Source organism: Chryseobacterium sp. Leaf201, from assembly GCF_001421435.1.
Taxonomy (GTDB): Bacteria; Bacteroidota; Bacteroidia; order Flavobacteriales; family Weeksellaceae; genus Chryseobacterium.
The window spans coordinates 1-56,980 of the sequence record NZ_LMKA01000053.1 but is presented as its reverse complement, the minus strand read 5'-3'; the positions used below and the strand labels follow the sequence as shown (position 1 = coordinate 56,980).

57 protein-coding genes, 1 tRNA gene and 1 pseudogene (1 of these 59 cut by a window edge) are annotated in these 56,980 nt (G+C 39.7%); 23 read left to right on the top strand and 36 right to left on the bottom strand.

Annotation, left to right across the window (positions count from 1 at the left end):
- Positions 1–464: the 5' portion of a guanylate kinase gene (gene gmk, locus ASE55_RS04890; protein ID WP_056216206.1), read on the bottom strand. It extends 100 nt beyond the left edge of the window; 464 of the gene's 564 nt are visible here — the first part of the coding sequence; the start codon lies at positions 462–464; the stop codon falls past the left edge of the window.
- 107 nt (positions 465–571) lie between these two features.
- Entirely contained in the window at positions 572–1,429 is an 858-nt protein-coding gene (locus tag ASE55_RS04885; RefSeq protein WP_056216205.1) for a YicC family protein, read from the bottom strand.
- A gap of 269 nt (positions 1,430–1,698) precedes the next feature.
- Here ASE55_RS04885 and miaA point away from each other — a divergent pair, with 269 nt between their 5' ends.
- Complete coding sequence (gene miaA, locus ASE55_RS04880) at positions 1,699–2,613, top strand: tRNA (adenosine(37)-N6)-dimethylallyltransferase MiaA (RefSeq protein ID WP_056216203.1); 915 nt, start codon at positions 1,699–1,701, stop codon at positions 2,611–2,613.
- Positions 2,614–3,262: 649 nt separating this feature from the next.
- On the opposite strand, the gene ASE55_RS04875 is transcribed toward miaA, so the two are convergent.
- From ASE55_RS04875 to ASE55_RS04860, 4 genes are all read right to left on the bottom strand, one after another.
- Positions 3,263–4,675: an efflux transporter outer membrane subunit gene (locus ASE55_RS04875; protein ID WP_056216201.1), complete on the bottom strand. Its 1,413-nt coding sequence runs from the start codon at positions 4,673–4,675 to the stop codon at positions 3,263–3,265.
- Positions 4,676–4,979: 304 nt separating this feature from the next.
- Positions 4,980–8,153 (bottom strand): efflux RND transporter permease subunit, encoded by a 3,174-nt coding sequence (locus tag ASE55_RS04870; RefSeq protein ID WP_056216199.1) that lies wholly within the window; start codon positions 8,151–8,153, stop codon positions 4,980–4,982.
- Positions 8,154–8,295: 142 nt separating this feature from the next.
- Complete coding sequence (locus ASE55_RS04865) at positions 8,296–9,456, bottom strand: efflux RND transporter periplasmic adaptor subunit (RefSeq protein WP_056216197.1); 1,161 nt, start codon at positions 9,454–9,456, stop codon at positions 8,296–8,298.
- Positions 9,457–9,761: 305 nt separating this feature from the next.
- Positions 9,762–10,358, bottom strand: a complete 597-nt coding sequence (locus ASE55_RS04860; protein WP_056216195.1) for a TetR/AcrR family transcriptional regulator — start codon at positions 10,356–10,358, stop codon at positions 9,762–9,764.
- A gap of 154 nt (positions 10,359–10,512) precedes the next feature.
- Between ASE55_RS04860 and ASE55_RS04855 the strand changes: the two genes are divergently transcribed.
- Positions 10,513–11,067, top strand: a complete 555-nt coding sequence (locus ASE55_RS04855; RefSeq protein ID WP_056216193.1) for a thioredoxin family protein — start codon at positions 10,513–10,515, stop codon at positions 11,065–11,067.
- Positions 11,068–11,147: 80 nt separating this feature from the next.
- Here the strand turns inward: ASE55_RS04855 and ASE55_RS20900 are convergent, their stop codons facing one another.
- The gene (locus ASE55_RS20900) at positions 11,148–11,306 is read right to left on the bottom strand and encodes a DUF3892 domain-containing protein (protein WP_157844631.1); all 159 of its coding nucleotides are present in this window, start codon (positions 11,304–11,306) and stop codon (positions 11,148–11,150) included.
- Positions 11,307–11,594: 288 nt separating this feature from the next.
- Positions 11,595–12,233, bottom strand: a complete 639-nt coding sequence (locus tag ASE55_RS04850) for an MBL fold metallo-hydrolase (RefSeq protein ID WP_056216191.1) — start codon at positions 12,231–12,233, stop codon at positions 11,595–11,597.
- Between the two features lie 172 nt (positions 12,234–12,405).
- Here ASE55_RS04850 and ASE55_RS04845 point away from each other — a divergent pair, with 172 nt between their 5' ends.
- Positions 12,406–13,617 (top strand): type IX secretion system plug protein domain-containing protein, encoded by a 1,212-nt coding sequence (locus tag ASE55_RS04845; protein WP_056216189.1) that lies wholly within the window; start codon positions 12,406–12,408, stop codon positions 13,615–13,617.
- 96 nt (positions 13,618–13,713) lie between these two features.
- Here ASE55_RS04845 and ASE55_RS04840 read toward each other — a convergent pair whose 3' ends face one another.
- The 4 genes from ASE55_RS04840 to ASE55_RS04825 all read right to left on the bottom strand — a co-directional run bounded on the left by ASE55_RS04840 (position 13,714) and on the right by ASE55_RS04825 (position 16,428).
- A complete protein-coding gene (locus ASE55_RS04840) occupies positions 13,714–13,974 on the bottom strand; it encodes a hypothetical protein (RefSeq protein WP_185116276.1) in 261 nt (86 codons plus the stop codon).
- Positions 13,974–14,204, bottom strand: coding sequence for a hypothetical protein (locus ASE55_RS04835; protein WP_128414499.1), 231 nt, complete (start codon positions 14,202–14,204; stop codon positions 13,974–13,976). Before ASE55_RS04835 ends, ASE55_RS04840 begins: the two co-directional genes overlap by 1 nt.
- A 242-nt stretch (positions 14,205–14,446) precedes the next feature.
- Entirely contained in the window at positions 14,447–15,469 is a 1,023-nt protein-coding gene (hemH, locus tag ASE55_RS04830) for a ferrochelatase (RefSeq protein WP_056216183.1), read from the bottom strand.
- An 80-nt stretch (positions 15,470–15,549) separates the two neighbouring features.
- Entirely contained in the window at positions 15,550–16,428 is an 879-nt protein-coding gene (locus ASE55_RS04825) for a NifU family protein (RefSeq protein ID WP_056216180.1), read from the bottom strand.
- 150 nt (positions 16,429–16,578) lie between these two features.
- Here ASE55_RS04825 and ASE55_RS04820 point away from each other — a divergent pair, with 150 nt between their 5' ends.
- Positions 16,579–17,091 carry a gamma carbonic anhydrase family protein gene (locus ASE55_RS04820; protein ID WP_056216178.1) on the top strand — a complete coding sequence of 171 codons (513 nt, stop codon included), beginning with the start codon at positions 16,579–16,581 and terminating at the stop codon, positions 17,089–17,091.
- Between the two features lie 129 nt (positions 17,092–17,220).
- Here ASE55_RS04820 and ASE55_RS04815 read toward each other — a convergent pair whose 3' ends face one another.
- Positions 17,221–17,649: a hypothetical protein gene (locus tag ASE55_RS04815; protein ID WP_056216176.1), complete on the bottom strand. Its 429-nt coding sequence runs from the start codon at positions 17,647–17,649 to the stop codon at positions 17,221–17,223.
- A gap of 89 nt (positions 17,650–17,738) precedes the next feature.
- On the opposite strand from ASE55_RS04815, the gene ASE55_RS04810 reads away from it, so the two are divergent.
- A complete protein-coding gene (locus ASE55_RS04810) occupies positions 17,739–19,865 on the top strand; it encodes a helix-turn-helix domain-containing protein (protein ID WP_056216175.1) in 2,127 nt (708 codons plus the stop codon).
- Between the two features lie 151 nt (positions 19,866–20,016).
- Here ASE55_RS04810 and ASE55_RS04805 read toward each other — a convergent pair whose 3' ends face one another.
- Positions 20,017–20,484: a hypothetical protein gene (locus tag ASE55_RS04805; protein WP_185116275.1), complete on the bottom strand. Its 468-nt coding sequence runs from the start codon at positions 20,482–20,484 to the stop codon at positions 20,017–20,019.
- A gap of 268 nt (positions 20,485–20,752) precedes the next feature.
- Here ASE55_RS04805 and ASE55_RS04800 point away from each other — a divergent pair, with 268 nt between their 5' ends.
- Positions 20,753–21,757, top strand: coding sequence for an LLM class flavin-dependent oxidoreductase (locus ASE55_RS04800; RefSeq protein ID WP_082474348.1), 1,005 nt, complete (start codon positions 20,753–20,755; stop codon positions 21,755–21,757).
- Positions 21,758–21,823: 66 nt separating this feature from the next.
- A complete protein-coding gene (gene ribB / locus ASE55_RS04795) occupies positions 21,824–22,945 on the top strand; it encodes a 3,4-dihydroxy-2-butanone-4-phosphate synthase (protein ID WP_056216171.1) in 1,122 nt (373 codons plus the stop codon).
- 91 nt (positions 22,946–23,036) lie between these two features.
- On the opposite strand, the gene fmt is transcribed toward ribB, so the two are convergent.
- The 5 genes and pseudogenes from fmt to folK all read right to left on the bottom strand — a co-directional run bounded on the left by fmt (position 23,037) and on the right by folK (position 29,099).
- Entirely contained in the window at positions 23,037–23,984 is a 948-nt protein-coding gene (gene fmt / locus ASE55_RS04790) for a methionyl-tRNA formyltransferase (RefSeq protein WP_056216169.1), read from the bottom strand.
- A gap of 78 nt (positions 23,985–24,062) precedes the next feature.
- Positions 24,063–25,964, bottom strand: a complete 1,902-nt coding sequence (locus ASE55_RS04785) for an ATP-dependent DNA helicase RecQ (RefSeq protein ID WP_056216167.1) — start codon at positions 25,962–25,964, stop codon at positions 24,063–24,065.
- 83 nt (positions 25,965–26,047) lie between these two features.
- The gene (locus tag ASE55_RS04780; protein ID WP_056216165.1) at positions 26,048–27,508 is read right to left on the bottom strand and encodes an OmpA family protein; all 1,461 of its coding nucleotides are present in this window, start codon (positions 27,506–27,508) and stop codon (positions 26,048–26,050) included.
- A gap of 48 nt (positions 27,509–27,556) precedes the next feature.
- Positions 27,557–28,660: pseudogene (locus ASE55_RS04775) on the bottom strand (OmpA family protein); the annotation flags it as partial.
- A 22-nt stretch (positions 28,661–28,682) separates the two neighbouring features.
- Positions 28,683–29,099: a 2-amino-4-hydroxy-6-hydroxymethyldihydropteridine diphosphokinase gene (gene folK, locus ASE55_RS04770; protein WP_056216162.1), complete on the bottom strand. Its 417-nt coding sequence runs from the start codon at positions 29,097–29,099 to the stop codon at positions 28,683–28,685.
- Positions 29,100–29,118: 19 nt separating this feature from the next.
- On the opposite strand from folK, the gene sppA reads away from it, so the two are divergent.
- Positions 29,119–30,876 carry a signal peptide peptidase SppA gene (gene sppA / locus ASE55_RS04765; RefSeq protein ID WP_056216160.1) on the top strand — a complete coding sequence of 586 codons (1,758 nt, stop codon included), beginning with the start codon at positions 29,119–29,121 and terminating at the stop codon, positions 30,874–30,876.
- Between the two features lie 83 nt (positions 30,877–30,959).
- Here sppA and ASE55_RS04760 read toward each other — a convergent pair whose 3' ends face one another.
- From ASE55_RS04760 to lnt, 6 genes are all read right to left on the bottom strand, one after another.
- On the bottom strand, positions 30,960–31,223 hold the full coding sequence (locus tag ASE55_RS04760; RefSeq protein ID WP_056216158.1) for a GlsB/YeaQ/YmgE family stress response membrane protein: 264 nt from the start codon (positions 31,221–31,223) through the stop codon (positions 30,960–30,962).
- Between the two features lie 65 nt (positions 31,224–31,288).
- Entirely contained in the window at positions 31,289–32,242 is a 954-nt protein-coding gene (ftsY, locus tag ASE55_RS04755; protein ID WP_056216156.1) for a signal recognition particle-docking protein FtsY, read from the bottom strand.
- A gap of 157 nt (positions 32,243–32,399) precedes the next feature.
- Positions 32,400–32,552 carry a DUF4295 domain-containing protein gene (locus ASE55_RS19825; protein WP_082140648.1) on the bottom strand — a complete coding sequence of 51 codons (153 nt, stop codon included), beginning with the start codon at positions 32,550–32,552 and terminating at the stop codon, positions 32,400–32,402.
- 20 nt (positions 32,553–32,572) lie between these two features.
- Entirely contained in the window at positions 32,573–32,755 is a 183-nt protein-coding gene (gene rpmG / locus ASE55_RS04750) for a 50S ribosomal protein L33 (protein WP_056216154.1), read from the bottom strand.
- A 3-nt stretch (positions 32,756–32,758) separates the two neighbouring features.
- Complete coding sequence (rpmB, locus tag ASE55_RS04745) at positions 32,759–33,001, bottom strand: 50S ribosomal protein L28 (protein ID WP_002976757.1); 243 nt, start codon at positions 32,999–33,001, stop codon at positions 32,759–32,761.
- Positions 33,002–33,343: 342 nt separating this feature from the next.
- Entirely contained in the window at positions 33,344–34,978 is a 1,635-nt protein-coding gene (gene lnt / locus ASE55_RS04740) for an apolipoprotein N-acyltransferase (RefSeq protein ID WP_056216152.1), read from the bottom strand.
- Positions 34,979–35,033: 55 nt separating this feature from the next.
- On the opposite strand from lnt, the gene ASE55_RS04735 reads away from it, so the two are divergent.
- Entirely contained in the window at positions 35,034–35,456 is a 423-nt protein-coding gene (locus tag ASE55_RS04735; protein WP_056216150.1) for a VanZ family protein, read from the top strand.
- Here the strand turns inward: ASE55_RS04735 and proC are convergent.
- The 4 genes from proC to ASE55_RS04715 all read right to left on the bottom strand — a co-directional run bounded on the left by proC (position 35,445) and on the right by ASE55_RS04715 (position 39,135).
- Positions 35,445–36,248 carry a pyrroline-5-carboxylate reductase gene (gene proC, locus ASE55_RS04730; protein ID WP_056216148.1) on the bottom strand — a complete coding sequence of 268 codons (804 nt, stop codon included), beginning with the start codon at positions 36,246–36,248 and terminating at the stop codon, positions 35,445–35,447. The two genes, ASE55_RS04735 and proC, sit on opposite strands and share 12 nt — an antisense overlap.
- A 162-nt stretch (positions 36,249–36,410) precedes the next feature.
- On the bottom strand, positions 36,411–37,424 hold the full coding sequence (gene murB, locus ASE55_RS04725) for a UDP-N-acetylmuramate dehydrogenase (RefSeq protein ID WP_056216146.1): 1,014 nt from the start codon (positions 37,422–37,424) through the stop codon (positions 36,411–36,413).
- 3 nt (positions 37,425–37,427) lie between these two features.
- On the bottom strand, positions 37,428–37,910 hold the full coding sequence (locus tag ASE55_RS04720; protein ID WP_056216144.1) for a hypothetical protein: 483 nt from the start codon (positions 37,908–37,910) through the stop codon (positions 37,428–37,430).
- 19 nt (positions 37,911–37,929) lie between these two features.
- On the bottom strand, positions 37,930–39,135 hold the full coding sequence (locus tag ASE55_RS04715) for a pyridoxal phosphate-dependent aminotransferase (protein WP_056216143.1): 1,206 nt from the start codon (positions 39,133–39,135) through the stop codon (positions 37,930–37,932).
- Positions 39,136–39,309: 174 nt separating this feature from the next.
- Here ASE55_RS04715 and ASE55_RS04710 point away from each other — a divergent pair, with 174 nt between their 5' ends.
- The 5 genes from ASE55_RS04710 to ASE55_RS04690 all read left to right on the top strand — a co-directional run bounded on the left by ASE55_RS04710 (position 39,310) and on the right by ASE55_RS04690 (position 43,677).
- Positions 39,310–40,494, top strand: coding sequence for a hypothetical protein (locus tag ASE55_RS04710; protein WP_056216141.1), 1,185 nt, complete (start codon positions 39,310–39,312; stop codon positions 40,492–40,494).
- Between the two features lie 10 nt (positions 40,495–40,504).
- Positions 40,505–41,929, top strand: a complete 1,425-nt coding sequence (locus tag ASE55_RS04705; protein WP_056216139.1) for a hypothetical protein — start codon at positions 40,505–40,507, stop codon at positions 41,927–41,929.
- A 114-nt stretch (positions 41,930–42,043) separates the two neighbouring features.
- On the top strand, positions 42,044–42,499 hold the full coding sequence (locus ASE55_RS04700; RefSeq protein ID WP_056216137.1) for a DUF1801 domain-containing protein: 456 nt from the start codon (positions 42,044–42,046) through the stop codon (positions 42,497–42,499).
- Positions 42,477–43,133 carry a YiiX/YebB-like N1pC/P60 family cysteine hydrolase gene (locus ASE55_RS04695; RefSeq protein ID WP_202967102.1) on the top strand — a complete coding sequence of 219 codons (657 nt, stop codon included), beginning with the start codon at positions 42,477–42,479 and terminating at the stop codon, positions 43,131–43,133. The genes ASE55_RS04700 and ASE55_RS04695 overlap by 23 nt, the downstream gene beginning before the upstream one ends.
- 226 nt (positions 43,134–43,359) lie before the next feature.
- Positions 43,360–43,677 carry a hypothetical protein gene (locus ASE55_RS04690; RefSeq protein ID WP_056216135.1) on the top strand — a complete coding sequence of 106 codons (318 nt, stop codon included), beginning with the start codon at positions 43,360–43,362 and terminating at the stop codon, positions 43,675–43,677.
- Between the two features lie 119 nt (positions 43,678–43,796).
- On the opposite strand, the gene murA is transcribed toward ASE55_RS04690, so the two are convergent.
- Complete coding sequence (murA, locus tag ASE55_RS04685; RefSeq protein ID WP_056216133.1) at positions 43,797–45,104, bottom strand: UDP-N-acetylglucosamine 1-carboxyvinyltransferase; 1,308 nt, start codon at positions 45,102–45,104, stop codon at positions 43,797–43,799.
- 2 nt (positions 45,105–45,106) lie between these two features.
- On the bottom strand, positions 45,107–45,793 hold the full coding sequence (locus tag ASE55_RS04680; protein WP_056216131.1) for a DUF4290 domain-containing protein: 687 nt from the start codon (positions 45,791–45,793) through the stop codon (positions 45,107–45,109).
- Positions 45,794–45,983: 190 nt separating this feature from the next.
- Between ASE55_RS04680 and ASE55_RS04675 the strand changes: the two genes are divergently transcribed.
- On the top strand, positions 45,984–47,414 hold the full coding sequence (locus tag ASE55_RS04675; RefSeq protein ID WP_056216129.1) for an alpha-amylase: 1,431 nt from the start codon (positions 45,984–45,986) through the stop codon (positions 47,412–47,414).
- Positions 47,415–47,553: 139 nt separating this feature from the next.
- Here ASE55_RS04675 and ASE55_RS04670 read toward each other — a convergent pair whose 3' ends face one another.
- The 3 genes from ASE55_RS04670 to ASE55_RS04660 form a co-directional block, all read right to left on the bottom strand.
- Positions 47,554–47,967: a thiol-disulfide oxidoreductase DCC family protein gene (locus tag ASE55_RS04670; RefSeq protein ID WP_056216127.1), complete on the bottom strand. Its 414-nt coding sequence runs from the start codon at positions 47,965–47,967 to the stop codon at positions 47,554–47,556.
- Positions 47,968–47,979: 12 nt separating this feature from the next.
- A complete protein-coding gene (locus ASE55_RS04665) occupies positions 47,980–48,441 on the bottom strand; it encodes a heme-binding domain-containing protein (RefSeq protein ID WP_056216125.1) in 462 nt (153 codons plus the stop codon).
- A gap of 737 nt (positions 48,442–49,178) precedes the next feature.
- Positions 49,179–49,249 (bottom strand) — tRNA-Gln (locus ASE55_RS04660).
- Positions 49,250–49,311: 62 nt separating this feature from the next.
- Here ASE55_RS04660 and ASE55_RS20615 point away from each other — a divergent pair.
- The 3 genes from ASE55_RS20615 to upp all read left to right on the top strand — a co-directional run bounded on the left by ASE55_RS20615 (position 49,312) and on the right by upp (position 51,643).
- Positions 49,312–49,503 carry a hypothetical protein gene (locus ASE55_RS20615; RefSeq protein ID WP_056216123.1) on the top strand — a complete coding sequence of 64 codons (192 nt, stop codon included), beginning with the start codon at positions 49,312–49,314 and terminating at the stop codon, positions 49,501–49,503.
- A 94-nt stretch (positions 49,504–49,597) separates the two neighbouring features.
- Positions 49,598–50,908 (top strand): ribosome biogenesis GTPase Der, encoded by a 1,311-nt coding sequence (gene der / locus ASE55_RS04650; protein WP_056216121.1) that lies wholly within the window; start codon positions 49,598–49,600, stop codon positions 50,906–50,908.
- Positions 50,909–50,989: 81 nt separating this feature from the next.
- The gene (upp, locus tag ASE55_RS04645; protein WP_056216118.1) at positions 50,990–51,643 is read left to right on the top strand and encodes a uracil phosphoribosyltransferase; all 654 of its coding nucleotides are present in this window, start codon (positions 50,990–50,992) and stop codon (positions 51,641–51,643) included.
- Positions 51,644–51,723: 80 nt separating this feature from the next.
- Here the strand turns inward: upp and ASE55_RS04640 are convergent, their stop codons facing one another.
- Complete coding sequence (locus ASE55_RS04640) at positions 51,724–52,377, bottom strand: ComF family protein (RefSeq protein ID WP_056216223.1); 654 nt, start codon at positions 52,375–52,377, stop codon at positions 51,724–51,726.
- 138 nt (positions 52,378–52,515) lie between these two features.
- Here ASE55_RS04640 and ASE55_RS04635 point away from each other — a divergent pair, with 138 nt between their 5' ends.
- The 5 genes from ASE55_RS04635 to ASE55_RS04615 all read left to right on the top strand — a co-directional run bounded on the left by ASE55_RS04635 (position 52,516) and on the right by ASE55_RS04615 (position 56,011).
- The gene (locus tag ASE55_RS04635) at positions 52,516–52,899 is read left to right on the top strand and encodes an acyl-CoA thioesterase (RefSeq protein ID WP_056216116.1); all 384 of its coding nucleotides are present in this window, start codon (positions 52,516–52,518) and stop codon (positions 52,897–52,899) included.
- 109 nt (positions 52,900–53,008) lie between these two features.
- On the top strand, positions 53,009–53,455 hold the full coding sequence (queD, locus tag ASE55_RS04630) for a 6-carboxytetrahydropterin synthase QueD (RefSeq protein ID WP_056216115.1): 447 nt from the start codon (positions 53,009–53,011) through the stop codon (positions 53,453–53,455).
- A 24-nt stretch (positions 53,456–53,479) separates the two neighbouring features.
- Positions 53,480–54,280, top strand: a complete 801-nt coding sequence (locus ASE55_RS04625; protein ID WP_056216113.1) for a UDP-2,3-diacylglucosamine diphosphatase — start codon at positions 53,480–53,482, stop codon at positions 54,278–54,280.
- A 162-nt stretch (positions 54,281–54,442) separates the two neighbouring features.
- On the top strand, positions 54,443–55,429 hold the full coding sequence (locus tag ASE55_RS04620) for an acyltransferase (protein WP_056216110.1): 987 nt from the start codon (positions 54,443–54,445) through the stop codon (positions 55,427–55,429).
- Positions 55,430–55,462: 33 nt separating this feature from the next.
- Positions 55,463–56,011, top strand: coding sequence for a hypothetical protein (locus tag ASE55_RS04615; RefSeq protein WP_056216108.1), 549 nt, complete (start codon positions 55,463–55,465; stop codon positions 56,009–56,011).
- Between the two features lie 47 nt (positions 56,012–56,058).
- Here the strand turns inward: ASE55_RS04615 and aqpZ are convergent, their stop codons facing one another.
- Positions 56,059–56,778 carry an aquaporin Z gene (gene aqpZ, locus ASE55_RS04610; protein WP_056216107.1) on the bottom strand — a complete coding sequence of 240 codons (720 nt, stop codon included), beginning with the start codon at positions 56,776–56,778 and terminating at the stop codon, positions 56,059–56,061.
- Positions 56,779–56,980: the final 202 nt, after the last annotated feature.

Below are 56,980 nucleotides of genomic sequence, written 5' to 3'. Positions count from 1 at the left end.
ATTTCTTCTTCCGCTTTTTCCACACGGGTCCTGATGGTTTCGGCATCATCGGTATTCCTTAAGATCAATCTCCGTTCCAGTTCTTCAACAGAAGGCGGTTCAATGAAAACTGACATGGCGTTATCCCCGAAATACTTTTTTAAAGAGATTCCGCCTTTGACATCCACGTCAAAAATCACCACTTTTCCCTGTTCCCAGATTTTTTCGACTTCAGATTTTAATGTTCCGTAGTATTTGTCGGTATACACCTCTTCAAATTCCACAAAAGCATCCTCTGCGATTTTCTGCCTGAATTCTTCGGGGGTTAAAAAATGATAATCCACTGCATGCTGTTCGCTGCCTCTCGGCGGTCTCGTTGTACATGAAATGGAAAACTGAAGTTCACTGAATGCTTCCAGGGCATGTTTTACCAGTGTTGTTTTCCCGCTTCCGGACGGTGCCGAAAATATGATAACCTTATTCATTTTAGTGAGTTATGAATCATAAGTTATTAATGATGAGTTTTCTGGAACCTGTAACAAATAATCAGCAGCAGGCAACTGATAACTCATCATTAATAACGTATAACTTTTTACAAAACGTTTAATGTTTGCTCTTTAATTTTTTCCAAATCATCCTTCATCATCACTACCAGTTTCTGGATTTCGGCATGATTGGCTTTTGATCCCAATGTATTGATTTCCCTCCCGATTTCCTGAGAGATAAAGCCAAGCTTTTTCCCGTTGAAATCTTCATTGTCCATAACTTCCTTGTAGTATTTCAGGTGTTGTGCAAGCCTTACTTTTTCCTCGGAAATATCCAGTTTTTCTGTAAAATAAGCCATTTCCTGATAAAAACGTGTCTCGTCCACATTCTCAAATTCTTTTAAAGATTTTTGATAACGCTCTTTTACGCTCTGGATTCTTACTTCTTCAAAAGGAATAACCGCACCAAGATATTTATCAATATTCTGAAGGTTCCTTTCCAGTTCCTCATGCAGGATTTTTCCTTCCGTTTTTCTGAATTCCTCAAAACGGTCTACCGCAGCATGAACAATTTTTGCCAGGGATTCCCATTCACCTTCAGATAACTCATCCGGTCTTGATGTGATGGCATCCGGAAGACGTACAGCCATTTTAAGATACTCGAAATCAGGGGCGTCCGATGCAATGCTTCTGAGTTCATTGATGTACGAATCAATTAAACTTTTATTGATTTTCACATCGTTGGTTTCCTCCAGATTTTCTATGTTGACATAGCAGTCCACTTTTCCGCGGATGATCCTGTCGTTAAGAATTTTTCTGATCTCGAATTCTTTTTCTTTATAGCGTAAAGGTATTTTAATATTTAAATCAAAGCTCTTAGAGTTCAGTGACTTGATATCGAGGGTAATCTTTTTGCCTTCAAAAACATCTTCGGCCCTGCCGAATCCGGTCATTGATAAAATCATAGTTTTTTATTGTCCTACAAAGATAAACATTTAAGTCTATAGTTTAACTAAAGTGGAATGGCTGAAAGCTCGAAAATAGGGAGCAGGAAGCGGGAAGATGATAATGGATATAAAAGAATATAAGATCTCCATCTCATTCTGTGATGACTGCAGGCAATATTCTGACGAATCTTACTTCCATCTATAACGTCCCTCCTGTAGCAGATTAACATTTTCTTTTGTGATTCAGAAATAAAATTCAAATTAGTTCAATTTCGTAAATTAGCGCAGTGAAAAAGAAAAATTTAATTTCTGTGGCTGGGCCCACCGGGATAGGAAAAACACGGTTAGCTATCGATCTGGCCAAACATTTCGGTACGGAGATTATTTCCTGCGACTCCCGACAGTTTTTTAAAGGGATGGAAATAGGTACTGCGGCACCTTCCACAGAAGAACTGGCAGAAGCGCCGCATCATTTCATCGGCCATCTTTCCGTTCAGGAATATTATTCGATCGGGCAATATGAGGAAGACGCTTTACAAAAACTCAATGAACTTTTTGAACAATATGATACCGTTATTCTGGTCGGCGGAAGCATGATGTATGAAAAAGCGGTTATTGAAGGCCTGAATGATCTGCCGGAAGCAGATGAAGAAAACCAGAAAAAACTGCAGGATCTACTCGAAATTAAAGGCATAGAAAAACTTCAGGAATTATTGAAACAACTGGATCCTGAATATTTTGAAGTCGTGGATATCCACAATCACCGAAGGCTTTTGCGGGCAATTGACGTGATCTGGCAGACGGATAAAAAATACTCTGAACAGATTGCTGTTTCGCAGGACACGCGGGATTTTAATGTCATCCGCATCGGGATTGAAGCTCCGAGAGAGGAATTATACGATCGGATCAACAGACGGGTTGATCTTATGATGGAAAAAGGACTGTTGGAAGAAGCAAAAAGCCTTGAACCGTTTAAAGACCTGACGGCTCTGAAAACAGTAGGGTATGCCGAACTGTTCCGGTATTTTGACGGAGAATGGGATCTGGATTTTGCCGTTTCTGAAATCAAGAAAAATAGCCGGAGATATGCAAAACGCCAGTTGACCTGGTACCGTAAGGCGGATGATATTTATTATTTGCAGTTGGGATATTCTGAAAAGGATTTTGATGGATTGATTGGATATATTAATGAGCAATTTTAAAACAAACTCAATTCTGAACCATTAAGATTTTGATTGAGAAGTTTAGAATATTAAGATGGGCTTTACTTAAGTATTAAAAATCTAATTGGTTTTTTCTTAATTAGACTTAACAACTTAAATGTTCTTAATGGTTAAATAAATTTGCAGATTGTTATCTCAATACGATTTAATGGATTGATTGAATATATTAATGAGCAGACTTTGAATTTTTAATGCAAAGATTTATTTGTAGTTCCGGATGTCTTTAGGAAGCAAAGTATTGAATCAATATCAGTGATTCTTATGAAGCTATCTTCATCAGCGACTTTGTCGCTTTTCTTTGCTCACTAAAATATTTATTCTTTATATAAAGCTTTGCGTTTAAAAACAAACTCAATTCTTAACCATTAAGATTTTGATTGAAGTTTAAAATATTAAGATGGCTTTACTTAAGTATTAAAAATCTAATTGATTTTTTCTTAATTAGACTTAATATTCTTAATGGTTAAATGATTTACTGATTGACATTCTGATGAATGAAGACTTTTAAACTAAGTTTTACAGGTTATTCGTTTATTTTATTACACTCAAAATGACAGGTCAATGAAATATCAGTAACAAAGAAATGCGATCCCGAAAGACCGCACTTCAAACAATATAATTAAATTTACTACTTCCAGCCGCCGCCTAAAGCCCGGTACAGATCTACAATACTGCTTAATCTCTGTCTTTTTACGGATGCAAGATTCAGTTCAGCCTGCAGAGAATTTCCCTGAGCTGTAATCACTTCTAAATAGTTTGCCATTCCGCCTTTGTAAAGCATTTCGGCGCTTTTAATTCCGTTTTTTAAGGTAGTTACCTGTTCTGTGGCCTTCTGTTCCTGAACTTTTAGGCTTTCATTGGAAACCAATGCATCAGAAACTTCGCCTACCGCATTTAAAACCGACTGACGGAACGCCAATACATTTTTCTCTCTCTGGATTTTAGCCACATTTAAATCCGTTTTCAACTGTCTTTTCTGGAAAACAGGCTGGGTCAGGCCTCCTAAAACAGATCCGAATAAGGATGCCGGAATCTGGAACCAGTTATCAATTTTAAATGAATTGACCCCGCCGTTGGCTGTAATTCTCAACGCCGGATACATGCTGGCCTGGGCAATCCCGACTGCTGCATTGGATTCCAATAGCACCAGTTCCTGCTGACGGACATCGGGACGGCGGCTCACCATCGCTGCCGGAAGCCCTGCAGAAATATCCTGTGGTAAAGAGGTGTCAGACATTTCAATTGTTCTGTCCACCTTATCCGGATTTTCGCCGGTCAGAATGCTCAATGCATTTTCCTGAATGGCAATATTCTGTTCCAGCTGGGTAATCAGAAGTTCTGTCGACTGCTTTTGTGCCGTGGCCTGTTGCACTCCCAAAGAAGTGGTGTCGCCGCTCTGCCACAATTTTTCGGTAAGAGAAAGGGTGTTGGTGCTTAGTTCCAGATTGGATTTTGCAATCTGTAGCTGTTTGTCCAGCATCAGCAGATTATAATATCCCTGCGCAATCGCCGCAACAACCTGTGTCTGGATGGCTTTTGTTGCTTCATACGTCTGCAGGTACTGCATCCTGGAAACTTCCTGCTGGTTTTTAATTTTACCCCAGATGTCCGCTTCCCATGAAAGGTTGAATGCCGCATTATAATCTTCCACATGGCTCTGTCCTAAAAATAAATTTAAGCTCTGCCCGTTCATGCTGTTTTTTGAAGGCCTTGAAATCTGTGCGGAAACCCCGAAACCGACATCCGGATACTGAAGGTATTTTGCCTGTTTCAGCCTTTCCTGTGAAGAAGCTACCTGTTTCAGGGCAATCTGTAGATCGTAGTTGTTTTTAATCCCTTTTTCAATTAAATTCTGCAGCATCGGATCATTGAAAAACTGTCTCCATTCCAGGTTGGCAACACTCGCAGTATCGGCAGTGGCGGTATATTTAAACGTTTCCGGAAGCTCAGGTTCAGGTTCTTTGAATGCCAGTTTAGACACACAGGAAACCGAGCCTAAAGCCAGCGAAAATGCGATGATGATATTTTTTATTCTTTTCATAGGTTGATATTTATTGTTTTTTAAAGGTCATATACAATCGAGATATCTTCATTGGGATTCTATTTTGATTTTTAGATATGACTTTTAACTGAGTACAGAACTTTGAGAAAATTGTTAGCAAACAGATCTTTAACAAAAGAAATTGTTTCGATTATCAAACCGTTAAAAACATTTAATAGTTAAACGGGTTAGGGGAAATCAAATAGATTTTAAGAATTGTTTCAAGTGAAATTCATCTTAATATTCTAATCTCTTGGTAAAATCTTAATGGTTTAAAATTCTCAAAGTTCTGTACAGCATTTTATTAATGAGCAGCTGGCAGAAGTTCGGCTTCCAGTTTTTGTTTCTGAAGTCTTTTTTTCTTTCTGCTCGGCATTTTTTCATGTAAATACTGGAAGATCACAAACATTACCGGAATGATAAAGATTCCGAAGACAACACCGGTGAACATTCCTCCGACCGTACTGATCCCGATAGAGTGGTTACCTTTTGCCGCTGCGCCCTGAGACCACACTAGCGGAAGCATCCCAACGATGAACGCAAATGAAGTCATTAAGATCGGTCTTAAACGCAATCTTGAAGCCTGAAGCGCAGATTCGAGTAATGTTCTTCCTGCTTTCCTTCTCTGGACGGCAAATTCCACAATCAGGATGGCATTTTTCGCCAACAACCCGACGAGCATAATTAAACCTACCTGAACGTAAATATTATTGTCAATTCCAGCCAATCCCGTAAAGGCAAATACCCCGAAAATCCCTGTCGGTATCGTTAAAATAACCGCAAACGGAAGGATATAACTTTCGTATTGTGCTGCCAGCAGGAAATACACAAATAATATACTTAATGCGAAGATGAAAGTGGTTTGTCCGCCTGTTTTGATTTCCTCACGGGTAATTCCCGTCCACTCATATCCGAAACCTCTTGGTAATGATTTCTGGGCAGTTTCTTCTACCGCTTTAATCGCATCACCGGTACTGTAACCCGGTTTTGGCGTTCCGTTGATGGTAACGGCATTAAATAAGTTGTTTCTGGTCACGGTTTCAGGTCCGAAGGTTCTTTTTAAAGTCACCAGTGTTTTTACAGGAACCATTTCGCCTGTTTTATTTTTAACATAAATTCCTTCCAGAGAATTGGCATCGGTACGGTAAGGAATGTCCGCCTGAGCCATCACCCGGTAATATTTCCCGAATCTGTTGAAATCGGAGACAAAACTACTTCCATAATAGATCTGCATCGTCTGCATCAATTCTGTAATCGAAACTCCCAACTGATTGGCTTTATCAGAATCAACATCAATCGTATATTGCGGATTTCCTGCTGCATACGTGGTAAAGGCAAAGGCAATTTCCGGGCGTTTCATCAGTTCTCCGATAAATGCCTGGGTGGTGGTTCCCAATTGCTCGAAAGAACCGTTGGTTTTATCCTGAAGCATAAACTCAAAACCGGAAACGTTACCGAATCCCTGAACAGTAGGGAAGTTGAAGAAGAAGGCACTGGCATCTTTTACCTGCGCTACTTTCCCGGTTAAGCCTGCTGCAATCTGATCAGGATCTTTTATATCACCCCGGTCTTCGTAATCTTTCAGTTTAATAAAACCTGCAGCATAAGGAGAAGCGTTGGCATTGCTGATAAAATTTAAACCATCTGATACCCAGAGGTGATTGGTCGCTTGTTCACCTTTTATTACTTTATCAATCTGTTCTGTTGCTTTATGCGTTCTTTCCAGCGAGCTTCCCGGAGGTGTATTCACGGCATACAAAACGAACCCCTGGTCTTCTGTCGGGATAAATCCTGACGGCGCTTTGTTGATTAAGAAAACACTTGCTGCAATCAGAACAACCAAACCGCTGATGGCCACCCATTTATTTTTGATTAAAAATTTAAGGCTGTAGATGTATTTTCTGGTCATGTTATCGAAGCTCGCATTGAATGCGTTGAAAAATCTTGCTCCGAAACCTGTTTTCTTTCCATGTGCTCCCTGAGGGTCATTTAAGAACATCGCACACAAAGCCGGGCTTAATGTCAATGCATTAACGGCAGAAATCAGAATTGCAATGGCCAGGGTAAAGGCAAACTGCCTGTAGAAAACTCCCGCGGGGCCCTGCATGAAACCAACCGGGATAAACACGGCACACATCACCAGGGTAATGGAAATAATAGCCCCGGAAATTTCACTCATTGAGCTTGCCGTGGCCTGTTCTACCGGCATCCCCGTATGCTCCATTTTGGAATGGACCGCTTCCACAACAACAATGGCATCATCCACCACAATACCGATGGCGAGGACTAATGCAAACAAGGTTAACATATTGATACTGAATCCAAACAGCTGAAGGAAAAAGAATGTACCGATAATGGCAACCGGAACGGCAATCGCCGGAATTAAGGTCGACCTGAAATCCTGAAGGAAAATATATACCACCAAAAATACAAGGACAAATGCAATCACCAGTGTTTCAACTACCTGATGGATTGATGCATCTAAGAAATCTTTGGAATTGTACATGATGATCGGCTCAACGCCTTTCGGAAGGTTCGTCTTAAGCTCTTCAACCTGGCTTTCGATCTCCGTTAAAATTTCATTGGCGTTTGAACCTGCCGTCTGAAGGATGGCAAATCCGGCAACAGGCTTACCGTCCACTCTGTTGGCTGCTGTATAGGTGTAGGAACCGAATTCTACCCGTGCCACGTCTTTCAGCCTCAAGAAAGAACCGTCGCTGTTCGATTTGATGGCAATGTTTTCGTAGTCTTCGTTTTTACTTAATTTACCTTTATACTTTAAAATATATTCATACGTTTCCTTGCTTCCCTGTCCGAGACGTCCCGGAGCGGCTTCAAGGTTGTGGTCTTTCACTGCGTTCAATACTTCCTGCGGAGAAAGGTTATTCGCTGCCAACCGGTCCGGTTTCAGCCAGAGTCTCATGGAGTAATCCCTTGTTCCGAAAACCTGTGCCTGTGCAACCCCCGGAATACGCTGGATTTGCGGAATAACATTGATTTTTAAATAATTCTGTAAGAAAAGTTCATCGTATTGTTTAGGATCGTCACTGGATAATCCCATGAACATAATCATACTGTTCTGAACTTTCTGTGTTGAGATTCCTGCCTGTACCACTTCCTGCGGAAGCTGGCTCATCGCTTTGGATACGCGGTTCTGAACGTTTACCGCTGCGTTATCTGCATCGGATCCCTGTTTGAAAAATACACTCAGGGTCATGGTTCCGTCGTTACTGGAGTTTGAGGTCATGTAGGTCATGTTCTCAACACCGTTTACGGCTTCTTCAATTGGTGTGGCTACAGAACGGGCTACCACTTCTGCATTCGCTCCCGGATAAAATGCGGTCACCTGAACACTCGGCGGTGCAATATCCGGAAAAAGGGCGATGGGTAAATTAAAGAGGGATAGAGCCCCCAATAATAAGAGTATGATGGAGATAACCGTTGAAAGTACCGGTCTTTCTATAAATTGTTTTAACATAAGAAGTTTATTTTTTTAATGTTGCTTAAACTTTCAGCTTAAATTTTAAACACTTGCGTTTACTTCAGTTCTTAATCATTATTATAACCTGATCTGACTAAAGTGTATAAAAGCTATGGTTAATGGATTTAAGTTTAAACAGTTACAGCGGTTTTGCTCTCAGCAGGCTGTCAGAAGAAATAGGTTTTGCTTTGATGGAAGCACCGTCTTTTAAGCTGCCCAATCCTACATATACTATTTTTTCTCCCGGCTTTATACCTTCAGAAATAAAATAATAGTTTTCCGTTTTCCCTGAGATTTTGATAGGCCTGCTGGTTACTTTCTGATCTTTTCCGACCACGTAAACATAAGTCTTGTCCTGAATTTCAAACGTAGATTCCTGTGGAACCACCAATGCACTGGAGAACAACTGAGGCATACGGACACGTCCTGTGTTTCCGGTTCTCAAAGTTCCGTTGGCATTTGGGAAAACCGCACGAACGCTTATGGCACCTGTTGTTTTATCAAACTGTCCGTCAACAATAGTCATTTTACCTTTCTGGGGATAGACGCTGTTGTCTGCGATCACCAGTTCCACCATCGGCATATCTTTCAGTTTTTCTTCTAAAGTTGCACCCTGATATTGCTTTTGAAAAGCAATAAAATCAAGCTCGCTTAAGGAGAAGTAGGCGTAAATCTCGCTGATGTCTGATAATAAAGTCAATGGATTCGGGTCTGTTCTTGAAATCAGACTTCCTTTTTTGTAAGGGATTCTTCCGATGTATCCGCTTACCGGTGCAGTAATGGTCGTAAATCCTACATTGATTCTTGCTCCGCCAACCGAAGCTTTTGCCTGTGAAGCAGCAGCGACTGCAGCGGCGTAATTGGCTTTTGCAGTTCTCAGCTGTACGTCAGAAACCACTTTTGCAGCAACCAGCGGCTGTAGCCTGTCCACCTCAACTTTTGCTTTCTGGATATTGGCATTGGCAATCTGTAAATTCGCCTGTGCCATATTCATCTGCTCGCCGTACGCTCTTGAGTCTATTTTGAATAAAGGCTGGCCGGCTCTTACATAAGCCCCTTCTTCCACGTAGATTCTGTCAAGATAACCGTCTACCTGGGATCTGATTTCTACATTGTTTTTTCCTTCCAGTGCGGTAGGGAATTCCTGATAGGTAGTTGCCGGGGATGTAATTACAGTATAGACAGGAAGTTCAGGAATGGGCGGTGCCATATTTGCGCCTTCAGCGGCTTTGGTACAGTTCTGTAAAAGGATTACGCTGGAGATCAGTGCGATAAGCCTTATTTTTCCGGATATTTTCATTGTGAGTTTAAGTTTTTAATGAAGTGAGTAAGTAATGTGTTAAATTATATAATGATGTTTTTAATTAATATTCCGTTAATTTTGCTAACAGTGTTAATTAAGTAGTAAAAAAAACAGAATGCAAAGCTATCAGATGGTTGTTTCATAATGGTAGAATTTTAATTAGAGTAATAGAAATGATAATAATTATGCGTTAACTTTACTAACGGTGTTAATATCGAATTGTGAAGAGTTTGCTGATATAATTATTTAGTTATTTGAGTGTTATATTTCCTAACGGTGTTAATTTTTGGTTCAAAAAAAATTTACAGAGATTTAATGAACGCAGAAACAGTTTCATCCAGCGTGGTCTTGTTCATGGTTGACGGAATATCGTCATTGCGCATCATCATAATGGATATTAAACCATGCACGGCTGAAAACAGTGCGTGGGAAGAGTGGCAGGCATTATCAGGATTTGAACCTTTCTTTTTGATAATTTCATTGGTACAGTCATACAGCATATCCTGAAAAGACGAGAATTCTGCTTTCATCATTCCTTTTCCGCTGCACTGCATCCCTAAACCGAACATCAGCTGATAGTATTCTTTATTGTTAAAGGCAAATTTCCAGTAAGCATCTACAATAGCCACAAGCTGGTCTTCCGGGCTTTCGTGTTTTTTCTGGGCTTTCAGCAGTTCGATGTGCAGCTGGTGAAAACCGTTCAGTGAAATTTCAAACAGGATGGCTTCCTTGTTTTCAAAATAATCATATACCACGGGAGCACTGTATTCAATAGCATCGGCAATCTTTCTGATTGAAAGTGAAGCCCAGCCTTCCGTTTTAGCCAAAGAAAAGGCCGCGTCCAGAATATTGGCACGGATGGATTCTTTTTCTCGCTGACGGCGTTCGTGTAGGCCCATGATATTTTTTAACTAACAGTGTTAGCAAAAATACAAACTTTTAAATATAACTTCCAAACCAATTTTAATATTTAACATTTAACGGAAGTTTATAAAATCTCACACCGGCTATTAATAAAAGAAATCTCTATCTTTGTGCATAAATAAAAAAGTTATGAATACGCCCTCAAAGATGATCGATTTAGGTACAAAAGCGCCGTTTTTTGAACTTCCTAACCCGTCAAAAAGTAACGAAATCCAGTCATTGGACGACCTGAAAGGAGAGAAAGGAACTTTGGTGATCTTTATGTGCAACCACTGTCCGTTTGTACTGCATGTAATTGATAAGTTGAACGAGCTGTATGAGGATTACAATGAGAGAGGGATTGAATTTATCGCAATCAATGCTAATGACATGGAAAAATATCCTGAAGATGCTCCGGAAAAAATGATCGAGTTCCAGATTGAAAGGAATTTTGATTTTCCGTATCTGTATGACGAAAGCCAGGCTATTGCCAAAGCGTATGATGCTGCCTGTACACCGGATTTCTTTTTCTTTGATGAAAAACTGGATCTGATTTACAGAGGGCAGATGGATGATTCCAGACCGGGAAATCATAAAGACGTAACCGGTGAAGATCTGATCATCGCTTTCGAAAATCTTTTGCTCGGTGAGCCGCAGGAAGAAATCCAGAGACCAAGCATGGGATGCAATATCAAGTGGAAATAAGTTTTAAAATAATAAAAAACAGAAGCCGTCATGAAACTGACGGCTTCTGTTTTTTATTGAAGTAATGCGTGGATAATAATTTATTTACATTCAGGAAGTGACAATAGATTGTTTCTTGTTGAATTGTCTGCCTCAGTCTTTAAGTATTTAGTACCATTATAAGTTTCTGCAATAATAACTTTTGCCTTATTTCCATAAACATCTTTAACGTAGGCTTCACCTTGCTCATTCTTTATCAATTGTATATTTCTAATCGGGTATTTTTTCCTGATTCATTAGTCTGTTCATTTATCCAGCCTAAATGTGTAATTGCTAAGTTTGGATTTTCGTGGTAACCATTGTCTTTGTTAATACATGTAATTTTAATTGCCATAATTTTGTAATTTTAAATTGTTTGTAAAATATTGTTACGAAAATAAAATATACTAACTGACTATCCTTACGGTTTACCACAAATAGATAAATTATTAAATTAGTAAGCAAACTTTAAGAGTTAGGTTTAATCTTGAGAGAGGTTTAAACTCTACCTATTTAAAGAAAGGATTGTGCTGTTTCTCAAACCCGATGCTCGTAGGATGTCCGTGTCCTGAAAATACCCGTGTTTCTTCATCCAGGATAAACAGTTTGGTTTTAATTCCTTCTATAAGCTGTTCATAATTTCCTTTGTAAAGATCGGTTCTTCCGATGCTGCCTTCAAACAGGACATCGCCTGAAATCATGAATTTCCGGTTTTCATTGTGATACACAACGCTGCCCGGAGAATGCCCCGGAACGTGGTAGATTTTAAATTGTTCTCCGTTAAGCAGTATTTCGTCGCCTTCCCTGATGTATTCGATGTCGGCAGTAATATGGTCAAGCGTCATCCCGAACCTCATCCCGCTGATCTGGAACATGTCCAGAACTTCCTTATCATCCCGGTGCATGATAACCGGAACCTGGTAGGTATCGGAAGCCCATTGCAAACCTAAAACATGGTCAATATGTGCATGGGTAAGAAGGATTTTTTCAATGTGCAGCTCCTTTTCTGTAATGAAATCTTTAAGTGACTGTGTTTCCTGACCGTTTGCATTTCCCGGATCAATAAGCCATGCTTTTTTGTTATCACTGTAAAGGATGTAGGTGTTTTCGCTTGCAAAATTGAATACGAAAGTCTTTATATGAAGCATATTCTGAATAATTTTTATGGAAGCAAATTTAACGACAAAAATTTTTGTTCGCACGGTCCGGATGGATTTTTAGCTTAAATATTTTGATTAACCATACAAACGGAAGATTAAGCTCCGGAAACTTATCTGTCTTTTTATGGTTTAAAATTGATTTTTCGTTATCTTCGTCATAATGAAAACTTTGCGACTACTTTTACTTTCTTTGAGCGGACTGGCTTTCGGGCAGAATATCCAGAGCATTCAGCTGTTCAACCCCCAGACGAATGATGAAACCCCGGTGATCAATTTCAATCAGCAGCTGGTGCTGAGTTTTGATGACCTTACCAACTCCAGTGAAATTTACAGGTATACCATCAAGCATTACAACAGAAACTGGGAAGACGACAACCTTTTCTTTACAGAAATTGCCAACGGAAGCATGAATGCCCTGCTGGATAAGTTTCAGTATTCATTCAATACATTGCAGGCATACACCCATTATAAGCTGACATTTCCGAACGAAAAAATACAGCCTAAGATTTCAGGGAATTTTGAGATCATTGTTTATAAAGATTCAGCAGATAAACCCTTGTTTAAAAGAAGGTTTTACCTGGTGGAAGACGCGGCAACGCTGGCTGTCGGCGCTTCGAGATTTGCCGATGCCAGAAAGCCGGATGCAAACCAGAGGGTAGAAGTGAAGGCTGTTTCAAAAGGAGGCGATCTGTCATCCAATGTCAATTCCATGACCCTGAATGTGATGCAGAACAACAATCCCAATGTTACGGTGAATAATTTAAAAGCAAGCACAACAATGGGGAACCAGCTGCTGTTCCAGCAGATGTCCCTTGTTTTTCCCGGCAATAATGAATTTTATTATTTCGATAATAAAAATATGAACATGGCGGCCGATATGGTACGTGCTACGGAAGTGAAAGAAGGCATTAACAATACCTATCTTCATCCGGTCTGGGCGTTCCCGCTGAATTACCAGTATCAGCCGGACGTAAACGGAGCTTGGTATTACAGGAGAAATGACCTGGGCAGGGAAAGGGATGCCGAAAGGGAAGCTGATTATTCGTGGGTGTACTTTTCATTGGATTCCGATCCTGCGGATAAGGAAATCTATGTGCTGGGAGGATTTAATAATTTTAAACCGGGCAAGGAAAACCAGATGCAGTATGATGCGGAAACCAAAAAGTATGTAGCGAAAATATATTTAAAGCAGGGTTTTTACAACTATATTTTAGCAACAAAAAATCCTGACGGCAGCATGAACTTCGGCGAAGTAAACGGAAATTTCTGGCAGACGGAAAACCTCTATCAAGCATTTCTGTATTATGCGCCTTTCGGAAGGAATTATGATGGGCTTATAGGATACGGGGAACTGAGAACACCGGTAAGATAATCCTGAAATCCTGACATATATCTGATAAATAAAAAAACCTTACAGAAAAGCTCTGTAAGGTTTCAATATAAAAATAGTCTGGAAGTTTTTATTGATTCAGGCTTTAAAAACTGCGGTAACCAGTAGATTCTCCTGGTCTTCAAAAATATAGTGAATATTTACCGGGAAAGCCCCCATAGGCTTTACGGTCAGTTCCTTTGATGTATGGTTTCCGGCGTGTAGAATAATAATTTCATTGATCGATTTTTTTAAATCTTCCAAAAAATTAATCCCCTTTTTTTCCTGTTCCGCATTAAAGACCCGCATCAGCAGCCTGATGTCATTTTTTGCAATGGAAGAAAGAAGGATCTTCATCACTATGCACAGCTTTTCTGAAGCTCGGAAATATTCTCGTAAAAATCCAGTTTCGTCATAGGATTTTCGTGATGAAACTGAATCCTGTATAAAATCTCCTCCAGCTGGAACTGAGGAATTGCCGGTTGGCTGGTTTCCTCAAAGCTTTCTACTATTCTGGCAAATGCTTCCAGGGTTTCCGGACTGAAATTCTCAATCTTGTTTTTTAAAATTTCGGCTGTTGCATTCATCATTTTAAAATTTTAAGGTTACTGATATGCTTTTGATGGGGTAAAGATATGAAAAATATAAATATTTATGAGTTTATTTTAAAATTAATAGGGGTATTGTTGTAATTTATTTATTATTTAATTGGTTGGATGTTTTTTTTAGGGGGTAATAGGTGATTTTTTTATTTTTACTATTGAGATATTTAATTTTCAGGAATGAAATCTATGTATAAAAAAAGACCTCCGTAAAACGAAGGTCATATATCTTAAACTAAATAAAACTCATTGAGCTTTTCCTCACAGAGGGTTTTTACCACTTCAATCCATCGGTCTTCATCATTCAGACATGGGATATAATGGAAATTTTCTCCTCCTGCATGGGTAAACTGGTGTTTTCCTTCAACGGAAATCTCTTCAAGGGTTTCCAGGCAGTCGGAAACGAAAGCCGGACAGACTACTGCCAGGTTTTTGATTCCTTTTTTAGGAATGGTTTCAAAGGTTTCATCCGTGTAAGGCTCGATCCATTTGTCTTTTCCCAGTCTCGACTGAAAAGAAACGATTACTTTCTCTTTAGGTAAATTAAGCTTTTCAATCACCGTTTCAGTGGTTTTGAAACACTGGTGGCGGTAACAGAACTGATGGCTCGGGTTTTCATCCCGTGTACAGCAGTCATTTAAATTACAGGTTTTGGTAGGGTCGGTTTTATAAATATGCCGTTCCGGGACTCCATGATAGGAGAACTGCAGGGCATCAAAATTTTCCGGCAGTTTTTCCCTGATGCTTTCCGCAAGACAGTTGATGTAAATCTCACGGTTGTAGAAAGGCTGGATATAATTGATTTTTACCTCCGGGAATTTTTCTTTTCTCACTTCTTCCGCTTTTTCAATAACGGTCTCGGTGGTGCTCATCGCATATTGCGGATACAGCGGGAAAAGAACGATTTCTGTAACACCCTGGTCAACAAGTTTTTTAATACCGGCTTCTATGCTCGGCTGGGCATACCGCATTCCTATTTCTACGGGAACATCTACCAGTTTCTGCAGCTTTTTCTGAATTTTTTCTGTGATAACAATCAGCGGAGAACCTTTGTCGGTCCAGACCGTCCGGTAAGCAGCAGCAGATTTTGCGGGCCTTGTATTCAGGATAATTCCGCGTACCAGAAGCGCACGGAAAATCCACCGGTAATCAATAACCTTTTCATCCATCAGGAATTCATCCAGATATTCCCGTACATCAGGTACAGAGGTAGATCTTGGTGAACCGAGATTGACTAATAATATTCCTTTCATATATCTAATGGGTAATGGGTAACGGATAATAAATAATCTGCATACAAATCACTTATTACCCACCACTTATTGCTAATGTTTTATCCGTTAACGGCCTCCACTCTTTCTACCAGGTCAGGAACGAATTGTTTTAAAATATTTTCAATTCCGTTTTTAAGGGTGGCCGTTGAGCTCGGGCATCCTGAACAGGCTCCCTGAAGAAGCATCCGGGCAGTTTTGCTCTCCTGGTCATATTCCATCAGAGAAATCTTTCCGCCGTCATTCTCCACAGCCGGTGCCACATATTCATTTAAAATATCAGAGATTTTCTGTTCGTCATCCGTATAGTCTCTGTTGATGATTTTTTCTACAGGGTTTTCATGCTTCTGGGATTCAACAGTGGAAATTTCGCCTCCGTTCTGCAGGTATTCAGCGATCAGTGCACGAACGGTCATCATTACCTGATGCCATTCTACAGACGTATCTTTGGTTACCGCCACGAAATTATCGGAAATAAAAACTTCCTTAACAAAATCAAATTCCTTGAAAATAGCCTGTGCCAAAGGAACGCCATCTGCCTGCTCTCTTGATTTTACTTCCACAAAACCTTCAAGAAGCAGTTTGTTGGAAACAAACTTCATTACATTCGGGTTCGGGGTCATTTCCGAGTAGATTTCATACATTTCTTTTTTCTTCTGCAGGTAAATCCTCGGGTTGGCCAGCAATTCGTCTTCAATTACATTTTTAAGGCTTTCTGCCACATGTTCCCATTCTATCGTATCCTGTTTGGCAACCGCTACAAAATTAGCCGTAATGAAAACTCTTTCCACAAACGGATAATTGAAAAGCTCCTGTGCCATAGGAATTTCCGAGATATCTGAATTTCTGTCCAGCTCCAAAGATCCCGGGATTAAATTGTAATCCGCGACAAATTTCATCACTTTCGGGTTTTCGGTTGGCTCTATAAGTATCGTACGCATTTTTTCTTTAAATTTGAGTTACAAAAATACGCAATTAGAAATTAGGAGCCCGAAGATCGAAGTTAGATTTTTGCTATCGGTATCATTTAAAACGATGAAGCAGAATTTAATTTTTTTCACGGCTCATTTGAAATAATCAAATCAAGACTTATGGCACTGATAAAAGAACTTTTAGGGAAAGCACCACAGATCGGGGAAAATACATTTTTGGCTGAAACGGCAACCGTAATCGGGGATGTTACGATGGGAAAAGACTGCAGCATTTGGTATAATGCGGTCATAAGAGGCGATGTTCATTATATTAAAATGGGAGATAAGGTTAATGTTCAGGATAATGCCATGCTGCACTGCACCTATCAGAAACACCCTCTGAATATCGGGAATAATGTATCAATCGGCCATAACGCAATTGTTCACGGATGTACCATTCATGATAATGTACTGATCGGGATGGGATCTATTGTGATGGACGACTGTCTGGTAGAAGAGAATTCCATTGTCGGAGCCGGTTCTGTGGTAACGCAGGGTACACACATCAAATCCGGGGAAGTCTGGGGCGGCGTGCCGGCAAGAAAGCTTAAGGATATCAATGCGCAGCTGCTTGAAGGGGAAGTAAACAGGATTGCTGATAATTACGTAAAATATTCTTCATGGTATAAATAAAATGTAAAACCTGTTGAAAGTTAAATATTGACTTGCCACCTATTGACGGCAATCAAAAATACCGCTTTATCAGCTCGATAAAGCGGTATTTTTGTATCATGAAAATGAAATGAATCAATTACTATTGCATTACGAATTAACCAGTTCTGCCTTTCCGTCAACACATTTAACAGAGGTAGGAGCAACAATCATCATACAGTCAGAAACAAGTCCGTATTTCTGGTTGAACGCTTTCACTTTCTCCGTGTAATCATTGATCCTGGCAAGAATGGCTGTTTCCATTTTTTTAGGATAGGCAATATAGAACTGTGGTCCGCCGCAGGCTTTGGCGCCCATCGGGGCAAAAGTCCATTCATTGGCATCGGTACATTTCTCTTTTGAAATTTCAGACTGGATTGAGTTTTTCAGCTGATCCAGCTGGGCCTGCTCATATTTCTGGCTGTTTTCATCAAGAGGCCTTTCCGAAACATCTTTCGGAAGGTTGGCATCCATATTTTTTGTTGAAGTACACGAAGCCATAAAAAGGGCCAGACATACGGCCAGTACAGGGATTTTCATATCGTATTTTTTCTCTTGTTACGCGGAAGTGTTTTCAAAACGTATGCCAAGGCAAAAATTTACATTTCATTTTCGTATTTTTGACAGCGATGAACAATCATTTTTTTGACTTAATAGAGCATACCAACCGGAGCATATTTTTAACGGGAAAAGCAGGAACCGGAAAAACGACATTCCTGAATGATTTTGTAAAACGGACAAGGAAAAAACACATTGTTGTAGCTCCGACGGGAATTGCCGCAATCAATGCGGGAGGCGTTACCATCCATTCAATGTTTGGGCTGCCGTTGCGTACTTTTTTACCAACTACCGAAAGGATAGACACCAGCATGGCCAATAACATCGCTGATCTGATGCCGCATTTCAAATACCGGAAAGATAAACTCAAGCTTCTCCGTGAAGTGGAAGTGGTGATTATTGATGAGGTTTCCATGCTGCGGGCAGACGTTCTGGATATGATGGATTTTTCACTGCGGTTCATCCGGAGGAATAATCAGCGGTTCGGAGGGGTTCAGATGCTTTTCATCGGGGATCTGTACCAGCTTCCGCCGGTGGTGAGGGACGAGCATATTTTAAGAATGTATTATAACTCTCCGTTCTTTTTTGACAGCCATGCCATCAAGGAAATCCCGTTGATTACGATAGAACTGACAAAAGTCTACCGGCAGTCTGATGAGAACTTTTTAGCAATACTGAATGCCATCCGTGATGGGGATGTTGCCAATATCAATTTTGATCATCTGAATGAAAGATATGATCCGGACTTTAATTCTAAAGAAGAGCCTTACGTTTATCTGTGTTCTCACAATAAAATGGCGGATGATATCAACCAAGAGAAGCTGGATCAGATTAAAGTGAGCCCCAAGACCTATGAAGCCAAGCTTTTCGGGGAGTTCAAGGAAAACCAGTTTCCGAATGAACAGTTCCTGGACCTGAAGATCGGGGCGCAGATTATGTTTATCCGGAATGATATTTCCGGGGAAAAAAGATATTTTAACGGAAAGCTGGGAGAAATTTCTGCTTTGGATGAAAATGAGATCAAAGTAATCCTCGACGGAAGCGAAAAGGAAATCACGGTAAAAAGAGAAGTCTGGGAACAGAAAAAATATTTCCTGGATACCGATAAAAATATCAAAGAAGAAGTGCTCGGAAGCTTTGAGCAGTTTCCGATTAAACTTGCCTGGGCGGTGACCATCCATAAAAGCCAGGGTCTGACATTTGACCGGGTTATTATTGATGCCGGGAAAAGCTTTACGGCAGGCCAGGTGTATGTGGCACTGTCACGTTGCCGGACCTTAGAAGGCATTGTTTTGAAGTCTAAAATAACGCCTGAGGTTATATTCAAGGACAACCGGATTCTAAAATTCCAGGGAGAAACCCATGCGAATGATAATGTGGAATCCATTTTAAATCAGGAAAAGTACGACTACAGCATCAGGAAAGTGCTTCGTACCATAGATTCCCAATGGCTTTTAAAAGAAGTGGAAGACTGGAATAGCCTTTCTCTTGTTACAAAAAATATTGATCATTTAAAAACAAAGCAGTTGTATGTTCAGCTGAAACCTGAAATCGTCAACCTCGGAAAAATCTTTGAAAAATTAGAAAGGGTCATTTCCCAAAAGGTGAATCTCTTTATTGAGAAGAAGGAAGAGTGGTCTGATATTGAAAATAAATCTAAAGGAGCCGTTAATTTCTTTTTTACCGAGGTAAGGGATAAAGTATTCAGTCCGCTGAAAGAATTTTATGCAGAGATCAAAGGCTCAAAAGGGCTGAAGCAGTACAATGAGGAATTCCGGGTATGGCTGGAAGATATTGAAGAATACCTGAACAGTCTGAAGGAGATCCATCTGCTGGAAACCAAGCTTCTGGAAGAAAAAAACAATAAGGAAGTCAGCATGAAAATTGCAAAAGTGCCGTCCCAGGTCCTTACTTTTCAGCTGTTTGAGCAGGGAAAAACCATTTCAGAAATTGCATTGGAACGAGGCCTGGTAAAAGAAACGGTCATCGGCCATCTGGCTAAATTTGCGGAACAGGGCTTACTGGATATTTCAAGAGTGATTACTTCAGATAAGATCAAAGCTTTTGAAGAACTGTTCCATAAAGATCCTAAAGAGACCTTAACCGAATGGAAAAGTGTATTGCCCAATGATTTTGAGTTTAATGAAATCCGGATTTTGATTAATCATTTTAATTATCAGAAGGAGAAAGTAAAATAGTTGAAAAAGGTTTAATAATTAACAATTACTAAACCTTTTTTGTTTTATTTATTCAGTAAATTCTGATTAACTCTGTACCCTACGATTTTTATATCTCCATTCTCGTTCTTTTCCATAGTAAAGGTTTCTTCTGTATGTTTTGTACCTCTTTTTACATCGTATGTAAAAAGATATTATCTAAGATTAGTTTTCGTCTGTTGTTATCCCAAAAAGTAGCATTCCGGCTTTCATCTCTGAATTCAGTTTCTGCATTTTCAATTTCATAAAATCTGCTTTTGTCAGTTTCAGTAAATTCAATTATGATGAATTTTTTTTCATCAAGACTATTGAAACCAACCAGTTTTAAATACTCATCAATCGAATTTTTATCAATCATAATTTTTCCGCTGCCAGATTGATGACGGTCTTTTCCGTTTTTTTTAACGCCGGAAACCCAATATTCTTCGCTGGTTTCGATATCAAAATGATTGGCGCTGGTTCCTGGATTTTTAAGTTTTTTTAATGCTTTCCCGTTAAAGTAAACTGTTTGTCCTGATTTTGAGAACTCTACAAAACCAATCCATGCCGGGCCATGATGACCGGAAGATTTATTTTCAATGTACATTATTTTTGATTCCATGATTTGAAATTAGTTCAGCAATATTAAGACTTTATTCCATGCCTTTATTTAACTGTGCATATTTTTAATATTAATAATCTCATCTTGAAAAGAATATAAGTTTCAAATATAAAAGTCCTTCATAACGTACCGTTAAATTATCAGACAGCAATTTTATTCCCATAGTTTTTCTCTCACCACACCAATCAATCCTATCAATTACAAAAAGTAACTAATGCAGATTATTAGCTTTAAATTTGTTTGGTTTTAAAAACTAAAATTTAAAATAATGAAGAATTTTGAAATATCGGTACTGGATCTTGCGCCTGTAAAACAGAACAAAACCATTCACGATACTTTTCAGGACAGTTTGTCTTTAGCAAACCATGCTGAGAATTTAGACTATAAAAGGTTCTGGCTTGCCGAACACCATAATATGGAAAGCATTGCCAGTTCTGCCACATCGGTTCTGATCGGTTTTATTGCCAACGGAACCAAAAAAATACGAGTAGGATCGGGCGGGATTATGCTTCCGAACCACAGTTCACTGGTTATTGCGGAACAGTTCGGGACTTTGGAATCGCTTTTTCCCGGAAGGATTGACCTCGGCCTCGGAAGAGCACCCGGAACCGACGGGCTGACGGCTCAGGCACTGGGACGGAACCCGGCCATCATCAACCAGCAGTTTCCGAGGCAGATCCTGGAATTGCAGACTTATTTTTCAAAGGATAATGCGGATGCTTTAGTGCGCGCCATTCCCGGGGAAGGGTTGGATATTCCGCTGTATATTCTCGGTTCCAGTACAGACAGTGCTTTCCTGGCTGCAGAACTTGGGCTTCCATATGCTTTTGCGGGACATTTTGCTCCGGAACAGATGGAAATGGCATTCAATATTTACCGACAGAATTTCGAGCCCTCAAAATATGCAGATCAACCTTATATTATTGCCTGTGTAAACGGAGTGGCTGCCGAAACCTCGGAAGAAGCGCATAAATTATCAACCACTTTATTCCAGACCTTCATCAATATCGTAAGAAATGATAGGAAGCCGTTTGCGCCGCCCGTTGAAAATATGGATGACATCTGGTCACTTATGGAAAAATCAATGGTCCTGCAGAAGCTGAGGTATACTTTTATCGGTGACCAGGCAGAAATTGCGGAAAAGCTGGAAAGTTTTCAGGCAGCATTTAATATAGATGAACTGATGATCACTTCCCATATTTACGATCATCAGAAAAGGCTGGAGTCTTATCATATTTTCAGAAAAGCAAAAGACTCTCTAGTTACCGTGTAACAAACCGTTTATATAAATTGGGAGATGCTTTTTTTATAAGTATCTTTGCCGAAATTTAAAGTAAAAATGTCCGATATTAAATTAAATACTATTCCGGAGGCTATCGAAGACCTTAAAAATGGTAAAATAATCATAGTGGTAGACGATGAAGACAGGGAAAATGAAGGTGATTTCCTGTGTGCAGCAGAACTGACAACTCCTGAACTGATCAATTTTATGGCCGTTCACGGAAGAGGCCTGATCTGTATGCCGCTTCCTGAAAAAAGATGTGATGAACTGGGACTTGATGTTATGGTAAGCCGCAGCAGCGATCCTAAGGAAACTGCTTTTACGGTCTCTGTTGACCTTCTCGGAAACGGAACTTCTACAGGGATTTCTGCCGGAGACAGGGCAAAAACGATTCTTGCTTTGATGGATGAAAATTCCAAGCCGACCGATTTTATGCGTCCGGGACATATTTTCCCGCTTCGTGCAAGAAAAGGCGGGGTTCTGAAAAGAGCAGGACACACCGAGGCAGCCATTGACCTTACTTGTCTGGCAGGTTTGAAAGAGGGTGGGGTGATCTGTGAAATCATGAACGAAGACGGTACCATGTCCCGTTTACCGGATCTGTATGCATTTGCGCAGAAACATAATATGAAGATTGTTTCCATTGAAGACCTGATTCATTATCAGCTTAAAAAAGGAAACCTTATCGAAAGAATTGAAGAGAGAAAAGTAAAAACCGCTTATGGTGATTACGATTTCCTTGCATTCCGGGAAACTTCCAATGACCAGATCCATTTTGCACTGACGAAAGGTACTTGGGCTGTTGATGAGCCTGTCCTGGTTAGGGTTCAGTCTTCTGATTCTTATTTCGATGTACTGACGAGGCTGAACAACGGTGAAAAGCCATTGCTGGAAAAAGTAACCCGCATGGTAAATGAAGCCGGAAAAGGAGCCATTATTTTTATCAATAACGTTTCCAATTCTGAAAATACACTGAGAAAGCTGCAGCAGTTCCTGAACTATCAGGACGGACAGCAGAAACACCCAACGGCCGCTTTCAATTACAGGGATTACGGGATCGGGACACAGATTCTGAAAAATCTCGGAATCAATAAGTTTAAAGTAATTACCCAAAACCCGGATATCAAGCCTCAGGTAGGCGGTTATGATGTTGAGGTGACGGAAATGGTACAGCTGTAAAATACAAATGTGTTTTGCTGAGGATTTCAGATTGTGAATCTGTTATAAAGTAAACCACAATTAAAAATTCATAAAAAATGGCCTGAGTACATCAGGCCATTTTTATTTCGTCAAAATTTCTGAATCCGTTAAGGAAATCTTTGATATTCATTCTTTTTTTACCTTCCAACTGCAGTTCTAAAGGAAAATATATTCCGTCTTTGGTAAATATCTTAAATTCGTTTTTTGAAATTTCTAAGCTTCCGACAGGCTTTCCGTGATGAGCAATTTCAAACTTTCCGCCGAATATTTTCAAGCCTTTTTCTTCTTCTCCTATTTTTAAAGTGGTGAAAGCAGCAGGATAAGGGGACATGCCCAGAATAAACTGGTGAACTTCTTTTGAGGTTTTGGTCCAGTCAATTCTTGTATCTTCCTTAAAAATCTTAAAAGCATTTTTAGGATGCTCAACATCAGGCTGAGGCTTTTCAGTAATTGAGTTTTCCGCTAATCCGTTCAACGTTTTTACCACCAGCTTGGCACCCATTTCCATTAACCGGTCATGAAGGCTCCCTGCATTTTCATCGGGCAGAATGGTTAATTCCTCCTGTAACAGAATATTTCCTTCGTCTATTTTTTCATTGATAAAGAAGGTTGTGGCTCCTGTTTTTTCTTCACCGTTGATTACGGCATAATTAATCGGGGCGGCACCCCGGTAATCCGGGAGCAGGGAAGCATGAAGATTAAAAGTCCCCATTTTAGGCATTTCAAAAAGTACTTTGGGCATCATTCTGAAAGCAACCACTACGAAAACATCAGCATCCAGTTTCCGCAAGTCTTCTAAAAACTCAGGATTTCTCAATTTCTCGGGCTGAAAAACAGGAAGGTTATTTTCGGTTGCAAAAACTTTTACCGGTGACTGATTAATTTTCTGTCCGCGTCCGCTTGCTTTATCGGCAACGGTTACCACACCTACCACCTGATGGTGGGACTGGTGGATGGCCTCCAGTGCGGTTTTGGCGAATTCAGGAGTTCCTAAAAATACGACTTTTAATGATTTCATAATGCAAAGATAGCGTCTTTGGGTTACAAGTTATAAATTATGGCGATGACTTTGTCTGTGATCTAGCGCAAAATTATCTTACGCCAATGAATAAGTTTTGAAATTCAGCATTTTCACTTTTCCGGAATCCAGCAGGAAAATTAGGTTTTCCAGGATATTTTCTTTGGAGTGGTAACTCAGCTGAATGGAAAGCTCCTCAATAGACGAAGGCCTTTTTGCCAGTAAGCCGATAATCTGGTTTGAAATATTTTTTCCGAAAATAGACTGCTTGTTTTTTTCACACACTGAACACTGCCCGCAGTTCTTGGATTTTTTCTCTCCGAAGTAGGCCAGGATCAGTTTCATTTTACAGTACTGGTTATCTTCAACATAAAATTTCATTTCTTCCCATTTCTGGATTTTATTTTTCTGGATATGCTCAAACAGTTTCCAGTAGGCGGCATTGTTTACCCTTTCGTCCCTCGGCTTTAGAAATTTGATACTTGATAAGGCACCGTCAACATATTCTATATAGCCTTTTTTCTGAAGCTCTTTTAATCGTTCTTTAATTAAATGAATACTCACACCGATTTTGTTGCTTACCTGCTGTTCGCTGAACATCACTTTATGCGTGGTGATCCCGGAAACAGAGCGGAGCATCAGCTCGATAAAGTAAGCATCTTTATGGGGCAACTGGTCAATTTCGTGTGCCTGCATTAAAAGCTGTAATGACGACAGGCTTTTATGATCGTTAAAATAAATGATCTCCTGATTGTGAAGGAAATTCAAAACATTTTTAATCTTTGCATTTGATAACCGGGTGAAATTCTGGATTCCGGCTGTATTGAGCTGGAAAACCTTATCCGGCATTTCAAATTCCGCTACCTGAAAAATAGAGTAGAGGTAGGTAATAATCTTTAAAAACTCCGCTTTATTGGGAATCTGGTTTTTTAGGATCTGATCAAAATTGATAATCTCCTGTTTATCCCAGAGTAAAAAAGCAAAGCTGTCCTGGCCGTCCCTGCCGGACCTCCCGATTTCCTGGTAGTAGTTTTCAATGGAAGGCGAAGGCGAGTAGTGAATAACAAACCGCACATTGTCTTTGTCAATCCCCATCCCGAAAGCATTGGTAGAAACCAGGACGTGCCTGTCACTGTTATTCCAGATCGTCTGTTTGGCATTTTTTTCTTTGGTTGTAAGGCCGGCGTGAAAGAAGTCCACATTGGTCATCTGTTTCTTAAGCAGAAATTCGGTGAGCTGTTCGGCTTCTTTTCTGGTTCTTACATAAATGATCCCTGCTTCTTCCGTAAACTTTAAAATATCGTAAATCCGCTGGAACTTGTCAGAAACTTCTTCGGTGAAAATCCTGATGTTTTCTCTTTTAAAACTTTTCTGAAAAACTTTCGGCTCTCTGAGCTCAAGCTTCAGCTTGATCTCTTCCAGGACTTTCGGGGTAGCAGTTGCCGTTAGGGCAAGACAGGGAATTTTCGGGTTGTTTGTCCGGAAATTTTTTATGTTCTGGTAGCTGGGACGGAAATCCTGGCCCCATTCTGAAATACAGTGCGCTTCGTCTACCGCAATAAATGACAGCTGGATTTCTTCAATGTTCTGTAAAAACTGTTTGTTTGTCAGACGTTCCGGTGAAACGTAGAGCATTTTTGTCAGCCCTTCCTTACAGCGGTTATAAATGCCTTCTGCATCATATTCATCCAGTTCAGAAGACAGGTATTCAGCTTCTATTCCTCTTGATTTCAATTGGTTTACCTGATCTTTCATCAGGGCCAACAAAGGGGAAATAATCAGGCAGGTTCCTTCTTTTAATAAAGCGGGCAGCTGATAACAGAGTGATTTGCCGGCTCCGGTAGGAAGCAGCACAAGGGTATCCTTTTCATTGACTACCGAATCAATGATGTCTTCCTGAGAATCGCGGAAATGATCATACCCCCAAAAATACTTTAAGGTTTTAAATTTTAGTTCTTGAAAATCTTGCTGAGAAATCATGGGATAAAAATAATGAAAGTATACCAACAAAAAAAGCCACGCAGTGCGTGACTTTAATATATTTACTGATAAAATTAAATGTATTATTTAGCTTCGAAGTAAACCCTTCTGTTTGCTCTGTTTTTCCATTCAGGACATTTAGTTGCAGGCTCACACTCAGGATATTTAAGGTCTTTTTCACCTCTACCTACTGCGTTTAGCTTACCGGACTGAACACCGTTCTTCATCAGATAATCTTTAACATTGTTTGCTCTTCTTTCAGAAAGTCTCTGGTTGTATGCTTCAGAAGCTCTTGTATCTGTTGCTCCAACTACAGTATAAGTTCCTGTTGAAGAGTTGATGTAGTTAACAGCATTGTTAAGGATAGGCGTGTTAGAAGGAAGAATTCTGTCTGAGTTCAGGTCAAATTCAATACCGTCTAATTTCGTTTCTTTTTCCTCTACCGGTCCACCTGCTGCAGGTGCAGTAGTAGGACATCCCTGGTTCTCTACAGGACCCGGAACGGTTACACACTTGTCGTAAAGGTCAATTACTCCGTCTAAGTCAGTATCTAAAGCAACACCGGCACCGTCAACTCTTGCGCCAGCAGGCGTATCAAGCTGTCTGTCCCAATCGTCGCAAACACCGTCATTATCAAGATCTCCTTTTTTACAAACTTCAATATCCTGGTTTTTATTAGCCAAAACATCTAATTTGTAATAGATTTCCTGAAGCGGGTCATGCCACATTAAGTGAGACTCATGTTTCCCTAACTTTAAAGAAATACCTAAAGTTGCATTGAAGAAGTTGTCAGAAACCTGCTCTTCACGTTGGTTGATCGCGCTGTATTTGCTTCCTCCTCCGTCAAATTCATCATCACCTGTAACTACATACATTGCTCTCGCTTCGATGTCAAGTCTTCTGTTAACTTTGTATTTAACTCCGGCACCAGCCTGAGCAAACATAGAACCCAATTGGAACGGCTTGATTTCAGTTACCATTCTCTGGCCCATGTTGTCTTTCTGATAAGCTCTGTAAGCGATAGTACCAACACCTGCATACCCGTGTAATGCCCATCTGAAAGGAGAATGGTTATCTACTCTTCTCAATAGGTTTGAAAAGTTGATGTCCCCTAACAATGAGATTGCATCATACTGGGTTCTTGCTCCTACCTGCTGATAAGCTACTGTATTGGTTGGAGCAGGATCTTTGGTGTTAAACCATCCCTGTCTTGTTTCCCCTCTGTCATACTGTAGATTAATACCGAAAGCATGGGTAATCGCTTTATCAATACTGATGTACGCTGAGTACCCGAAAAGGTTTTTACCGTTACCATTCTTGATAGACGTTAAGTCTGCAGATTGGATTAATGGTACACCGGCTCCCACTGAAATCGCCCAGTCATTAAATCTTTTTGATTTATTGGTAAACGGAGAAACGTTAGCAGAGCCTGAAGAGAATGTATTTGGATATTCTCCGGTTGAAACTACTGCAGTTGAGTCTTGTGCAAAGCCCGCTGTAGGTACAGCCAGCGCAAATGCAACAATTGCTAAACTTAATTTCATAGTGTATTTTTTATTTAGTTAATTAAATGATTTAGTTATTATTTAGTTGGTTGGGCATCCGTTGTTGTCAACAGGTCCCGGAACGGTTACACATTTATCGTATAAATCGATAACACCATCAAGGTCCATATCCAAAGCAACACCGGCTCCGTCTACTCTTGCACCTGCAGGTGTATCAAGCTGTCTGTCCCAATCGTCGCAAACACCGTCGTTATCAAGATCTCCTTTTTCGCATACTACAAAGTCAGCTTCTTTATTTTCAAGAACATTCATTCTGTAATAAGCTTCCTGTAAAGGATCATGCCATGCAAGGTGAGATAAATGCTTACCCAGTTTGAAGGAAACCCCTAAGTTAACCGTCAGTGCATTGTCAGATCTTTTTTTGCTGATCATGTTGTACTTGGAAACTTTTGAAGTAGGATCGTAATCATCAGGACCTGCGTATCCGCCGCCGTCAAATTCGTCATCGCCACTCATGACATACATGGCTCTTGCCTCAATATCAATAAGTTTTGAAACATTATATTTCACACCGGTACCGAATTGAAAGTACAGTGAGTTGAATTCCAGTTTTTGGTTAATGAATAAAGGGATTCTGGCAGGAGAGTTGCTCCATCTGAACTCATTATTATCGTGCAGTGATGTATTGAAGTTCATGAAACCGAAACCTGCGTATCCGTGTAATGCCCATCTGAAAGGAGAATGATTGTCTACTCTTCTCAATAAGTTTGAGAAGTTAACATCTCCTAATAAACCGATCTGATTAAATTTTGTATTGGCTTCCGCAACGCCCCCGGCAATACCGGCTGCTCCTTCAAGCTGTGCTTTCTGCGTAGTTTCACCTCTCTGATAGATAAGGCTCATTCCAAATACATGGGTAATCTGCTTGTCTAAGCTTACGTAGCTGTTGTATCCCCAGTTAACTTTCTTGTCATAGAATGATGTAAGGTCTGAATGCACCATAAAAGCGGCACCTCCTCCAACTGAAACGGACCAGTCATTGAATCTTTTAGCCTTGCTATTGAAAGGCTGAACATTGGCAGAACCTGAAGAGAATGTATTCGGATACATATCATTTGAAGTAACAGCAATACTATCCTGTGCATAAGTAGCAATAGGCAGAGTAGCCAATAATAATAAACCTAGTTTCATACAGTATGTTTTATGTTTTGATTTAAATAAAATCTTTTAATAGTTTATTTGAAAAAGCTCTTTCATAAAGATGCTTCTGGTGAGGTATTTTCAACCTCTCTGATGCAAATATCAGTCCATTATAGGTCACGATATCAATATCTATTATTCTATCGGTATATCCTCCGCTTGCTAGGGAATCGTTTAACCTGCCCATTTCTATTTCGATACTCTTAACAAAATCAAGCAGTTGGATAGGCGAAAGATGTGTCGATATTATCGTTGCAATATTACAAAAAATATTGGAACTGGCAAACTCTACGGGCTCCGATGTTAGGAATTCACTTATACGTAATATTTCGTTTCCCCCTTCTCTGATCTTTTCCAGGGCAGTCTCCACATTTTTTTTTTGATCTCCGAGGTTACTTCCGAGTAACAAAACGGCTTTATGCTGCGACATATTGTAAAATGATTGATTTATGAAAAGCTTTTTAAAAAATGTACTGGCAAATATAGTGGCTATTGTCATATTATGTGTCGTATTTTTCTTCTTTTTCATCGTAATGCTGGTCTTCAGCGCTATGGGGAATGAAAAAACTGCCGTGGTGAAAAAGAATTCCGTACTTGCCATTAACTTAAAAACCAATATAATAGACAGCCCTACAGAAGAAAGAAAAGGCTTATTTGATATCAGCGACCAAAATAAAAGTATTTTGATTTATGATGCGGTTGAAGCCATCAGAAAGGCCAAAACAGATGATAATATCAAAGGGATAAGTATTGAAGCAGATCAGCTGAATGCGGGGATTACGCAGATTGATGATCTCCGGAGTGCGATAGAAGATTTTAAAAAGAGTGGGAAATTTGTTTATGCCTATGGCAATGCCGTTTCTCAGTCTTCCTATTATTTAGGATCTGTAGCAGACCAGTATTACCTGAATCCTGCAGGTATGATTGAGCTTAAAGGCCTTGCTACAGAAGTGGCTTTCTTTAAAGATTTTGCTGATAAATACGGAATAGGGATTGAAGTTATCCGTCACGGTAAATTCAAATCTGCAGTGGAGCCTTTCCTGCGTAATGATATTTCCCCTGAAAACAAAGAACAGCTGGGAACGCTTCTGAATGATATCTGGAGAAATACATCATCCAAAATGGCGGTTTCCAGAAAAATTGATACGGCTCAGTTCAGAATGGTGATCGACAGCCTTTACGGGATGATTCCTGAATTAGGAGTAAAGTACAGGTTAGCAGATAAACTGATTCAGAAAACCCAGTATGATGACCTGATCAAATCAAAATTAGGAGTGAAGAAGGAAGAAAAATTAAATAAAATCTCTTTGGGTAAATATATCGCTTCTTATTCAGATGATGAAAAATCCGGGGACAGGGTAGCGGTGCTGTATGCTTCAGGCTCTATTAACAGCGGGGATGAGTATAATGACATCCATTCTGAAAAATATATCAAATATATCAAGGAACTTCAGGAAAATGATAAAGTGAAAGCCGTTGTTTTCAGAATCAATTCTCCCGGGGGAAGTGCCAATGCTTCAGATGAAATCCTGTTTGAGCTTCAGCAGCTGAAAAAGAAAAAGCCGCTTGTGGTTTCATTCGGGGATTATGCCGCTTCAGGAGGATATTATATTGCTATGGCTGCAGATAAGATTTATTCTGAGCCCAATACGCTTACAGGATCCATCGGTGTTTTCGGGGTTATTCCTTACTTTAAAGATATTGCCAACAAAAACGGGATCCGTGCTGATATTGTGGCTACCAATGCCAACTCCCAGTATTATTCATCATTAAACGGGGTGAGCCCTTACGGTGTAAGCATGATTACAAGAAGTGTGGAAGGTACCTATAAAAGATTTGTGCATTTTGTTACCCAGAACAGGAAGCAGACTTTTGAGCAGATTGACAATGTAGGAGGCGGAAGAGTGTGGAGCGGAACCAGAGCCAAACAGATCGGTCTCGTGGATGAATTGGGAACACTGAACGATGCGGTAAAATATGCAGCCGGTAAAGCAGGCTTGAAATCTTACGCGATATCATCATATCCTAAAAGGATGTCTCCTTTTGAGCAGATTTTTAAAGACCTTAATGAAGATGAAATTTCGGCAAGGCTGATTAAAAATAAAATCGGGAAAGCCAATTATGAAATCATGCAGCATGTGATGGAAAAAAGGAAACTGCAGTCTGAGGTGAAAATGGAAATGCCTTACCAGATTAAGATTGACTAAACTAAATTATATTGTACAAAGAAACGGCGGATTTGAAATTTCAAATCCGCCGTTTTATTTTTAATAAATGTTATTTACATTGATCAGGCACTCCTCCTTGTCGCCATTCCGTAGATCCAGAGAACAATCAATGCACCTCCGATGGCAAGGATCCAGCTTCTGAAGTTCCAGAAAGAATCAACATCTCCCCAGTGAAGAACATAGACACCTATTGCCCCTCCGATAAAAGCTCCCACAATTCCTAAAATAATGGTGATCAGCCATCCGCCGCCCTGATTCCCGGGCATAATCATTTTTGCAATAGCACCTGCGATAAGACCAAATATGATCCAAGTTAAAATTCCCATAGTCGTAAATTTTTTAAATGTTAATGTGTGATTTATTATTTGAATTTAGACAGGGATGACTCTCATCATCTCTTCTTGAAGAACGAGTCAACAAATTCCGTACCATTGAATAATTGCAGGTCCTGCATCTTTTCTCCGACACCGATGTATTTTACCGGAATCTGGAACTGATCAGAGATACCGATCACGACACCTCCTTTTGCGGTACCGTCAAGTTTTGTCACGGCCAGCGCATTCACTTCCGTTGCCGCTGTGAACTGTTTTGCCTGCTCAAAGGCGTTCTGTCCTGTAGAACCGTCAAGAACCAGTAAAACCTCGTGCGGTGCATCAGGAATCACCTTCTGCATCACTCTTTTGATTTTAGAAAGTTCATTCATCAGATTGATCTTATTGTGGAGCCTTCCCGCGGTATCAATGATCACTACATCGGCATCTTGGGCAATGGCACTCTGAACGGTATCAAATGCCACAGAAGCAGGGTCGGAACCCATTTCCTGTTTGATGATGGTAACACCCACTCTCTGGCTCCAGATCACAAGCTGATCAACAGCTGCAGCCCTGAAAGTATCGGCAGCGCCTAAAACTACTTTTTTGCCTTCCGATTTGAACTGATGGGCCAGCTTACCGATGGTTGTGGTTTTCCCGACACCATTTACACCGACCACCATGATGACGTAAGGTTTTTTGGAAGCATCAATATTACCTGTTCCTGCATGAGGATTTTCCAGCAAAAGACCTGAGATTTCCTCACGGAGGATTTTATCCAGCTCATTTATGCTGACGTATTTATCTCTGGCAACACGCTCTTCAATTCTTTCGATGATTTTGATGGTGGTAGAGGCGCCCACGTCGGAGGCAATTAAGATTTCTTCCAGGTTATCCAGGACTTCATCATCTACTTTGCTTTTGCCGACTACGGCTTTTGTCATTTTCTCAAAGAAACCCTGGCTGGACTTTTCCAATCCTTTGTCTAATGTTTCTTTTTCTTCTTTCTTAAAAATCTTTTTAAACCAACTCATCTTATGAATTACGGAATTTTAATTACAGGTTCTGAGCTATCATTTCGCCTGACTGTTTATCATTTGTAATGCATAACCCAATATTAATCCAAAAGCAAAGATAACAAAAAAACTACCCAAAAGATGAGTAGTTTTTATATTGTAAATAAAGCGGAGATTATTTCTTCAAATAACCGTCTACTTCGTCTGCATTCATTACTTTTTCGTCAAAAACGTAAGCTCCTGATTTAGAAGACTTAACCATTTTAACAACTTTAGTCATTTTTTTTGACTGTCCGCTTTGTAGGGTTGCTACTACTTTCTTTGCCATGGTAAATTATATTTTATAAATTACTTGATTTCTTTGTGAACTGTAACTTTCTTAAGAACAGAATTGTATTTCTTCAATTCTAATCTTTCAGTTGTATTCTTTTTATTTTTTGTAGAAATGTATCTGGACATTCCTGGCATACCGCTTTCTTTATGCTCTGTACATTCAAGGATTACTTGAACTCTGTTTCCTTTTTTTGCCATGATTTAGTTCTTTTTAATCAATCCGTTTCTAGTCGCTCTTTCAATAGCTTCTTCGATTCCAATTTTGTTAATCACTCTCAATCCATGAGCTGATACTTTCAGTGTTACGTGCTTATCTTGCTCCGGAAGGTAAAATTTCTTCTCTAATAAGTTAATTTCAAAACGACGCTTCGTTTTGTTATTAGCGTGAGAAACGTTGTTACCAACCATTGCACGCTTTCCTGTTATTTGGCAAATTCTTGACATATCTCGATGTTCTTATTTGTACTATAATATTTGAGAGTGCAAAATAACGAAGAATATTTCAGATAGACAAATCTTTTAAGAAATTATTTGCAATAACTTACTGATCCGTAACAACGATTTCGCGGTTAAAATACAGCCAGACCGCGAAAGTATCAAATCTCAAGTTTAAATTCATTCTCAAAAAAAATAAGGTACCCCTGAAATATAAATGGTTATCCAGGATTAATTATGATACTGAAATACCAATGGAATTACAGCTCATTTAGTCCGGTTTTATCTCAGATGCATCTTTTAAAAGAAGAAATTTTATATTCTCTCATCAGCTTCTCGCGATTGCTGACCTTAACTTTTTTTTATTCTGTTCTGGAACCTTTTGATCAGAAAATAAAACAGCAGGAACCCTAAAGCAAATATTGAGAATCTTGACAGCAAGTCTCCGGCTCTTGTGTAAAATGTCATCTGATCGTAAAGGTTTACTTTGGCAAACAGGGTAGTCTTGTCCCCGTAAAAAGTATCCGCCACGATTTCACCTCTGGCATCAATATGTGCAGAAATTCCGCTGTTGGCAGCCCTGGCAATTTCCCTTCTGGTTTCAATAGCTCTTAACCTGGCATATGATAACAGCTGTCTGTGGCCTTCCGTCACCCCCCACCAGGAGTCGTTGGTCATGATGGCAAGGAAGTTGGCTCCCTTCTTCACATAATCACTGGTAAATTCCCCGTAAATGCTTTCATAACAGATAATCGGGGCAATTTTTCCTTTGTTGAAAGGGTTTGAAAAGGCAACCCGCTCTTTATCGGTTCCCAGGGAAGCCACTGTCCCGCCTAAATTGATCATCGCATCCCCTAAAACCGGTTTTAAGTAGTTCATGTAAGGGAAGATTTCTACGCCGGGAACAAGCTTCCCTTTATGGTAGACCTCCACTTTCTGATTTGGGATCACCTGAACGGCAGAATTAAAGCTTTCCACCCAAAGTCCCTGGTTCAGCTGATATGCTTCTTCCGGCAAGTTCTCAGGGCTGGTATACATCCGGTGCGAAGAGATGCCCGTTGCAAACACAGAACCTGGATGTCTTGATAAAAATGCCTTAAGGTTATTCAGGATGATGCTTTTTTCAAAAGCGTTTTCAGAAATGGAACCTCTTCCGGGAAGGGCAGTTTCCGGGGCAATATAATAATCTATTTTTCCTTTTGAGTTGCTCTCGGCAAGGTTCAGCAAATCATTCTGAATGACCATACTGTCTTTGGAGTATTTTTCAGCATAAGGATCAAGATCAGGCTGCAGCATCATGACATTGACCGAGCCAATAGGCTTTTCATCAAAATTATTATACTGAACCGCCGAAATAATCATCGGAATAACAATTAAAGCCGCTACAACAGAAGAATTTTTAATCAGGTCTTTTCTCTTTCTGCCTGCCTCCCAAGTCCTCACCGTATAAAATATCAGAATGTTAATCAGGAGAATCCAGAAGCTTCCTCCGGTGGCTCCCAGTGTATCGTACCATTGGATTACTTTCGGGTAATCTGAAAATACATTCCCCAGATTCAGCCACGGCCAGGTCAACTGCCAGCCTAAATGGAATTTTTCAAAACTCATCCAGATCGCAATGAAAAAAGCCAGGCCCCAATACGTTCCCTGCGCATTCTTATACCAGTGGTAACACTGGAACACCAGTGAATACAGAAGGGAATTAACCAGAACCGGAAATACCACGGCCATCATGGAATGGCTGCCGTCAGGATTCTTAGACCCGTACAGCCAGCCGGTGGTTACTATATTCCAGATTACAAAACACAGATAGGACAGCCCGAAAACCACCCAGCTTTTTCTGCTGTATTCTGAAAATTTTGAAACGCTGTGCTCCATCATCAGAAGCGGGACCAAAGCGAAAAATATAAAAAACGGAACGCCGTATGTTGGCCAGGATATGGATAACAGCATTGCCGAAATGAGCGTAAGTAAGATGTATTTCATTACATTTATTTAAGATACAAATTTACTATTTTTGACGCGAATAAACCGGCAAGTGATGATAAAGAAATTGTACAAAATTATAATTGTTCCCTATACCTTATTTTTGTTATACCTCATGTTTCTGGGAATGGGAAGGACGCAGTATGAAGACAACCTGCTGACTTTAGAACCTGTGCTGGCAACGATTAATTTTATTAAGGGAGCTGCTTCCCTGAAAGAGATAATCAAGATTGTTATTGGGAATATCGTCATGTTCATTCCTTTCGGTTTCCTGGGGTGGATCTTCACCCGTTTTAATGATCTGAAAACGTTGCTTTTCGTTTTTATCCAGGCCATCACAATTGTTGAAGGCCTTCAGTATTTTACCAGAATGGGGATTTTTGAGGTGGATGACATTATCCTGAATACATTTGGTGTCTACCTAGGGTTCCTGATCCGGAATTTTGTAGAGAAAACGTTTGGAAAATCAGTTATTTAATTCCTTTGCACGTTTTTCCGCATTAAGAATTCCATGTTTTATAATTTCTTTTAAATTATTTTCGTTAAAAGTTTTCAGGGCAGCTTCGGTTGTTCCGCCTTTTGAAGCAACGTCCTGAATTAATTCTTCCAGATTTTTATCAGAATTATTAATGAGATGATAGGCTCCCAGCATGGTTTGCTGTACAAAAAGCCTGGATAAATTTTCATCAATTCCCATTTCGACACCGGCTTTAATCATGGCATCAAGAATGTAATAAAAATATGCCGGTCCGCTTCCGGAAAGTGCTGTCACGCCGTCCAGTAATTCCTCGTTTTCCAAATATACCGATCTTCCGGTTGAGTTCAGCAAACGTTCAATATTGATTAATTGACTAAAAGAAATACCTTGTGCAGCGGTATACCCTGTGATTCCCATCCCTAAAAGCGTAGGAGAATTCGGCATGGCTCTGACGACCAATGGATGATTGAGTAATTTTTGAATTTTCTCTATTTTAATTCCCGCCATGATCGATAATACCATTTGATTTTCTTTTAACTGAAACTGAAAATTTTCGGCAACATGTTGGAAATCCTGCGGCTTTACGGCAATAACGATTAAATCCGCATTAAATTCTATTGTTTCGTCGAAAGTGGAAATTTCAGATTTTGGAAATTCTTCAGATATTTTTGAAAATTTAGATTGGTTTCTTGTAATCAAATGCAGATTTTCAGGTTTTATCAATTCATATTTCAAAAATGATTTCGAAAAAGATAAACCCATGTTTCCGGCTCCGAGAATTGCAATTTTCATATTTTTGTGTTTGCTTTTATTGGTTTAAAAATCCTTCAGGAGCCTCAGATTCCGTTGTTAAAATAATTACATCAAAGCTACGTTAATGATAGAAATATCAGTATTAGAAGTGTCATGCTGAGCGAAGCCGAAGTATCTGAAATTTAGTTATGCTTAAATAGATCAAATAATATTCACTTCCCGTTCCAGTTCGATCCCGTATTTTTTCTGTACGGAATCAATGATCTGCGCAGAAAAATCGTAAATTTCTTTTCCGGTAGCATTTCCGGTAGCATTGATGATGACCAGCGCCTGCAGCCTGTGGGTTGCCACATTCCCGGTCTGTTTCCCTTTCCAGCCGGCCTGTTCGATCAGCCAGCCTGCCGGAACTTTTACAAAATCTCCGTTCGGGTAACCCGGGATATCTGTAAATTGCTGCTGCAGTTCTTCAAACTGAATAAGCGGAATGGTTGGGTTCTTAAAAAAGCTTCCTGCATTTCCGGTCTTCTTGGGATCCGGCAGCTTACTTTGCCTGATATTGATTACAGCCCTCGAAATATCCTGAATCGTTGGGTTTTCAATGCCCGATTTTTCCAGTTCTGCCTGTATCGCGCCGTATGATGTCTTAAGCTGATGGTCTTTTCTGGTTAAGGTGAAAGAAACCTCCGTAATCACATATTTCCCTTTTCCTTCCTGCTTGAAAACAGAATCCCTGTAGCCAAATCTGCATTGCTCTTTATTGAAGGTTTCCAGCTGAAGGTTTTCTAAGTTCAGGACTGTGCAGCTTACAAAGGTATCTTTAATCTCCACGCCGTACGCCCCGATGTTCTGCATCGGTGAGGTTCCTACATTTCCCGGAATCAGCGAAAGGTTTTCCATCCCGCCGTAATTTTTTTCCAGGCAGAACAAAACGAATTCATGCCAGTTTTCTCCCGCTTTTACCGTGACCAGAACTTCATTGTCACTGATGATATCTTCATGGATGCCTTTTAAGTTCAACTGAACGGCAAGCCCCTCAAAATCCTGAGTGAACAGGATATTGCTTCCTCCGCCTAAAAACAGCAGGGGAAGGGAATGGGTTACGGGATTGTTCAATGCTTCCAGTAATTCTTCAACAGAATGTACTTCGGTAAAATAGCGTGCTTTCGCATCTATGCCAAATGTATTATACGGCTTAAGAGAAAAATTTTCGTGCATAGTTTATTTGTATTCCTGCGGAATCATGTTTTGGATCTGGGCTTTCAGTTTTTCAAGCTGTCTGTAATGAATGGTATCTGCATATGCATTCACATACGCATGGTATTTCTTGCGGGTCCTGATCTGGAATGTTTCATCAAACCCGTCTACCGGCTGTTTACTGGGTGAGCTCCTGATCTTATCCAGGGTATTTACATCAATAGCAGAGGTGAGGTTTTGCCAGGTTTTAGGGGTAATGGCAGATTTCCATTCTTTATGGATCTTCTTTTGGGTAACTCCGGTCTCCAGGCGGGCAGAATCTTTTGTGATTTTAACAATGGTATAATTTCCTGCCTCTCCGCCAATATCCGAATAATCTATGGAAATGATTTCATTGGAATTACCGGACGGACTGTTTTCTTCTTTTTTAGAATCACAGGAAAAAAATATCAGCAATAAAAGAATGGGAATGAGCGTTTTCAATCCGGATTTTTTTATTGCTGACATAGATACTGTACTTATTTAATTAATGAGTGAATTCCAGTTTGTATTTTTCAAGGGCATCCTTTAAAATAGCGGCACTCCTTTTTAAATCTTCTTCTTTTAAAACGTAGGCAATTCTTACCTGTTTTTTACCTAATTCAGGATTGCTGTAGAATCCTCCGGCCGGAGCCACCATAATGGTTTCATTTTGATTTGAGTAGCTTTCCAGCAGCCACTGGGCAAACTTTTCGGTATCGTCAACCGGAAGTTCCGCTACACAGTAAAAAGCGCCTTTCGGCTTCGGACAGATAACGCCGGGAATGGCATTCAGTGCATCTACCAAAACATTCCTTCTGTGCGTGTATTCCTCTCTTACCGCCCTGATGTAAGCACCGTCGTTCTGGTGCGCAGCAGTAGCGGCAATCTGTCCTAACAATACCGGGCTCAGCCTGGCCTGCGCAAAAAGCATAGCCGCATCATGAATTTTTTTGGAACGGGTAATCAGGCATCCTATTCTTACGCCGCACATAGAGTATCGCTTGGATTCTGAATCAATGATGATGCAGTTTTCTGCCAGCTCAGGAAATGCAAACATCGAAATCTGCTGTTTTCCGTCATAGACATATTCACGGTATACTTCATCAGAGATAATCACGATGTCATATTTCAAAGCAATTTCCGCTAATTTCTGAAGCTCTTCACGGGTATAAAGGTATCCGGTAGGGTTTCCGGGATTACAGATTACAATGGCTCTTGTTTTTTCTGTAATTTTTTTCTCAAATTCCTCAATCGGAGGCAGTGCGAAACCGGTATCAATGGTAGACGGTACCGCAACTACATTTACGTTAAAAGTGCTTGTGAAACCGTTATAATTGGCATAATACGGTTCAGGGATGATTACCTCATCACCATCGTCACACAAAGTGGAAATCGCAAAGTTCAATGCTTCAGAACCTCCGTTGGTCACGATAAAATGATCCGGTGTAAGGTCTGTAAAACCCAGGGAATGGTAATACTCCGTAAGTGCCTGCCTGTAGTCTAAATTTCCTTCAGAAAGCGCATATTCCAATACTTTTAAATCAATATTCTTTAAAGCATTAAGAGCCGTTTCCGGAGTTTCAATATCAGGCTGTCCGATATTCAGGTGATATACTTTTATCCCTCTCTGTTTGGCGTTGATGGCAAAAGGAACCAGTTTCCTTACCGGCGACGGCGGCATCTGTTGTGCTCTGTTTGAAATATTCGGCATTGTTGAAAAATTTGTATGACAAAAATAAGATTTAATTTCCCAATATTAAAATAAAGGAGGTAAGAAACCACATAAACATAGCTTTCGATAGTGAAATGTGGTATTACTAAATTTTTAATCAAAAAGAGGTATCTGGATAAATTATTATACTTTTGCGCTCTTATTATATAATGTATGAAGAAATTATACTGTTTTTCTATTATTCCGCTGTTTTTTTCCACGGTTTCATTCGCCCAGCGGATCGATAAAGAAACCATCAGCTTCCAACTTTTGAAAGAACCTGTTTTCCCTACTGATCTTAAAAACCGCACCTATGTGCTTACAGTAAAGTCTCCTTATAATATCACAAAAGATGATGTACTGAGAATTTCCAAAGAAGATCACCAGAATCAGGTTGATAATTACCAGGCCAATGTGGAAACGGCTAAAACGGAGCATCAGGAAAGACTGAATGATTATGATATTGAGGTTAAAAAACTTCAGGAAAAATATAAGCTGGAATCTGCAGAATACAGTAAACTTTCAGCCGTTGAAAAAATTGCAACTACCAACGGCGCTCCTATATTAAGGCTGCCTTCAAGGCCTGTCCTGAATATTCCTCCTATGCCGGTATACAGACAGCCCGATCTCAGGGATGCTTTAATTGTGGATAATAAAATCCTTGCTTCCCAAATGGATGTGGCAGGGTTCTCAAAAGGCGGGACTTACCTGAACATAGAAATTGAAATGGAAAGAACAAATTTCCAGGATAACCAGGGTAAAACCTTCGCCAACCAGCCCGTAAGGATTATCGGCAAGCATAACGGAGTGGTAAAATTAGATAAAACCTATTTTTCGGACTTCGCAGAAATTGCAAGTGTGCCCACCAATGAAATCAATCTTAATGTCCATGAAAAAAGATACCTGCAGAGAACCATGGACCGGACGAGGAATATAATCAATGATAATTTCGGCTACCAGGCCATCAATTCTGTCGTGAGCCTTGAGACAGTGAAAAATAAGGGAGATTATGATGATCTTGAAAAAGCATACATCTATGTAACGACCAATCTGAAAAAGCTTCAGGCAAAATCAGATTATGCACCGAACAAAGCTGCGATGGAAAATATGCAGAAAGGGATTGACCTCTGGAAAAATGCATTGACAAAAGTAAATTACAGCGATAAAAAAGCACTCTACAATGAGAAGATCGGCGAATATCTTTACTTCAACCTGATCAGGCTTAACATAGCATTAGGAAATTACCAGGAGGCCGAAAAATATTTAAATGAACTGCAGGAGCACCTGGTGGATATCAAGTTATCATATGATGCCAACCTTGAGCTGAAGAAATTAGAGGAAAAAATTTATAATAACTAAAGAAAATAAAATGATTAAACAGATTATTGCTTCGGCATTAATGACGGTTTCCGTTTGTGCTTCCGCACAGTTAAAAGTAACGGAAGGTACAAAGTTTACAACGGATGCCAACCTTGAAACCAATGAAAAGCTTGTTTTGGCCGATGATTATAACTCCTACATGTTCAGTGTAATCAATATTGACGGGTTGATGAGAAATGTTTTTCCTCACAAAAAAATATTGATGAGAAAACTGGATCAGAACGGGAGCCTCGTGGATACTTATATAAAAGACTACGCAAATAAAACAAATGGCGTACTTCACAATTACCTTGGGTCCCAGCAGATTGATGAAGACCGTTTTGTCGTATTCACCGAAGAATACTTCGGAAAAGAAAACAGAAAAGAAGTATTCCAGCATGTATTCAGCAGAAAAGAAGGGGCATTTACCTCAAAAAGCATTGCTAAATATACCATTGAATCTACCAATAAATCCGGAACCACTTATGTTGTGTTCTCTGAAAACGGAAAATATGCTGCCGTTTTCAATGACCGTTATGCAAGTAAAAAGACGGATAATATCAATGATGCATTGGTTCTCGATCTCAGAACACTTTCACCGGTCTGGACCAAAGAGATTTCGTTGAGCAGCGATTATGTTGAAAAATCCCTGACACTGACCAACTCCGGAAAAATTGTTTTACTGCGTAAGGCTGCAGGCTGGAAAGAATCTTACAAAATGGAGCTTGTTTCCAATACCGAAGATAAAGACCTTCCGTATGATGACAAATATATCCCTGAAAAATTATATGCGATCAGTAAAAATGATAATGATTACCTGGTGACGTTCGGCAGGAAAAACCAGGCCGTTACTCTTGGCGGAAGTACATTCGGGACGGTGATGATGTATGATATCAAATCAGGAAAAGCCGTTATCAGCACCACCAATTTATCAGGCAGCAAAGACATGAGTGATGTAAAGGTAATTAAAACCATCATTAAAGGTGATGATGTTTTAATGGCTGTTCAGCAGGAGAGTGTTACAAGGCCTCTGCCTTCAGCAATGAACCGTTTTCCGGATCCTGTCTACAAACTGGATGTGGGCGTTCTGATGAAATTTGATAAAGACGGGGAAGTAAAGCAGTTTGTTCCGCTTGGAAGCAACCCTGTGGGAAGAAGAATCCAGGTCATTGAATCCGGCGATAACCTCTATGTATCATCCGTTTATCCAAAAGGAGCCTTCGGGAATACCGGTTTCTCCATGAAATCATTTGATTTTGCCAGCCTGACTCCAAAAGAGCTTACGGCAGATTATAAAGGAAAAAACTTCTTTATGAACTACGGGTTTACAGACGGAAACTTAATTCAGTTTGTGCCCAATGTCAATAAACTCATGTTTTTACAGAAAAATGTCAAAGACGTGCAGATGATCAGCCTTTATAATTTTATAAAATAAATTACCGGAAATATTTAATCAGCCCTGCATTATGTAAGGCTGATTTTTTTTATACCCGTTAAAATAATTGTCAATTAAATTTTGTTAATTTGAGCAATTATAAAAAAATCCAGAATGCAGATCCAGGCCGTTTCCATAGAAGATTACCTGACAAAGGTTCCTGAAGAAAGACAGGAGGTTTTCAGAAAAATATTTGACACCGTCAATGACCATTTACCGGAAGGCTTTTCACAAAGCATAAGCTCCGGAATGATAGGGTGGGGCGTTCCGCTGGAGAGGTATCCTGCCGGCTATCACTGTACGCCGGGCTCACCGCTGCCGTTTATGGCATTGGCTTCCCAGAAGAATTTCATTGCCTTATATCACATGGGAATCTATGCAAAGCCCGAACTGCTGAACTGGTTTGCCGAAGAATTTCCAAAATATTCCAAACGGAAACTGGATATGGGAAAATCCTGTATCCGCTTCAAAAAAATGGATGATATCCCTCTGGAACTGCTGGCAGGGCTAAGTGAAAAAATGACTGTTGAAGAATGGATTGAAATTTATGAGAGCAATTTTAAAAAGTAATATACTGATGAGGTTTCTTTCCGTTATTTTTATGGTAAGCCTTTTATTGAGCTGTAAAAATGCGCAGTTTTCAGGTTTAAATAACGGCGATCTGCTTTTCGTCACCGCAAAAGAAACCGGACTTTCGGGAGCAATTAACAATGTTACCCAGAAACAGGAAAATGCATCCTTCGATCATATCGGGATCGTGGAAAAGAACAGAAATGGAGTTTTTGTCCTTCATGCTGCGTCGAAAGGAGGATCTCAGAAGCAAAGTGTAAAAGAATTTATAAAAGATCAGTCTGATGAAGGGCAGAGGGTGATGATCTACCGCCTGAAGCCGCCATATCAGAATGCTGTTCCCGCAGCCATTCAGAAAGCGGAATCTATGTTGGGAAAGCCTTACAACTTTAATTATATTCTGGATGAAAATTCATATTACTGTTCAGATTTCATTGAAAGGGCTTTTAGGGAAGATCATATTTTTAAACTCGAACCGATGACTTTCATCGATCCGAAAACCGGTGCAACCAATGCTTTCTGGCAGGAGTTTTACCGGAAGAAAAATCTGGAAGTCCCTGAAGGAGAGCCGGGATGCAACCCTAATGGCTTAGCCGCCTCCGGTAAACTCGAGAGAATAGGGGAGCTGAAATAACATCTACCATTAGATTTGATATAGTAAAAGCGGATTTTTGGTCTGCTTTTTTTATTGAATACCTTTAATGATATGGTTTAAAGCTGAATCACGGATAAAAATAATTAAGCTTAGTGTAAATTAATATCCTACTAATTTGGTAGACTAATAATTTTTCCTATTTTTGTCAGAGATTTAATAAGACAGATCAGTGAACGGCAGCAGTATTTAACTTAAAAAGAATCCTATGACAACACCAACACCCTATCCTAATCCCCAGGTTTTACAGAACGGCATCAACCAGCCCAGGAAAGAATGGATCCTTGAAATTGAAATGAACGGGAAAGTGAAGTTTGAGCATCTCATGAATACCATTTACAATCAGTTGGGGATTTGCCATAAAGTGTTGTCTGTAAATGTTGAATACCTCAACGGAAGAAGTTTCGGATCTGTCCAGTTGTACATTAATGTCAGTTCAGATGATTTTGAGCAGCTGGAGTATTATCTTTATAAAAATAAACTTTTGAGCACGACTGTAGAATATGTCTGCAGAAAGTATCTGTAACCGGAATGTATATCGTTTAATAGTAAAACGGCTGTCAGATTATTTTGACAGCCGTTTTTAATTCGGGTAAAATCAGTAAAAATAAAACCACCGGAAAAGGTGGTTTTTATATGGTAAAATTAGATTCTTTCGATATCAGCGCCAATCGCTTTCAGCCTGCCGTCGATATTTTCATATCCTCTGTCTATCTGTTCGATATTGTGGATGATTGATTTTCCTTCTGCAGAAAGAGCTGCGATAAGAAGCGCGTTCCCTGCTCTGATGTCCGGTGAAACCATCGTGGTCCCTCTTAACGGAGTTTCCTGGTTAAGTCCGATCACGGTTGCCCTGTGCGGATCGCAAAGAATGATCTGTGCTCCCATGTCAATCAGCTTATCAACAAAGAATAATCTGGATTCAAACATTTTCTGGTGAATCAGAAGACTTCCTCTTGCCTGAGTGGCTACTACCAGAATAATGGATAGCAAATCCGGAGTAAAACCCGGCCACGGCGCATCGGAAATCGTTAAAATAGATCCATCGATGAATTTCTGTATCTTATAATTTTCCTGGGCCGGAATATAAATGTCATCATTGCTCTGCTCAAGCTCAATCCCTAATTTCCTGAAGGTATTCGGGATAACGCCAAGCTGGTTCCAGTTTACGTTTTTAATGGTGATTTCAGATTTTGTCATGGCAGCAAGGCCGATCCAGGATCCTATTTCCACCATATCCGGAAGCATGGTGTGCTCGGTGCCGTGAAGATGTTCTACACCTTCGATAGTCAGTAAATTGGAACCGATCCCTGAAATCTGCGCGCCCATTCTGTTCAGCATCTTGCACAGCTGCTGAAGGTAAGGCTCGCAGGCTGCATTGTAAATTCTTGTTTTGCCTTTAGCCAGAGCGGCGGCCATCACAATATTGGCGGTTCCTGTTACGGAAGCTTCTTCCAGCAGGATAAATTTCCCGTTGAGTTCAGTAGCTTTTAATGAATAAAAATACTCTTCCTCATCATAATTAAATTCTGCACCCAGTTCTACAAGACCCTGAAAGTGAGTGTCTAATCTTCTTCTCCCTATTTTGTCACCACCGGGTGTCGGCATGTAGGCTTCACCGTATCTCGCCAGCATGGGTCCCATCAGCATAATCGAGCCTCTCAGTTTGGCCCCGTCTTTTTTAAACTCGTCAGATTTGATATAATCAAAATTAACTTTATCAGCTTTAAACGTATAATCACCCTGGCTGTTTTTAGTCACTTTTACACCGAAATCGCCTAAGATTTCAATCAGCCTGTTTACATCATGGATATCCGGAATATTTTTGATTCTGACTTCTTCATCAGTTAATAAAACGGCACAAAGGATTTGTAGAGCTTCATTTTTTGCTCCCTGTGGAGTAATTTCACCTTGCAGTCTTTTTCCTCCTCTTATCTGAAATGTTCCACTCATGTCTACTTTCTGTTTTTATGATTGCTGTTGGTGTTATTGTTATTATGTCTTCTTTTGTTGTTGGCCTGGTTATTCCGGTTGTTGTTGCTCCGGTTATTGTTGTTGTTGTTATTGCTGTTGCTGCGGTTGGTGTTGCTGGAATAATAAATCTTGCTTTTCTCCAGACTGTCTATTCCGGTAAGATCCAGCCTGTTTTCTGAAAGTTCTTTCAGATGGCGGAAAATTACATCATCCGTTACGTGTTCTTTATTGTATACGTTGTAAGACTTCTTCATGTTATTGGCAATCACCTCGATCAGGGCTTCTTTTTCGTCGCCTTCCTCAAGTTCGATGGCTTTTTCTATCAATTGAAGAATACTTTTCCCGTAGAATTTAAAGTCGCCCTGAAGCTTGGGATATTCCATTCTTTTCGGTTTTTCGGCAAGCTGTTCCATGGTAGGGAACGGATAAGGAGAATCAACATCCAGATCGTATTCTGCCAGAATATAAAGATGATCCCAAAGTTTATGTTTATAATTGTCTTCGTCGCGCAGCTGCGGGTTTCTCTGACCCATAAAATCAATAATTGCCATCGCCATTTCATTTCTTTCCTCCTTCGTAGAAAGCTCTTTGCAACGTTCAACCAACTGTTGTATAATTCTGCCGTATTCAGGCAATTGAAGCTGGGTTTTTTGGGTATTGTATTCCATAGTCTGCAAATATATGCAATAATGGAAAAATTGTACCGAAAATCTTTAAAGTTTATGATTTTTTAATGAATATTTCAAACCGTTATTTTACCGGGCAATGTTTAAGAATAAAAAAAATATTTCACCGGTGTAAGAATTTGTCTGATAAATTTGTAATTTAGGTAATAGTTTAACAGTTAAAACTTTAGATATGAATAAACCCTATTACCTTCTTTCCTTGCTGGCGGCCGCTTTTATCAGTTCATGCAGCAGCAGTGACGAAATGATAGCCGAAACCTTGAAACGGCCTGAAGCTCATGAAAAAACTGTAGATGTTACTCATCATGACGGCCGGCCTTTCAGTACAGGGGCATCTGCCTATTCAAAATTTGTTGCCGGGCCCGGAGGGAGTGTCCTTATGCAGGGTTTTTACTGGGATGTTCCGGATGGAGGGAACTGGTGGAATACCGTGAAGGGAAAAATTACCGACTGGTCAAATGCCGGTATCGGTGCAGTGTGGCTGCCTCCTGCTTCCAAAGCGCAGAACGGGCCGTATTCAATGGGATATGACCCTACAGATTATTATGATTTCGGGAACTATAACCAAAACGGAAGCATTGAAACCCGCTTCGGTTCACGAGCGGAACTGGAAGCTTTAATCACAAAAGCCCATGCAGAAAATATACAGGTGTACGCGGATATTGTCATTAACCACAACAGCGGAGGGCAGTCTGAATACAATCCTTATGCAGGATTCAATACCTGGACGAATTTTTCAGGCGTTGCTTCAGGAAAATTCCCGAGAAGCTACAATGATTTTTACAAAAATGCTTACGGAACCAATGATGAGGGTGCCTTCGGAGGCTTTCCGGATCTGTGCCATGCCAATCCGTATGTTCAGGACTGGCTTTGGGGAAGGGATGATTCCGTGGGGAAATATTATAAAAATACCATGAAGTTTGACGGCTGGCGGTTTGATTATGTCAAAGGTTTCGGAGCCTGGGTGGTGAACAACTGGAACTCAAATGTCGGTGGCTTTTCGGTAGGGGAGTTATGGGATTCCAATGTCAATACGTTAGAATCCTGGGCCAATAATGCCAACAGTTCCGTCTTTGATTTTGCAGCGTATTATAAAATGGATGAAGCTTTTGATAATGGTAACCTGAATATACTGAATGATGATATGATGTGGAAAAGGAATCCCTACAAAGCCGTAACATTCGTCACGAACCATGATACGGATGTAATCGGGAAAAAAATGCTGGCGTATGCTTATATTCTTACCCATGAAGGATATCCCACCATTTTTTACCGGGATTATGAAGAATGGCTGAATAAAGAACGGCTCAATAACCTGATCTGGATCCATAACAATAAAGCAACCGGCACAACTTCAATCCTGTATACTGACAACGATGAATATGTTGCGAGGAGAAACGGCTACAATGGAAATCCGGGATTGGTGGTATACATCAACAATTCTTCAAGCTGGCAGGAAAGATGGGTACAGACCAATTGGGCAAACCAGCAGATCAAAGATTTTACAGGAAGCTCCGGCTGGTATCCTACGACGCAGAATGACAAATGGGTAAAGATACAGTGCGCCCCGAATTCTTATTCTGTATGGTCTTTAAACCAGTGATTTATGATGTGTTTTTATTGACCTGGGTAGATAGATTACTGAATTTTCAGCATTAAAAAAGACTGTTTCAGTTGTTGAAACAGTCTTTTTTAATTTATAGTAAGAACGTATTAAAGCAGCTAATTGGTAATCTGCAAATTCAGATTTCAATAAATTTCTTTCTTTCGTGCGGTGTCGGCAGATAACATTTCTGATTGGCGAGTTTCATTCTGTTTTCAGAAACGGTATCATATACTTTATCGCTTAAAAAACGGGGGATAATTTTCCCGATTGCAGAAAGCTTATACACGCCGCCCAGTAAATTGGCAATCTTTAAAACCGCCTGGGATTTTTCCAGATAATACTGATCGGGCTTCCATAAATACATCGTATTAAAAACCTTGGTATTCAGGCCCCGCTCAGATAAAAACTTCTGTCCGAAATCCGACTGAAGCGATGCAAACATGAATTGGTCATTCTTATCTCTCTCCAAAATCCATTGTACCCAGAAATTGCAGACCCCGCAGTCTCCGTCAAAAAATACAATATGCTTATTCTGCCAGTTGCTCTCCATGATCTTATTTTTTTAGAACGACATTTTCCGTTCTGTTTCCTTTTTTTCTTTTTTAAAATAGTCGGTTAAGATTTTCCTCTGTTCATCAGTCAGTTTTGCATCCTGATGTCCGATGAAGTAAGATTCGAGAGGCATTTCTTTATGCTCAACCATTTCTATACATTCCTGCAATTTATGTGCCTGTATCTTCGGTTCATAAACAGCAAATGTGGAAAAATTCAAATTTTTTCTTCCTTCATCAATATGGTTTTTCAAAAGCCATGAAGCAGGTGAAATATGCGCGTACCACGGATATCTGGTTTCATTGGAATGGCAGTCATAACAGGAAGCATTAATAATTCCTGCAATTTCTGGCGGGGTATTTTTTATTTTTAAAAAGTCCATTCCGGGAGTAGGAGCGGGGTTTGTTGTATCAATCGGGAAAAATTGAATCATAACGAATGCTACAAGAATGATGATCAGTACTTTTTTCATATTCAGATGTTCATGTTTATCAACAGATAAAGTTAATCAAATTTTATTAGAGTAGTGGTGAGCGTTTAAAAGGATGAACTTGGAAATGATTTATAAAAGTTACAGATATAATTACAATAGTAAGTAGCATTTTAATAAATAAACTCTGCTTTATGAATGACTATCTATAAAAAAAAACAGCTGCTTATTAGCTTATTGGAGTTTATTTCTATTATGGTTAACCGTATTTTTTGACTAAGATGATGTTATATTTTTACGAAATTAAATATATAACATCATTAAAATGAAAACCATGAAAAAATTATTTTTACTATCTCTATTGGCAATAGTTGTTTGCTCATGTGAAAGATCAAATGGATCCGGTAGTTCAGAATCTTGTTCATATAATGGACATAGATTACATATAGGTGAAAAAGGAGGCTGTTATTACCTGTCATCAGGAGGGAATAAAGAGTATGTTGATAAAAGTCACTGTAATGATTGTTATTAAAAAGACTGTTTAAATCTTGTTATTGTAATTTTATAAGAACTTAAAATTTATTTAACTCTAATTCTAGCAAATTAAATGCATGGAAAATTTTTTGCAACCCCTTAATCTGTAAGAAATTATTTTATGAAATAAACTAAACAGACTATAATAATAGAATTGTTGTATTTTGACTAATTTAACAATAGCCGAAACAAGTGTAAAATAAAAAAGCAATCAACTGATTTCAGATGATTGCTTTGGGTTATTGCAGACCCACAGGGATTCGAACCCCAGATGACTGAACCAAAATCAGTAGTGTTACCGCTACACCATGGGTCTTTGTTTCAATGAGGCAAAATTATTGAAATTATTTTAAATATAAAAGTCAGAACAAGATGTCAATGCGGGAAAATCCGGTGCTGGCCGTGTTATTTGTTGATATTCAAATAATTATTTTAATCAAAATTTTTGAAGTTCAAAAAAAAATTATTGAGCTGATGTTTTCCTTACAGCAGGACGCTAAGGATGGATTGGAGTTTATGTTTTTATCCGGCAGGTTATTTCTCTTTCCTGCTGAAAATCAATTTAAATAAAAATCTTATCTTTGCAAAAAATTGGGCTCCAAAAGTTGGAGAAACCCATTAATAACCCATCCTGAGCTAAGTCGAGGGATTATTAAACATTTTTATGTCGAATATTGTCGCAATCGTTGGGCGTCCCAACGTAGGAAAATCAACACTTTTTAATCGTTTACTGGAAAGGAGAGAAGCTATCGTAGATTCTACAGCCGGTGTTACCAGAGACCGTCATTACGGGAAATCCGACTGGAACGGAGTAGATTTTACAGTAATTGATACCGGAGGGTATGACGTGAATAATGATGACGTGTTCCAGGGGGAAATCTCCAAACAGGTTCAGCTGGCTATTGATGAAGCTACTTCAATTATTTTCATGCTGAATGTGGAAGAAGGCCTTACCGATACAGATTATGAAATTCATGAGATGTTAAGAAGGTCCAATAAGCCTGTTTACATTGTAATTAACAAAGTGGATTCTTCAAAAGAAGAAGTGGCAGCTACAGAATTTTACCAGTTGGGAATTGAAAAATATTATACCCTGTCTTCTGCAACAGGATCCGGAACCGGCGAAGTCCTGGATGATATCGTTAAAGATTTCCCGACTACAGAATATAAAGATCCGTTTGAAGGATTGCCGAAAATTACCATTGCCGGCCGCCCGAATGTGGGAAAATCCACGTTAACGAATGCTTTGCTTGATGCGGAAAGAAATATTGTAACCGATGTGGCAGGAACGACCAGAGACAGTATCCAGACCCTTTACAACAAATTCGGACACGAGTTTGTATTGGTAGATACGGCCGGGATGAGAAGAAAGTCCAAGGTTTCCGAAGACCTGGAATTCTATTCCGTGATGCGTTCTATCCGTTCCATTGAGTATTCTGATGTGGTGATCATCATGGTAGATGCTACTCAGGGCTGGGAATCCCAGGATATGAATATCTTCGGCCTTGCTCAGAAAAACAGAAAAGGGATTGTAATACTGGTTAACAAATGGGACCTTATTGAAGATAAAAAGACCAATACCATCCGTGATTTCGAAAACCAGATCAAAGATAAAATCGGCCAGTTTAATGATATTCCGATCTTATTTATTTCAGCGCTGACCAAGCAGAGAATCCTGAAAGCCGTTGAGTTGGCGATGGAAGTGTATGAAGCCCGTAAAAAGAAAATCAAGACTTCCAAATTAAATGAAGTAATGCTGCCGATTTTCGAAGCCATGCCGCCGCCGGCCAACAAAGGGAAATACATCAAGATCAAATACTGTGTACAGCTTCCTACGCCGTCACCGCAGTTTGTGTTCTTCTGTAACCTTCCGCAGTATGTAAAAGAACCTTATAAAAGATTTACTGAAAACCAGCTGCGAAAAGAATTCGGATTTACCGGTGTTCCGATCGAAGTCTATTTCAGACAGAAATAATTTTACTATCCCTTTCAGATTTTTCTGAAAGGGATTTTATTCTTACTTAAATTTTTATAAATTTAGATAAAGCTTTCAATAATGAATACCATTGTATTATCAGAACAATTTTCACTTGTAAACTCCTGGATCAATGAGCTCAGAAACGTAGAAATTCAGCATGACCGGATGAGGTTCCGCAGAAATATGGAAAGGATCGGGGAAATTGCGGCTTTTGAAATCAGTAAAACCCTGGAGCATAAAGAAATTGAAATCCAGACTCCTTTGGATACAATCAAAACAAGAGAAATTGCCGTTCAGCCGGTAATTACAACCATTCTGAGAGCCGGAGTTCCTTTGTTTGAAGGGATTCTGAATTATTTCGATAAAGCAGACTGCGGTTTTGTCGCCGCATACAGAAAGCACGATGCCAACGATTATTTTTCGATCAAACAGGATTATTTAACCTGCCCGGATATCAACGGAAGGCCTCTGATTGTGGCAGACCCGATGCTGGCAACAGGTGCTTCTTTAATTGAAGCCATTAAAGATCTGCTGACCAACGGAAACCCTTCCCAGCTTCATGTGGTTGCTGCCATTGCTTCAGGACAGGGCGTTGAAGCCATCAGAAAAGCTTATCCTGATGCAAAAATATGGGTGGGAGCGATTGATGAAGGCCTGACCTCAAAAGGCTATATTTCCCCGGGATTAGGGGATGCGGGCGACTTAAGCTACGGAGAAAAACTTCAGAGATAAGTAATGTAAAGGTTTCGGAGATTTATTTAATACCGGTTTAGATTTTAGCATTGAAATTATAAACCTGTATTTAAAATGCATTAAATATCTACAGCCATTACCAGAACGCTCACTTTATTATTTCCTGCCGTCAGGATTTCCCAGGCTATATTGGCTACCGTATTTCCGGTGGTAAATACATCGTCAATCAGTAAAATATGCTTACCTGAAATATCTTTCGTAACGGAAAATGCATTTTCAGTTTCCAGCCGGTGCTGTTTGTCCTTTAATGCCTGCGCTTTTGCATAATGGTTTCTCTTAAGTAAGTCATGGTCAAAAGGAATATTGTAGAATTCCGATAAGGTTTCAGCAAATAAATGCAGCTGGTTGTATCCTCTTTCCTTTAACTTCTTCGGGTGTAGCGGTACAGTTACCAACATATCCGGTTTTTCATCTTGGAAATCCAGCCGTTCTGCAGTCCAGCCGGCAATAACTTTCCCTGCTTTTTCCCTGCTTTTGTATTTTAATTCGTGAATTATTTTCCTGCTTACATTTTCGTTCTCGAATTTCATAAGGGCAAAAGCCTGTTCTACAGGAAACAGCAGCTTGCACCTTTCTTTAATATACGTAAGGTCAGAATATGCCTGATGCGTAAAATGGATGTGTCCGAAACAGAGGCTACAAACCAGTAAGTCGTTGTCAATAATCCGGTTGCATTCAAGACAGCGGTTCGGAAAGAGCAGGTCTAAAATCATTTGTGTGTATTTGATACTAAAATTAAGTATTTTCCTTAACTGAGCAAAATTACCCTGAATATTATCTTTACTGATTCCTTCTGCCTGCATAATGAACATGAATATGGAAAATAAAATTTAAAAGTTTTATATTTGATTATGAGTTTGATCTATGAGAAGAAAATATCGGTAACCGAACAGCATATTGACGGGAATAACCATGTAAACAATGTTCAGTATGTCCATTGGGTCGAAGAGATTGCCGTTGAGCACTGGGATTCCGTGAAACATCAGCTGGGATATCCCAACGACATCTGGATGCTCCTTGATCATCATATCCAATACAAAAAACAGGTCTACTTAGGGGATATTATTACCGTTAAGACGTATCCCAAGCTTCCCGAGGGCATCCGCCAGCCCAGGAAAGTTGAGTTTTACCGCAATGGTGAACTGGTGGTGGACTCGCTGACGCTTTGGATTTTTATTGATAAAGAAACGATGAAAATTAAAAGGCTCGACAGTGAGTGGCTGGACAAACTTTAAGTATTCATTCAAAATTTTCAGAACCGCTTCCGCTTTGAGTATTGCAGATCAGATTTTTCACTCCGCGGAATAGATCAATGAAACAAACCAAATTCCTTATCTTTGCATTATGATACGTATTACAAAAATTTTTACATTCGAGACGGCTCACGTGCTGTATAATTATGATGGGAAATGTAAGAATATGCACGGACATTCCTATAAGCTGTTTGTTACGGTAAAAGGAAAGCCTGTTAATGATTTGGATAGCCCGAAAAACGGGATGGTGGTGGATTTCAGTGATATCAAAAGTATCGTAAAATCTGAGATTGTAGATGTTTGGGACCATGCCGTGTTAATCAATGCACTGACGCCGCACCGTGAATTGGGAGAAGATCTTGAAAATAAAGGACATAAAGTAATCTACTGCAGCTTCCAGCCGACCTGCGAAAATATGTTGTATGCCATTGCCTCAAAAATAAAACGAAGCCTTCCGGAAGGAGTTTCCCTGGCTTACCTGAAACTTCATGAAACCGAAAACTCTTACGGGGAATGGTTTGCGGAAGATAACCAGTAATTCTGTTCAGCAAAAATATAAAAGGTGTTAAAGACAACCATTAATTTAGAGCCCGGAAAAAAAGTATACTTCGCTTCAGATCAGCATTTCGGTGCCCCTACGCCAAAAGAAAGCAAGGTGCGGGAGGCGCTTTTTATCCGATGGATGGACGAGATCAAGCATGATGCACAGGTGCTGTTTTTAATGGGCGACCTTTTTGATTTCTGGCATGAATGGAAACATGTGATCCCGAAAGGATACGTACGGGTCTTAGGGAAAATCGCGGAACTGAAAGACCGCGGGATCCATATTTATTTCTTTGTGGGGAACCACGATCTCTGGATGAAAGATTATCTGGAAGAAGAAATCGGGTGTACGGTTTTCTATAAAAAACAGTATTTCGAAATGGGCGGGAAGCAGTTTCTGCTGGCTCACGGAGACGGCCTCGGACCTGGAGACAAAGGATATAAAAGAATGAAAAAAGTCTTTACCAATCCTGTAGCACAATGGTTTTTCAAATGGCTTCATCCCGATGTGGCAATGAAGATCGCTTTATATATGTCTCAGAAAAATAAAATGATTTCCGGGGATGAAGACAAAGCGTTTTTAGGGGAAGACAAAGAATTTCTGATTATCTATTCCAAAGAAAAGCTGAAGACCCAGCAGATTGATTATTTTATTTACGGACACCGGCACCTTCCCATGGTTCTTGATCTCGGTCAGAACGCAAAATACATCAACCTCGGAGACTGGATTTCCTACTTTACCTACGGGGTTTTTGAACATGAGTTTGAACTGAAAACTTTTGAAAAAAGTACAAAAAAAAATTACCCCATAAAGAGGTAATTCAGCGGGTAGAAATAAATTCACCCTTATTTTTAATCCATATTCCGCCTACATCATTACAATAATCTGACCGAAAATTTAATTTTTACATTAAAAAAAGATTAAAAACAACAGGTGGTATATTAACTGATTGATAACAAGACTGCAAAAGTTACTATTTAAGTGGAAAATATATTCAATATACAGACAGAACAGGATTTTTTAAAAGCTTCGCTGGAGATGTTCCGGTACCAGTATGAAAATGTTGAGATTTACAGAAAGTTCGTAGACTATTTAAAGATCAGCCCGGAAACAGTCAACAGCCTGGAAACAATTCCGTTCCTGCCGATTGAGATGTTTAAGAACCATCAGATTTTAGATAAGAATAAAACAGCAGATCTGTTCTTCCAGAGTTCCGGGACCACAAAAATGAACCTGTCTAAGCATTGGATTGCTGATGAAAAAATCTATGAAGAAAGTATTTATAAAAGCTTTAAACAGTTTATAGGCAAACCCGAAGATTTTATTTTTCTGGGTCTGCTGCCCAGCTATCTGGAACGGCAGAATTCGTCTCTCATTTATATGGTGGACTACCTGATGAAAAAATCGGCTCAGCCGGAAAACGGATATTTCCTGTACAACCATTCAGATTTATTCAACCTGCTGAATACCTTAGAAGATAAAAAAGTAATTCTTTTCGGAGTATCATTTGCATTACTGGATTTCCTGGATTATTGCCACTCTGAAAAAAACGGGGAACCGCTCAGTTTCCTTGAAAATTTAGTAGTGATTGAAACAGGCGGTATGAAAGGAAGGAAAGAAGAAATGACGAAAGGCGAACTGCTGAAAATTTTGCAGCACGGGTTTAAAACAGATAAGATTTATTCCGAATATTCCATGACCGAACTGCTTTCACAGGCATATTCCTTAGGAAATAATGAATATGAATGCCCGGGGTGGATGAAAATTATGGTAAGAAATGCCGAAGACCCATTTGCTTATGAAAAAGAGGGGAGAACCGGGGCAATTAACATTATTGATCTGGCCAATATTCATTCCTGCTCATTTATTGCAACACAGGATTTAGGGAAAATGATAGGAAAAAAATTCCAGGTATTGGGCAGGATTGATCATTCCGATATCCGCGGGTGCAGCCTTTTGGTTTCGTAGTTTAATTGATTTTAAAGTTCAGATTAAGGATTTATGAAAGTGAAAATTGAAGAGTTAGTGCATGCATTCATCCATTCTCAATGCAATTTTGAGAAGGAAATTGTATTGACCAATCATTTCCATGCCGATTGGGAAGCCGATATACTTATTGTTGATGCTGAAGGGTTCAGCCATGAGATTGAGATCAAACTCTCAAAAAGTGACTTTAAAAATGATTTTAAAAAGTCCTATACCAATATTAATACAGGCGAAAAGTTTTTAAAACACGATAAAATATGCTGTGGAGATTACATCTGCAATGCATTCAGCTTTTTGCTTCCGATGGGGATGGTAGACCACTCGTTAATCCCTGACCATTGCGGGATTATTGAGTTTTACCACAATGTAGATTCCTGGGCCACCGAATTTTACATGATCCGGAGTCCAAAACGCGTACATGAAGATTCTTACTGGAAACTGGTTGACAAAGATTTCTTCATCCGGAAAATGGCATTGAATTTACTGCAGAGGAAACTGGAAATCAAAGGTAAACATGAAGAACTGATTTTCAGGAATCCTTTTGATATCAAGAAATTAAAATAAAAATCCTGTCTATTTTCAGACAGGATTTGTTTTTGATAAGGCTACTGTTATTTTATCCGTTCCGGCCTTTCCATCAGCAGATTATAAGTGAAAGCGGCTGCAATTCCCCCTAAAACAGGAGCCGTAACAAACAGCCATAATTGGGAAAGGGCTTCTCCGCCTGCAAAAACTGCCGGCCCGATACTTCTCGCCGGGTTTACCGAAACCCCGGTTACCTTGATGCCTACGATATGGATCAGGACCAGGGAAAATCCGATGGCCAGGCCTGCAAAACCTCCGTTGATGTTCTTTGTTGAGGTCGCTCCCAAAATTACCATCAGGAAAATAAAAGTGAATATAAATTCTGCAACAAAGGCGGCGGTCATGTTGTAAGCATCCATATAGCCGGTTCCCCAGCCGTTGGAGCCTAATGCCCAGGGCTTCATTTCTGCACCCGGATGATTGATAAAGATCACGTAAAGGATTCCGGCACCGATGATGGCGCCGATCGTCTGGGCAGCCACATACGTTGCCGCTTCTGCCATTTTCATTCTTCCGGCTGCCACCATTGCAATTGAAATAGCAGGATTGATGTGGCACCCTGAAATATGCCCGATGGCGTAAGCCATGGCGACTACACTTAAGCCGAATGCGAAGGAAATTCCCAGAAGACCGACGCCTGTAGTGCCGTCTGCGCCCGCGATCACTGCGCTTCCGCAGCCCATCAGGACAAGAACCATTGTTCCGAGCATTTCTGCCACGAATTTTGAAGTTTTTGAAATCATCATTTGTTATTTTTAATTAAAAAGCGAATGTACAAAAATTAATTACTTAACGTTATTAAGGATAAATTAATTATTCTATCGAATTTATTTTTATATAATATCAAGTTATTATTAAAAAGCGAATGTACAAAAATTAATTACTTAACGTTATTAAGGATAAATTAATTATTCTATCGAATTTATTTTTATATAATATCAAGTTATT

What these genes read in the sequence shown, in the direction of transcription:
- ASE55_RS04885 (WP_056216205.1), bottom strand. Translation starts at nt 1,429, where the DNA reads ATGATTTTATCAATGACCGGATTCGGCAGGGCCGAAGATGTTTTTGAA.
- ASE55_RS04875 (WP_056216201.1), bottom strand. Translation starts at nt 4,675, where the DNA reads ATGAAAAGAATAAAAAATATCATCATCGCATTTTCGCTGGCTTTAGGC.
- ASE55_RS04870 (WP_056216199.1), bottom strand. Translation starts at nt 8,153, where the DNA reads ATGTTAAAACAATTTATAGAAAGACCGGTACTTTCAACGGTTATCTCC.
- ASE55_RS04865 (WP_056216197.1), bottom strand. Translation starts at nt 9,456, where the DNA reads ATGAAAATATCCGGAAAAATAAGGCTTATCGCACTGATCTCCAGCGTA.
- ASE55_RS04860 (WP_056216195.1), bottom strand. Translation starts at nt 10,358, where the DNA reads ATGGGCCTACACGAACGCCGTCAGCGAGAAAAAGAATCCATCCGTGCC.
- ASE55_RS04855 (WP_056216193.1), top strand. Translation starts at nt 10,513, where the DNA reads ATGAATACGCCCTCAAAGATGATCGATTTAGGTACAAAAGCGCCGTTT.
- ASE55_RS04850 (WP_056216191.1), bottom strand. Translation starts at nt 12,233, where the DNA reads ATGCTTCATATAAAGACTTTCGTATTCAATTTTGCAAGCGAAAACACC.
- ASE55_RS04845 (WP_056216189.1), top strand. Translation starts at nt 12,406, where the DNA reads ATGAAAACTTTGCGACTACTTTTACTTTCTTTGAGCGGACTGGCTTTC.
- ASE55_RS04835 (WP_128414499.1), bottom strand. Translation starts at nt 14,204, where the DNA reads ATGATGAATGCAACAGCCGAAATTTTAAAAAACAAGATTGAGAATTTC.
- hemH (WP_056216183.1), bottom strand. Translation starts at nt 15,469, where the DNA reads ATGAAAGGAATATTATTAGTCAATCTCGGTTCACCAAGATCTACCTCT.
- ASE55_RS04825 (WP_056216180.1), bottom strand. Translation starts at nt 16,428, where the DNA reads ATGCGTACGATACTTATAGAGCCAACCGAAAACCCGAAAGTGATGAAA.
- ASE55_RS04820 (WP_056216178.1), top strand. Translation starts at nt 16,579, where the DNA reads ATGGCACTGATAAAAGAACTTTTAGGGAAAGCACCACAGATCGGGGAA.
- ASE55_RS04815 (WP_056216176.1), bottom strand. Translation starts at nt 17,649, where the DNA reads ATGAAAATCCCTGTACTGGCCGTATGTCTGGCCCTTTTTATGGCTTCG.
- ASE55_RS04810 (WP_056216175.1), top strand. Translation starts at nt 17,739, where the DNA reads ATGAACAATCATTTTTTTGACTTAATAGAGCATACCAACCGGAGCATA.
- ASE55_RS04805 (WP_185116275.1), bottom strand. Translation starts at nt 20,484, where the DNA reads ATGGAATCAAAAATAATGTACATTGAAAATAAATCTTCCGGTCATCAT.
- ASE55_RS04800 (WP_082474348.1), top strand. Translation starts at nt 20,753, where the DNA reads ATGAAGAATTTTGAAATATCGGTACTGGATCTTGCGCCTGTAAAACAG.
- ribB (WP_056216171.1), top strand. Translation starts at nt 21,824, where the DNA reads ATGTCCGATATTAAATTAAATACTATTCCGGAGGCTATCGAAGACCTT.
- fmt (WP_056216169.1), bottom strand. Translation starts at nt 23,984, where the DNA reads ATGAAATCATTAAAAGTCGTATTTTTAGGAACTCCTGAATTCGCCAAA.
- ASE55_RS04785 (WP_056216167.1), bottom strand. Translation starts at nt 25,964, where the DNA reads ATGATTTCTCAGCAAGATTTTCAAGAACTAAAATTTAAAACCTTAAAG.
- ASE55_RS04780 (WP_056216165.1), bottom strand. Translation starts at nt 27,508, where the DNA reads ATGAAATTAAGTTTAGCAATTGTTGCATTTGCGCTGGCTGTACCTACA.
- folK (WP_056216162.1), bottom strand. Translation starts at nt 29,099, where the DNA reads ATGTCGCAGCATAAAGCCGTTTTGTTACTCGGAAGTAACCTCGGAGAT.
- sppA (WP_056216160.1), top strand. Translation starts at nt 29,119, where the DNA reads ATGAAAAGCTTTTTAAAAAATGTACTGGCAAATATAGTGGCTATTGTC.
- ASE55_RS04760 (WP_056216158.1), bottom strand. Translation starts at nt 31,223, where the DNA reads ATGGGAATTTTAACTTGGATCATATTTGGTCTTATCGCAGGTGCTATT.
- ftsY (WP_056216156.1), bottom strand. Translation starts at nt 32,242, where the DNA reads ATGAGTTGGTTTAAAAAGATTTTTAAGAAAGAAGAAAAAGAAACATTA.
- ASE55_RS19825 (WP_082140648.1), bottom strand. Translation starts at nt 32,552, where the DNA reads ATGGCAAAGAAAGTAGTAGCAACCCTACAAAGCGGACAGTCAAAAAAA.
- rpmG (WP_056216154.1), bottom strand. Translation starts at nt 32,755, where the DNA reads ATGGCAAAAAAAGGAAACAGAGTTCAAGTAATCCTTGAATGTACAGAG.
- rpmB (WP_002976757.1), bottom strand. Translation starts at nt 33,001, where the DNA reads ATGTCAAGAATTTGCCAAATAACAGGAAAGCGTGCAATGGTTGGTAAC.
- lnt (WP_056216152.1), bottom strand. Translation starts at nt 34,978, where the DNA reads ATGAAATACATCTTACTTACGCTCATTTCGGCAATGCTGTTATCCATA.
- ASE55_RS04735 (WP_056216150.1), top strand. Translation starts at nt 35,034, where the DNA reads ATGATAAAGAAATTGTACAAAATTATAATTGTTCCCTATACCTTATTT.
- proC (WP_056216148.1), bottom strand. Translation starts at nt 36,248, where the DNA reads ATGAAAATTGCAATTCTCGGAGCCGGAAACATGGGTTTATCTTTTTCG.
- murB (WP_056216146.1), bottom strand. Translation starts at nt 37,424, where the DNA reads ATGCACGAAAATTTTTCTCTTAAGCCGTATAATACATTTGGCATAGAT.
- ASE55_RS04720 (WP_056216144.1), bottom strand. Translation starts at nt 37,910, where the DNA reads ATGTCAGCAATAAAAAAATCCGGATTGAAAACGCTCATTCCCATTCTT.
- ASE55_RS04715 (WP_056216143.1), bottom strand. Translation starts at nt 39,135, where the DNA reads ATGCCGAATATTTCAAACAGAGCACAACAGATGCCGCCGTCGCCGGTA.
- ASE55_RS04710 (WP_056216141.1), top strand. Translation starts at nt 39,310, where the DNA reads ATGAAGAAATTATACTGTTTTTCTATTATTCCGCTGTTTTTTTCCACG.
- ASE55_RS04705 (WP_056216139.1), top strand. Translation starts at nt 40,505, where the DNA reads ATGATTAAACAGATTATTGCTTCGGCATTAATGACGGTTTCCGTTTGT.
- ASE55_RS04700 (WP_056216137.1), top strand. Translation starts at nt 42,044, where the DNA reads ATGCAGATCCAGGCCGTTTCCATAGAAGATTACCTGACAAAGGTTCCT.
- ASE55_RS04695 (WP_202967102.1), top strand. Translation starts at nt 42,477, where the DNA reads ATGAGAGCAATTTTAAAAAGTAATATACTGATGAGGTTTCTTTCCGTT.
- ASE55_RS04690 (WP_056216135.1), top strand. Translation starts at nt 43,360, where the DNA reads ATGACAACACCAACACCCTATCCTAATCCCCAGGTTTTACAGAACGGC.
- murA (WP_056216133.1), bottom strand. Translation starts at nt 45,104, where the DNA reads ATGAGTGGAACATTTCAGATAAGAGGAGGAAAAAGACTGCAAGGTGAA.
- ASE55_RS04680 (WP_056216131.1), bottom strand. Translation starts at nt 45,793, where the DNA reads ATGGAATACAATACCCAAAAAACCCAGCTTCAATTGCCTGAATACGGC.
- ASE55_RS04675 (WP_056216129.1), top strand. Translation starts at nt 45,984, where the DNA reads ATGAATAAACCCTATTACCTTCTTTCCTTGCTGGCGGCCGCTTTTATC.
- ASE55_RS04670 (WP_056216127.1), bottom strand. Translation starts at nt 47,967, where the DNA reads ATGGAGAGCAACTGGCAGAATAAGCATATTGTATTTTTTGACGGAGAC.
- ASE55_RS04665 (WP_056216125.1), bottom strand. Translation starts at nt 48,441, where the DNA reads ATGAAAAAAGTACTGATCATCATTCTTGTAGCATTCGTTATGATTCAA.
- ASE55_RS20615 (WP_056216123.1), top strand. Translation starts at nt 49,312, where the DNA reads ATGCGGGAAAATCCGGTGCTGGCCGTGTTATTTGTTGATATTCAAATA.
- der (WP_056216121.1), top strand. Translation starts at nt 49,598, where the DNA reads ATGTCGAATATTGTCGCAATCGTTGGGCGTCCCAACGTAGGAAAATCA.
- upp (WP_056216118.1), top strand. Translation starts at nt 50,990, where the DNA reads ATGAATACCATTGTATTATCAGAACAATTTTCACTTGTAAACTCCTGG.
- ASE55_RS04640 (WP_056216223.1), bottom strand. Translation starts at nt 52,377, where the DNA reads ATGATTTTAGACCTGCTCTTTCCGAACCGCTGTCTTGAATGCAACCGG.
- ASE55_RS04635 (WP_056216116.1), top strand. Translation starts at nt 52,516, where the DNA reads ATGAGTTTGATCTATGAGAAGAAAATATCGGTAACCGAACAGCATATT.
- queD (WP_056216115.1), top strand. Translation starts at nt 53,009, where the DNA reads ATGATACGTATTACAAAAATTTTTACATTCGAGACGGCTCACGTGCTG.
- ASE55_RS04615 (WP_056216108.1), top strand. Translation starts at nt 55,463, where the DNA reads ATGAAAGTGAAAATTGAAGAGTTAGTGCATGCATTCATCCATTCTCAA.
- aqpZ (WP_056216107.1), bottom strand. Translation starts at nt 56,778, where the DNA reads ATGATGATTTCAAAAACTTCAAAATTCGTGGCAGAAATGCTCGGAACA.